General features: G+C 62.1%; 44 protein-coding genes and 1 tRNA gene (1 of these 45 only partly in view). 15 read left to right on the top strand and 30 right to left on the bottom strand.

Annotated features, from left to right (window positions below):
* Nucleotides 1–295: 295 nt before the first annotated feature.
* The gene (gene pssA, locus L1071_RS14520; protein ID WP_246976215.1) at nt 296–1,120 is read right to left on the bottom strand and encodes a CDP-diacylglycerol--serine O-phosphatidyltransferase; all 825 of its coding nucleotides are present in this window, start codon (nt 1,118–1,120) and stop codon (nt 296–298) included.
* Nucleotides 1,121–1,276: 156 nt separating this feature from the next.
* Nucleotides 1,277–2,293 carry a ketol-acid reductoisomerase gene (ilvC, locus tag L1071_RS14515; protein ID WP_246976211.1) on the bottom strand — a complete coding sequence of 339 codons (1,017 nt, stop codon included), beginning with the start codon at nt 2,291–2,293 and terminating at the stop codon, nt 1,277–1,279.
* Between the two features lie 168 nt (nt 2,294–2,461).
* Between ilvC and ilvY the strand changes: the two genes are divergently transcribed.
* Nucleotides 2,462–3,343, top strand: coding sequence for an HTH-type transcriptional activator IlvY (ilvY, locus tag L1071_RS14510; protein ID WP_246976208.1), 882 nt, complete (start codon nt 2,462–2,464; stop codon nt 3,341–3,343).
* 69 nt (nt 3,344–3,412) lie between these two features.
* On the opposite strand, the gene ilvN is transcribed toward ilvY, so the two are convergent.
* From ilvN to rluD, 5 genes are all read right to left on the bottom strand, one after another.
* Complete coding sequence (gene ilvN, locus L1071_RS14505; protein WP_246901321.1) at nt 3,413–3,904, bottom strand: acetolactate synthase small subunit; 492 nt, start codon at nt 3,902–3,904, stop codon at nt 3,413–3,415.
* Nucleotides 3,904–5,628, bottom strand: a complete 1,725-nt coding sequence (locus tag L1071_RS14500; protein ID WP_246976231.1) for an acetolactate synthase 3 large subunit — start codon at nt 5,626–5,628, stop codon at nt 3,904–3,906. The genes ilvN and L1071_RS14500 overlap by 1 nt, the downstream gene beginning before the upstream one ends.
* Nucleotides 5,629–6,198: 570 nt before the next feature.
* Nucleotides 6,199–8,781 carry an ATP-dependent chaperone ClpB gene (clpB, locus tag L1071_RS14495; RefSeq protein ID WP_246976205.1) on the bottom strand — a complete coding sequence of 861 codons (2,583 nt, stop codon included), beginning with the start codon at nt 8,779–8,781 and terminating at the stop codon, nt 6,199–6,201.
* A gap of 154 nt (nt 8,782–8,935) precedes the next feature.
* Nucleotides 8,936–9,691, bottom strand: coding sequence for a peptidoglycan editing factor PgeF (gene pgeF / locus L1071_RS14490; protein ID WP_378109812.1), 756 nt, complete (start codon nt 9,689–9,691; stop codon nt 8,936–8,938).
* Between the two features lie 7 nt (nt 9,692–9,698).
* Complete coding sequence (rluD, locus tag L1071_RS14485) at nt 9,699–10,661, bottom strand: 23S rRNA pseudouridine(1911/1915/1917) synthase RluD (RefSeq protein WP_246976202.1); 963 nt, start codon at nt 10,659–10,661, stop codon at nt 9,699–9,701.
* 105 nt (nt 10,662–10,766) lie between these two features.
* On the opposite strand from rluD, the gene L1071_RS14480 reads away from it, so the two are divergent.
* Entirely contained in the window at nt 10,767–11,573 is an 807-nt protein-coding gene (locus tag L1071_RS14480) for an outer membrane protein assembly factor BamD (RefSeq protein ID WP_246976199.1), read from the top strand.
* Nucleotides 11,574–11,708: 135 nt separating this feature from the next.
* Here L1071_RS14480 and L1071_RS14475 read toward each other — a convergent pair whose 3' ends face one another.
* The 6 genes from L1071_RS14475 to pilV (L1071_RS14450) form a co-directional block, all read right to left on the bottom strand.
* Nucleotides 11,709–13,340 carry an NAD+ synthase gene (locus L1071_RS14475; protein WP_246976196.1) on the bottom strand — a complete coding sequence of 544 codons (1,632 nt, stop codon included), beginning with the start codon at nt 13,338–13,340 and terminating at the stop codon, nt 11,709–11,711.
* Nucleotides 13,341–13,448: 108 nt separating this feature from the next.
* On the bottom strand, nt 13,449–14,537 hold the full coding sequence (gene thiO, locus L1071_RS14470; RefSeq protein ID WP_246976193.1) for a glycine oxidase ThiO: 1,089 nt from the start codon (nt 14,535–14,537) through the stop codon (nt 13,449–13,451).
* A gap of 80 nt (nt 14,538–14,617) precedes the next feature.
* Nucleotides 14,618–14,995, bottom strand: coding sequence for a type IV pilin protein (locus L1071_RS14465; RefSeq protein ID WP_246976190.1), 378 nt, complete (start codon nt 14,993–14,995; stop codon nt 14,618–14,620).
* A 47-nt stretch (nt 14,996–15,042) separates the two neighbouring features.
* Nucleotides 15,043–15,642, bottom strand: coding sequence for a pilus assembly PilX family protein (locus L1071_RS14460; RefSeq protein WP_246976187.1), 600 nt, complete (start codon nt 15,640–15,642; stop codon nt 15,043–15,045).
* 29 nt (nt 15,643–15,671) lie between these two features.
* Entirely contained in the window at nt 15,672–16,439 is a 768-nt protein-coding gene (locus L1071_RS14455) for a prepilin-type N-terminal cleavage/methylation domain-containing protein (RefSeq protein WP_246976184.1), read from the bottom strand.
* Nucleotides 16,402–16,863: a type IV pilus modification protein PilV gene (pilV, locus tag L1071_RS14450; protein ID WP_246976180.1), complete on the bottom strand. Its 462-nt coding sequence runs from the start codon at nt 16,861–16,863 to the stop codon at nt 16,402–16,404. Before pilV (L1071_RS14450) ends, L1071_RS14455 begins: the two co-directional genes overlap by 38 nt.
* A gap of 92 nt (nt 16,864–16,955) precedes the next feature.
* On the opposite strand from pilV (L1071_RS14450), the gene L1071_RS14445 reads away from it, so the two are divergent.
* Nucleotides 16,956–17,471: a GspH/FimT family pseudopilin gene (locus L1071_RS14445; protein ID WP_246976177.1), complete on the top strand. Its 516-nt coding sequence runs from the start codon at nt 16,956–16,958 to the stop codon at nt 17,469–17,471.
* Between the two features lies 1 nt (nt 17,472).
* Here the strand turns inward: L1071_RS14445 and L1071_RS14440 are convergent, their stop codons facing one another.
* From L1071_RS14440 to rplU, 15 genes are all read right to left on the bottom strand, one after another.
* Nucleotides 17,473–19,341 carry a DUF7305 domain-containing protein gene (locus tag L1071_RS14440; RefSeq protein WP_246976174.1) on the bottom strand — a complete coding sequence of 623 codons (1,869 nt, stop codon included), beginning with the start codon at nt 19,339–19,341 and terminating at the stop codon, nt 17,473–17,475.
* 3 nt (nt 19,342–19,344) lie between these two features.
* Nucleotides 19,345–19,962 (bottom strand): PilW family protein, encoded by a 618-nt coding sequence (locus L1071_RS14435; RefSeq protein ID WP_246976171.1) that lies wholly within the window; start codon nt 19,960–19,962, stop codon nt 19,345–19,347.
* The gene (gene pilV, locus L1071_RS14430) at nt 19,955–20,449 is read right to left on the bottom strand and encodes a type IV pilus modification protein PilV (RefSeq protein ID WP_246976224.1); all 495 of its coding nucleotides are present in this window, start codon (nt 20,447–20,449) and stop codon (nt 19,955–19,957) included. Before pilV (L1071_RS14430) ends, L1071_RS14435 begins: the two co-directional genes overlap by 8 nt.
* Nucleotides 20,449–20,958 (bottom strand): GspH/FimT family pseudopilin, encoded by a 510-nt coding sequence (locus L1071_RS14425; protein ID WP_246976168.1) that lies wholly within the window; start codon nt 20,956–20,958, stop codon nt 20,449–20,451. Before L1071_RS14425 ends, pilV (L1071_RS14430) begins: the two co-directional genes overlap by 1 nt.
* A gap of 130 nt (nt 20,959–21,088) precedes the next feature.
* Nucleotides 21,089–22,042 (bottom strand): 4-hydroxy-3-methylbut-2-enyl diphosphate reductase, encoded by a 954-nt coding sequence (ispH, locus tag L1071_RS14420; RefSeq protein ID WP_246976165.1) that lies wholly within the window; start codon nt 22,040–22,042, stop codon nt 21,089–21,091.
* Nucleotides 22,043–22,103: 61 nt separating this feature from the next.
* On the bottom strand, nt 22,104–22,547 hold the full coding sequence (gene fkpB, locus L1071_RS14415; protein ID WP_246901287.1) for an FKBP-type peptidyl-prolyl cis-trans isomerase: 444 nt from the start codon (nt 22,545–22,547) through the stop codon (nt 22,104–22,106).
* Entirely contained in the window at nt 22,544–23,089 is a 546-nt protein-coding gene (lspA, locus tag L1071_RS14410) for a signal peptidase II (RefSeq protein WP_246976161.1), read from the bottom strand. The genes fkpB and lspA overlap by 4 nt, the downstream gene beginning before the upstream one ends.
* A gap of 80 nt (nt 23,090–23,169) precedes the next feature.
* Nucleotides 23,170–26,010: an isoleucine--tRNA ligase gene (gene ileS, locus L1071_RS14405; RefSeq protein WP_246976159.1), complete on the bottom strand. Its 2,841-nt coding sequence runs from the start codon at nt 26,008–26,010 to the stop codon at nt 23,170–23,172.
* 9 nt (nt 26,011–26,019) lie between these two features.
* Complete coding sequence (gene ribF, locus L1071_RS14400; protein WP_246976157.1) at nt 26,020–27,087, bottom strand: bifunctional riboflavin kinase/FAD synthetase; 1,068 nt, start codon at nt 27,085–27,087, stop codon at nt 26,020–26,022.
* Nucleotides 27,088–27,169: 82 nt separating this feature from the next.
* Complete coding sequence (gene murJ / locus L1071_RS14395) at nt 27,170–28,681, bottom strand: murein biosynthesis integral membrane protein MurJ (RefSeq protein ID WP_246976221.1); 1,512 nt, start codon at nt 28,679–28,681, stop codon at nt 27,170–27,172.
* Between the two features lie 193 nt (nt 28,682–28,874).
* On the bottom strand, nt 28,875–29,141 hold the full coding sequence (gene rpsT / locus L1071_RS14390) for a 30S ribosomal protein S20 (RefSeq protein ID WP_246976154.1): 267 nt from the start codon (nt 29,139–29,141) through the stop codon (nt 28,875–28,877).
* 209 nt (nt 29,142–29,350) lie between these two features.
* Nucleotides 29,351–30,487 (bottom strand): glutamate 5-kinase, encoded by a 1,137-nt coding sequence (gene proB / locus L1071_RS14385; protein WP_246976151.1) that lies wholly within the window; start codon nt 30,485–30,487, stop codon nt 29,351–29,353.
* 26 nt (nt 30,488–30,513) lie between these two features.
* Nucleotides 30,514–31,701 carry an Obg family GTPase CgtA gene (gene cgtA / locus L1071_RS14380; protein WP_246976149.1) on the bottom strand — a complete coding sequence of 396 codons (1,188 nt, stop codon included), beginning with the start codon at nt 31,699–31,701 and terminating at the stop codon, nt 30,514–30,516.
* Between the two features lie 85 nt (nt 31,702–31,786).
* Nucleotides 31,787–32,044, bottom strand: coding sequence for a 50S ribosomal protein L27 (rpmA, locus tag L1071_RS14375; protein WP_040239264.1), 258 nt, complete (start codon nt 32,042–32,044; stop codon nt 31,787–31,789).
* Between the two features lie 33 nt (nt 32,045–32,077).
* The gene (gene rplU / locus L1071_RS14370) at nt 32,078–32,389 is read right to left on the bottom strand and encodes a 50S ribosomal protein L21 (RefSeq protein WP_246901271.1); all 312 of its coding nucleotides are present in this window, start codon (nt 32,387–32,389) and stop codon (nt 32,078–32,080) included.
* A gap of 274 nt (nt 32,390–32,663) precedes the next feature.
* On the opposite strand from rplU, the gene ispB reads away from it, so the two are divergent.
* The 4 genes from ispB (at nt 32,664) to L1071_RS14350 (ending at nt 35,952) form a co-directional block, all read left to right on the top strand.
* Nucleotides 32,664–33,638, top strand: a complete 975-nt coding sequence (gene ispB, locus L1071_RS14365; RefSeq protein WP_246976146.1) for an octaprenyl diphosphate synthase — start codon at nt 32,664–32,666, stop codon at nt 33,636–33,638.
* Nucleotides 33,639–33,719: 81 nt separating this feature from the next.
* A tRNA-Pro gene (locus L1071_RS14360) sits at nt 33,720–33,796 on the top strand.
* Between the two features lie 237 nt (nt 33,797–34,033).
* Entirely contained in the window at nt 34,034–35,122 is a 1,089-nt protein-coding gene (locus L1071_RS14355; protein WP_246976143.1) for a homocysteine S-methyltransferase family protein, read from the top strand.
* A 413-nt stretch (nt 35,123–35,535) separates the two neighbouring features.
* Nucleotides 35,536–35,952, top strand: coding sequence for a hypothetical protein (locus L1071_RS14350; RefSeq protein WP_246976140.1), 417 nt, complete (start codon nt 35,536–35,538; stop codon nt 35,950–35,952).
* Nucleotides 35,953–35,961: 9 nt separating this feature from the next.
* On the opposite strand, the gene L1071_RS14345 is transcribed toward L1071_RS14350, so the two are convergent.
* A complete protein-coding gene (locus L1071_RS14345; protein ID WP_246976137.1) occupies nt 35,962–36,210 on the bottom strand; it encodes a hypothetical protein in 249 nt (82 codons plus the stop codon).
* 137 nt (nt 36,211–36,347) lie between these two features.
* Here L1071_RS14345 and L1071_RS14340 point away from each other — a divergent pair, with 137 nt between their 5' ends.
* Nucleotides 36,348–37,151, top strand: coding sequence for a TlpA disulfide reductase family protein (locus L1071_RS14340; protein ID WP_246976133.1), 804 nt, complete (start codon nt 36,348–36,350; stop codon nt 37,149–37,151).
* A 121-nt stretch (nt 37,152–37,272) separates the two neighbouring features.
* Complete coding sequence (gene rapA / locus L1071_RS14335) at nt 37,273–40,230, top strand: RNA polymerase-associated protein RapA (RefSeq protein ID WP_246976130.1); 2,958 nt, start codon at nt 37,273–37,275, stop codon at nt 40,228–40,230.
* Nucleotides 40,231–40,252: 22 nt separating this feature from the next.
* Here the strand turns inward: rapA and L1071_RS14330 are convergent, their stop codons facing one another.
* On the bottom strand, nt 40,253–41,149 hold the full coding sequence (locus L1071_RS14330) for a TIGR01777 family oxidoreductase (RefSeq protein WP_246976126.1): 897 nt from the start codon (nt 41,147–41,149) through the stop codon (nt 40,253–40,255).
* A gap of 152 nt (nt 41,150–41,301) precedes the next feature.
* On the opposite strand from L1071_RS14330, the gene L1071_RS14325 reads away from it, so the two are divergent.
* From L1071_RS14325 to L1071_RS14300, 6 genes are all read left to right on the top strand, one after another.
* Nucleotides 41,302–41,682, top strand: a complete 381-nt coding sequence (locus L1071_RS14325) for a sirohydrochlorin chelatase (RefSeq protein ID WP_246976123.1) — start codon at nt 41,302–41,304, stop codon at nt 41,680–41,682.
* 88 nt (nt 41,683–41,770) lie between these two features.
* Nucleotides 41,771–42,688, top strand: coding sequence for a MerR family transcriptional regulator (locus L1071_RS14320; RefSeq protein ID WP_246976120.1), 918 nt, complete (start codon nt 41,771–41,773; stop codon nt 42,686–42,688).
* A gap of 45 nt (nt 42,689–42,733) precedes the next feature.
* The gene (phrB, locus tag L1071_RS14315) at nt 42,734–44,155 is read left to right on the top strand and encodes a deoxyribodipyrimidine photo-lyase (RefSeq protein WP_246976116.1); all 1,422 of its coding nucleotides are present in this window, start codon (nt 42,734–42,736) and stop codon (nt 44,153–44,155) included.
* Between the two features lie 39 nt (nt 44,156–44,194).
* Entirely contained in the window at nt 44,195–44,641 is a 447-nt protein-coding gene (locus tag L1071_RS14310; protein WP_246976113.1) for a nuclear transport factor 2 family protein, read from the top strand.
* A 35-nt stretch (nt 44,642–44,676) separates the two neighbouring features.
* The gene (locus L1071_RS14305; protein ID WP_246976110.1) at nt 44,677–45,468 is read left to right on the top strand and encodes an SDR family NAD(P)-dependent oxidoreductase; all 792 of its coding nucleotides are present in this window, start codon (nt 44,677–44,679) and stop codon (nt 45,466–45,468) included.
* On the top strand, nt 45,465–46,681 hold the 5' portion of the coding sequence (locus L1071_RS14300) for an NAD(P)/FAD-dependent oxidoreductase (RefSeq protein WP_246976107.1). 112 nt of this gene lie beyond the right edge of the window; only the first 1,217 of its 1,329 coding nucleotides appear in the window; it begins with the start codon at nt 45,465–45,467; the stop codon falls past the right edge of the window. Before L1071_RS14305 ends, L1071_RS14300 begins: the two co-directional genes overlap by 4 nt.

Raw genomic sequence — 46,681 nt, 5'->3', positions numbered from 1 at the left:
CGTCACTGTCAAGCGAGAAAGCCACCCGAAGGTTTGAATTTCTCAAGCAAGTCAGTCACTTGCGCCACTCTCCACCGCTGGCCACGAAGTCCGTCGCCGGCAGCGGATGCGTACTTTACGATTCACAGCGGCTGAACGCAAGGGGCTGATACGAAAATAGTTTCCGTTCGCTTAGCGGCAGCTAAATGTCTCCGCCACTCACCTTATCCACACCCCGAACAGGGCAGCACATAAAAGAGGGTGTGGATAATCCAGCGCCACACCGTGGCTAGCGCTGGATATGAAAGGAACAAGCTCAGCGCATCTTACGCATGAGTGCCAGCAGAGGCCCCGACACTACATAGCAGCCGAACAGGATCAGCAGCATGAGCGAGGGCTCGAGTGAAATCACTACGAACGCCAGCACAATCGCCAACAGCACGACGAAGGGAACGGGCCCTTTGAAATCGACTTCCTTGAAGCTGTGATAACGGATGTTACTGACCATCAAGACCCCAGCCGCAGCGACGATGAACGCGATAAACAGCTTGAAGCCCAAGGCGTCGGCATCGAACTTATGCAGCGTCCACACGCAACCGGCGACGAGCGCGGCCGCAGACGGGCTCGGTAAGCCCACGAACCACTTCTTGTCGGTACTGCCGATTTGCACATTGAAACGCGCCAGACGCAACGCCGCACCCGCGGCGAAGATAAAGGCCGCTATCCAACCGATCTTACCGACATCCTGCAGTATCCAGGAAAATGCCACCAACGCCGGCGCCACTCCGAACGACACCATGTCAGCCAGGCTGTCGAACTCGGCGCCGAAGGCACTTTGCGTGTTGGTCATCCGTGCCACGCGGCCATCGAGCCCGTCGAGCACCATGGAGACGAAAATCGCGATGGCAGCCCCGGAAAAATTGCCGTTCATCGCCGCGATGATGGAGAAGAAGCCAGAAAACAGCGCTGACAGCGTGAACAGGTTAGGCAACAAGTAAATGCCTCGCCGACGCACGCGCTTGCCGTTCTCGATGGTTTCCTCGACGATTTCGTCTTCGTCCTGAAACACCGAACTGTCCTCCGTGACATTCTCAGTGTCGGTGTTCTTGGGCGATTCTGGTGTGCCCGATTCTTGCGTCATAAAAGTCATCCGTTGCCATGGGACTGCCCTTGGTGGGCTATTCCAACATTCTACACACTGCAAGCCTAGTCGACAGTCGGCCTCCTTGACGACCCAAAACGTAAACGGGCGCGGCCAATCGGCCGCGCCCGTTCGCTATCGACTCGCCGACAGCGCTTAGTTCTTGCTCTTGTCGACCAGTTGATTGGCCGCAATCCAGGGCATCATGCCACGCAGCTTCGCACCCACCTGCTCGACCTGATGCTCGGCATTCAGGCGGCGACGCGCATGCATCGACGGATAGTTGCTGTTGCCCTCGTTGATGAACATCTTGGCGTATTCGCCGTTCTGGATGTCCTTCAGGGCATGGCGCATCGCTTCCCGCGACTGCTCATTGATGATCTTGGGCCCGGTGACGTACTCGCCATACTCCGCATTGTTGGAGATGGAGTAGTTCATGTTGGCGATGCCGCCTTCGTACATCAGGTCGACGATCAACTTCAGCTCGTGCAGGCACTCGAAGTAGGCCATCTCGGGCTCGTAACCCGCTTCGGTCAGCGTCTCGAAGCCTGCCTTGACCAATTCCACGGTACCGCCGCACAGCACCGCCTGCTCACCGAACAGGTCGGTTTCGGTTTCATCCTTGAAGGTCGTTTCGATGATGCCGCTGCGGCCACCGCCAATACCGGCAGCGTAGGAAAGCGCCAGCTCTTTGGCCTGGCCAGTAGCATCCTGCTGAATAGCAATCAGGTCGGGAACGCCAGCGCCGCGCACGAACTCGGAACGCACCGTGTGACCCGGCGCCTTGGGCGCGATCATGATGACGTCCAGATCCTGGCGCGGCGTCACTTGGTTGTAATGAATATTGAAGCCATGTGCGAAGGCCAGCGTCGCGCCTTCTTTCAAGTTGGGCGCGATATCCTGCTCGTAGATCGCCTTCTGATTCTCGTCGGGCGCCAGCAGCATCAACACGTCGGCCGTCTTGCAGGCCTCGGGCACGGAGGCCACCTTGAAGCCCGCCGCTTCGGCTTTGGCCACGGACGAGGAGCCCGGGCGCAGCGCCACGGTGACCTCGACGCCGGATTCCTTGAGGTTATGGGCATGGGCATGGCCCTGAGAACCATAACCGACGATGGTGACGTTCTTCGCCTGGATCAGCGAGAGGTCGCAATCTTTGTCGTAATAAACGCGCATGTCTTACTCCAGATATCGAAGAGAAACGTATGAAGTGTCAGCGTTGATGGCTTTCCGCCATGAGCGTCGTCTGCCGCGACGCTTTGATGTCACTTTACGCCAGCTCGCTGCGTTGCGTAAAACGCTATATTTGCAATACCGTATGCCGAAATTTGAAATGATATCGCCATGGATACTCGTCCCTACCAGCAGTTCCTCAGCCTGGCCGACACCCTGCACTTTGGCCGCTCCAGCGAGCTGTGTCACGTCAGCCCCTCGACGCTGAGCCGCACGATACGCCAACTCGAGACACAACTCGGCGTGACCCTGTTCGAGCGCGACAATCGTAGTGTGCGCCTGACCCATGAAGGCCGCCTCTTCCAGCGTTATGCACGCGATGCCCTGGAGCAATGGGATGTATTCCGTCACTCGTTGATGGAGGAAAGCCGCGAACTGTCCGGTGAAATCAGCATCTACTGCTCGGTGACCGCCAGCTACAGCTTTCTCTACGAGCTGCTCAGCGAGTTTCGCCAGCGCCACCCGCGCATTGAATTGAAGCTGCATACCGGCGACCCGGCCAGTGCGGTTTCACGCGTCCTCAGCGGCGAAGAAGACATGTCGATCACCGCGCGCCCTGAAACCCTGCCCACACAATTAGCGTTCAAGCCAATCGCCACGTCGCCGCTGCTGTTCATCGCGCCGCGCACCATGCCGGAATGGCTGGCCGGCCTCACCGCCACAACGGACGCCGCCAGTTGGGGCAGCATTCCCATGATCCTCTCGGAGTCGGGCCTCGCCCGCGAGCGTACGGATGCGTGGTTCCGTCAGTTGGGCATCAAGCCGCGCATCTATGCCCAGGTCGCGGGCAACGAAGCCATCGTCAGCATGGTCGGGCTGGGCTTCGGGGTCGGCGTCGTGCCGCAGATCGTGGTCGACAACAGTCCACTGGCCGAGCGCATTCAGGCCCTCGAGGTCGAGCCCGCACTCACGCCTTACGAGGTCGGGCTCTGCGTTACCGAGAAGAAGCTGCGCAATCCGCTGGTCAAGGCCCTATGGTCGCAAATCCACTAGCTTTAACCTCTTAAAGCAAAAAGGCCGCTCGTGAGAGCGGCCTGTAATGGCATGGTTCGAGAGCACGGTTTAGAGGCTGAGTATCTTGTCGCCCCGCGAGATACCCGATACCCCGGTACGCCCGACCTCGAGAATGCCGATCGGCGCCATGGCCTGGACGAAGGCGTCCAGCTTGCCGGCATCGCCGGTGATCTGCACCGTATAGACACTCGGCGTCACGTCGACGATCTGCGCGCGGAAGATATCCACCGTGCGCTTGACCTCATCACGGCTCGCGCCCAGCGCCTTCACCTTGACCAGCATCAGCTCGCGTTCGATATGATGGCCCTCGGTCAGGTCGACCAGCTTGACCACATCGATGAGCTTATTGAGATGCTTGGTGATTTGCTCGATGACGCGGTCGTCACCCTCCGTGGTCACCGTCAGACGTGACAGCGACGGATCTTCCGTCGGCGCCACGTTGAGCGTTTCGATGTTGAAGTTGCGCTGGGAGAACAACCCCACCACGCGGGACAGGGCGCCGGGTTCGTTTTCCAGCAGAATCGAGATGATGTGGCGCATCAGGTCCGCTCCGTCTTCGAAAGCAGCATGTCACGCATGGCGCCCAGGGGCACCTGCATCGGATAGACGTGTTCCCGAGGGTCGACGTCGATATCGAGGAACACCAGTTCGTCATTGTCGGCGAACGTGCGCTCCAGCGCCGCATCGAGCTCGTCGTGATGTTCCACCTTGAGCGCCGTGAAGCCGTAGGCTTCAATCAACTTCTGGAAGTCCGGCAGCGATTCCACATACGAGTGCGCATGGCGCGACTTGTAGTTGAGATCCTGCCACTGGCGCACCATGCCCAGCGTCCCGTTGTTGAGGTTGATGATCTTCACCCCGGTACCGAACTGCTTACAAGTCGACAGCTCCTGCATCATCATCTGAAAGCTGCCTTCCCCGGTGAAACACACCACGACGTCGTCAGGGAAGTTCTGCTTGACCCCCATCGCCGCCGGGAAACCGAAGCCCATGGTGCCCAGCCCCCCAGAGGTGATCCAGCGATTGGGCTTATCGAACTTGTAGTACTGCGCCGCGAACATCTGGTGCTGGCCGACATCGGTGGTCACGAAGGCCTCGCCGCGCGTGATGTGATACACCGCCTCGATGACTTCCTGCGGCTTGAGCCGCTCGCCCGGTTGAGAAGGCTCGTAGAGCTTGCCTTCGCGTTCGGCGCGCCAACCGTCGATGGTCGTCCACCATTCCGGCAGGGCCTCGGCGTTGGCCATTTCACGGCCTTGCAGCAGGCTGATCATTTCATTGATGACGCTATCCGCCGGCCCCACGATCGGCACATCGGCGCGCACCGTCTTGGAAATCGAGCTGGGGTCGATATCCACATGCACGATCTTGGCCGTGGGACAGAACTTCGAGGTGTTATTGGTCACGCGGTCGTCGAAACGCGCCCCGATAGCGATGATCAGGTCGGCATGGTGCATGGCCATGTTGGACTCATAACTACCGTGCATGCCCAGCCAACCCAGCGACTGCTCATCGGTCTGCGGATAGGAGCCGATGCCCATCAACGTGGTGGTAATCGGAAAGCCCAAGCGCTTCACCAACGCCGTCAGGTTTTCGCTCGCGCCGCTGGTGACGATGCCACCGCCGGTATAGAACACCGGCCGCCGCGCCTTGAGCATCATGTCCACGGCTTTCTTGATCTGGCCGCTATGCCCCCGCGTGACCGGGTTATAGGAGCGAATCTTGACCTTCTTCGGATAGACGTACTCATAGCGCTCGGTGGGCGCCGTCATATCCTTGGGGATATCCACCACCACCGGCCCCGGGCGACCGGTCGCGGCGAGATAGTAAGCCTTCTTGAGCACCTCGGGGATCTCCGACGGGTGCTTGATGGCGAAGCTGTGTTTCACGATAGGGCGCGTCACACCGACGATGTCGGTTTCCTGAAAGGCATCTTCACCGATCAGATGACTGGCCACCTGGCCACACAGCACCACCATCGGGATCGAATCCATATAGGCGGTGGCGATGCCGGTCACGGCATTGGTCGCGCCGGGGCCGGAGGTGACCAGCACCGTCCCTGGCTTACCCGAAGCGCGGGCATAGCCATCGGCGGCGTGGGTCGCGGCTTGTTCATGACGAACGAGGATGTGTTTGACCTTGTCCTGACGGAACAGCGCATCATAGATGTGCAACGCTGCGCCGCCGGGGTAGCCGTAGATACGCTCGACGCCCTCATCCTGCAGGAAGCGGGCGATCATATCGGCGCCGGAAAGCAATTCCACTGATAGTTCTCCCCTGGAGATAACGAGTGCCATTCACTACCACGTTACGGGCAGTGAAGTGTCGATGCGGCGGTACGCCGCTGCCGGCTGCGCCGGCACCTGATGCCATATTCCTGGCTCTGGGCCCGGGGTGGGGACCCGCACTCATAGAAATCGCCGAGACCGGCTGGTCCGAGCGATTCCTGGCACGGCAGATCGCCGTGTCGGGGTTGGCGGGAACAGGCGTTTGGCCCATACCCTTGATCTCCTTCGACAGGCGGGTAGAGGCATTTTCCAACCTACCCTTCACGCAGCGACCGGGGATCACCCGTCAATGGCTGCGCCCGCAATCAGGAACCACCTAGATTCCATCAGCACCCCCTAGCTGTCAACCTCCGCCGCTCATACGCGGTCGGCAGCGCTTCGCAATCCCCCATTGACGCACCGCCTATCCACTAAAGTTGGATCATTTAAAGCAGCGTCATGCCAGGTATAAAAAACCCGCGACGCAGCACGTCGCGGGCGAGAAAACGGTCAGGACGCGACCGCATATCGAGAGCGTCGACGGCCCGAGGCTGCGGGCCGTCGGCGTTACTTGGCAAAGACGAGATGGCCGTCTTGCGTGGTGACGCGGATGGTGTCGCCCGCCGCAAAGTTCCCGGCGAGCAGTTCCTGCGCCAGCGGATTCTCGATGCGGCTCTGGATGGCACGCTTGAGCGGTCGCGCGCCGAACACCGGGTCGAAGCCTACCACCGCGAGCTGCGCCAGGGCGTCGTCGCTGATCTCGAGGCGAATCTCGCGCTCGGCCAGTTGCGCTTGGAGACGTTCGAGCTGGATGGCCGCGATGGACTGGATCTGCTCCTGCCCCAGGGCGTGGAACACCACCACTTCGTCGATGCGGTTGATCAGTTCCGGGCGGAAATGATCGCCCACCACCCCCATCACAGCATCTCGCATCACAGCGTAATCGGCGTCATCGCCGCCCATGCGCTGGATGATGTCCGAGCCCATGTTGGAGGTCATCACGATCACCGTATTACGGAAGTCCACCGTGCGACCCTGGCCATCGGTGAGACGCCCATCCTCGAGCACCTGCAGCAGGATGTTGAAGACATCCGGATGCGCTTTTTCGACCTCGTCGAGCAGTAGCACGGAATACGGCTTGCGACGTACCGCCTCGGTCAGATACCCGCCTTCCTCGTAGCCAACGTAGCCCGGCGGCGCCCCGATCAGCCGCGCCACGGAATGTTTCTCCATGAACTCGGACATGTCGATGCGCACCATGGCCTCCTCGGTATCGAAGAGGAAGTTGGCCAGCGACTTGCACAGCTCGGTCTTGCCGACCCCGGTGGGCCCCAGGAACAAGAACGACCCATTGGGGCGGTGCGGGTCGGAAAGACCCGCCCGCGAACGCCGCACGGCGTTGGCCACTGCGGTCACCGCTTCGTCCTGGCCGATGACCCGCTCGTGCAGTGCCTCCTCCATGCGCAGCAGCTTGTCGCGTTCGCCCTCGAGCATCTTGGACACTGGAATACCTGTCCAGCGCGAGACCACCTCGGCGATCTCCTCCTCGGTGACGTTGGAGCGCAACAACTGATGCTTGGCGGTATCCGCCTCGTGCTCGCTGGCCTCGGCGATCTGCTGCTCGAGCTTGGGGATCACCCCGTACTGCAACTCGGACATACGTCCCAGATCGCCCTGGCGGCGGGCCGCCTCGAGATCGATGCGCGCCTGCTCGAGCTCCGCCTTGAACTGCGCCGCCCCCTGGATACTGGCCTTCTCGGCCTTCCAGACCTCCTCGAGATCGGCATATTCACGGCTCAACTCGTCGATTTGCGCCTCCAGAGAATCGAGCCGCTTGCGAGTCGCCTCGTCGGTTTCCTTCTTGAGCGCCTCGCGCTCCATCTTGAGCTGAATCAGTCGGCGGTCGAGGCGATCCATCTCCTCGGGCATGGAGTCGAGTTCCATACGAATCCGTGAGGCCGCCTCGTCGATCAGATCGATGGCCTTGTCAGGCAGTTGCCGGTCGGTGATATAGCGTGTCGACAGCTTGGCAGCGGCGATGATCGCGCCGTCGGTGATGTCAACACCGTGGTGGACTTCGTAGCGCTCCTTGAGGCCACGCAGAATCGCCACGGTGTCTTCCTCGTTGGGCTCGTCGACCAGCACCTTCTGGAAGCGCCGCTCCAGCGCCGCGTCCTTCTCGATGTGCTGCCGGTATTCATCCAACGTGGTCGCGCCGACGCAGTGCAACTCGCCGCGCGCCAATGCCGGCTTGAGCATATTGCCCGCATCCATCGCGCCCTCGGCCTTGCCGGCACCGACCATGGTGTGCAATTCATCGATGAATAGGATGACGCGGCCTTCCTCCTTGGCGAGCTCCCCGAGCACGGCCTTGAGGCGTTCCTCGAAATCCCCGCGGTACTTGGCACCGGCCAGCAATGAGCCCATGTCGAGTGACAGCACGCGCTTGTCCTTGAGGCCCTCCGGCACTTCGCCGTTGACGATGCGGCTTGCCAGCCCCTCGACGATGGCAGTCTTACCCACACCGGGCTCACCGATCAGCACCGGGTTGTTCTTGGTACGCCGCTGCAGCACCTGGATGGTGCGGCGAATCTCGTCGTCGCGGCCGATCACCGGGTCGAGCTTGCCATCCACGGCGCGCTGGGTCAGATCCATGGTGTACTTATCCAGCGCCTCGCGGCTTTCCTCGGCCGAAGCGTCATCCACCTTGCTACCGCCGCGCAGGCTGTCGATGGCGCTACGCACGGACTGCACGTCAAGACCGGCCTGCTGAAGCACCTTGCTAACGGCGCTTTTCATTTCCAGCGCCGCCAGCACCACCAGCTCGCTGGCGATATATTGATCGCCGCGCTTCTGGGCCTCGCGGTCGGCGAGATTGAACAGCTGCGACAGCGCCGAGGAAAGCTGCACATTGCCGTCGAACTGGCCGACACGCGGCAAGTCGTCGAGATACTGGGAAAGCCCGTTACGCAGGCGTGAAACATCGCCGCCGGCTTTCTGCACAAGGCCCTTGATGCCGTTTTCCTGCGCCTCGACGAGCGCCATCAGCACATGGCCGGGATCGAGTTGGTTGTGACTGCGCCCTGACGCCAGGGACTGCGCCTCGCCCAGGGCGTTCTGCAATTTACTGGTCATGCGATCGATACGCATCGAACCCCTCCTTCATCGCGACACGCCATCGGCGTGCCGCATAATTATTTCATGTTGACATCATCAATGGAGGTATGCTCGAAGCGTTTCAAGGTAGGGCGTGCAAAAATCGTTCCGGCGTTCGATAACCCCAGGCTCGGTCGCATAGCGTCGTTCAGCGCAGCCAGATCACGCTGGCCATGCGACCCGTGTGGCCGTCGTCGCGGCGGTGGGAATAAAAACGCGGTTCGCAGGCGGTGCAGAAGTGACCGCCACCGATATGGCCGACGCCCAGCCGCTCGAGACGCAACCGCGCCAGGCGATAAATATCCGCCATGTAGTGCCCAAGGCGATAGGGGCTGGGCTCGAAGGCGCTTTCCGCCTCGGGCTGCACGGCCACGAAGGTTTCGAACACTTCAGGGCCGACCTCGAACTGTGCCTTGGAAATCGCCGGCCCCAACCACGCCATGAGCTCGTCTGGCGACTGGCCCAATGCCGCCACGCTGGCCTCCAGCACGCCGCCTGCCAGGCTCCGCCAGCCAGCATGTGCCACGCCCACGCGCGTGCCCTGGCGATCACAGAAGAACACCGGCAGACAATCGGCGGTCAGAACGGCACAGGCATATCCCGTGTCGAAGGCCACCGAGGCGTCCGCTTGCGGAGGCTGCTCGGCAAATATCGCGCGGTAGTCCTGCTGGACGGCGGCACCATGCACCTGGTTCAGCCATAACAGGGGACGGGCATCGTCGAGCTCGGCACTCAACAGGCGACGGCAGCGGTCGGCCGACGCAGGATCGTCACCTACGTGATGCGCCGTATTGAAGGACGCAAAGGGACCCTGGCTGGGCCCGCTCTCACGCGTGGTGACGAAGGCACCGACCGTACTTGGCGCCGGCCAGTCGGGCAGAATCAAGGTAGGGCGTTCGTTCATGTGAGACTCACTCAGCGTGCGTGTTGGCTGCATCGCGCAGAAAATCCAGCAACATCAGCATATCGTCCGGCAACGCCGCACGAAACTCCACCGCCTCGCCGGTACCGGGATGCACGAAGGCCAGCTTGCGTGCGTGCAGGGCCTGACGCGGAAAATGCCGCAGCACATCCTTCAACGCCTCGTTGGCTCCTGCAGGTAACTTGAGACGCCCGGCATAGACCGGGTCGCCGATCAGCGGAAAGCGCCGGTGCGCCATATGCACGCGGATCTGATGAGTGCGACCGGTTTCGAGCCGACAGCGGACATGCGTATGGGAGGGGAAACGCTCCACCACGCGGTAATGCGTCACCGCCGGCTTGCCCGAGGGCGTGACGGCCTGGCGTTTGCGGTCCTTGGGATGCCGCCCGATCGGCTCATCGACACTGCCCCCCGCGGTCATCCTGCCAGTCACCACGGCATCGTATTCGCGCGACACCGTACGCGCCTGCAGTTGCTCGACCAACGAGGCATGCGCCGACAGCGTCTTGGCCACCACCATCAACCCGGTCGTGTCCTTGTCGAGCCGATGGACGATGCCCGCCCGTGGCAGTTGCATCTGTCCAGGCGCATGGTATAGCAACGCATTGAGCAGCGTGCCGTCAGGGTTGCCTGCAGCGGGATGCACGACCAGTCCCGCCGGCTTGTCGATCACCATGACGTCGTCGTCTTCATGGACGATATCAAGCGCCATGGCCTGCGGCGCGAAGCGCGTGTCTTCCTCGAGGGTGGCCTCGAGCGTGAGTTGCTCGCCGCCGCGTAACTTGTCCTTGGGGCGCGCGGATGCGCCGTCGCAGGTCAGTGCCCCCGACTTGATCCACCCCTTGAGGCGCTCGCGGGAGAAGTCCGCGAACAACGTCGAGGCGGCTTGATCCAGGCGCTGGCCCGCCATCGTTTCGGGGACGCGTTCTTCTCGCTGCACGGTATCTGCCATGGCAATGCTCGGTTCCATTTCGCCACCGGGGGCGTTTGCTTTATAGTGACTCCGAACTGGCGGATTCTAGCACGGCCGCCCCGTATTGGTTGAACGAGGATGACGATGCGATTCCCTTCACTTGGCACGTTCGGTGCGTTGCTGCTTAGCGGCGCACTGCTCGCCGGTTGCGCCAGCAACGAGCCGGCCCCGGATATACAAGAGCAGGATCTTTACCAGCAAGCTCAAGAGTCACTGGATGCCGGGCGTTACAGCACCGCCGTGACACGCCTCGAGGCGTTGGATACCCGCTTCCCCTTCGGTCGTTACGCAGAGCAGGCCCAGTTGGAGCTGATCTACGCGTACTATCAGACTGAAGACTGGGAGCAGGCACGCGCCGCCGCCAGCCGCTTCATTCGCTTGCACCCCGATCACGAGCAGGTCGACTACGCGTATTACATGCGCGGGCTCGCGGCTTACCAATCCGGGCGTTTCAGCCTCGAAGGGCTCGAGCTGATCGATATCTCCAAGCGGGATCTTGGCGCCACTCGCGATGCCAATGTCGACTTCGGCGAGTTGGTGCGTCGCTTCCCGGAAAGCCCCTACGCGGCTGACGCGCGCCAGCGCATCGTCTATCTGCGTAACGTGCTCTCGCGTCACGAACTGCAAGTCGCCGACTTTTATCTTCGCAAAGGCGCCTATCTGGCGGCGATCAATCGCGGCAAATGGGTGCTCGAGCATTACCCGCAGACGCCCGCCACGCGCGACGCCCTGGCGGTAATGGTCGAGGGCTACATGGGGATGAACATGCCCGAGCGGGCACGCGACGCCTTGCAGACGCTCATCGACAACGATCCCGACAATCCGCGCCTCGATGGCAAGACTTTCGAGCCCGAGCATGTCGACGCCGAGCCGCTGACGCTAAACGACTGACGATCGGCTTCGAGCTTCGAGCTTCGAGCTTCGAGCAACAAGATTAGCCCTTCATGAAAGCAACATCTCCGCAGGATATTTCCAGCGGAGATGTCTTGCTTTTCGGAGCTCGCGGCCCGTATCTCGAAACCGGGTTTATTCCCCCGGCTGCCAGCCGTTGACGATGGGATAGCGACGATCACGCCCGAACCCGCGCGCCGTTACGCGAACCCCCACCGGTGCCTGACGCCGCTTGTATTCGCTGCGGTCGACCAGCTTCACGACCCGATAGACATCCTCGCTGGCGAAGCCGGCATCGATGATCGCCTCGGCGCTCATGTCGCCTTCGATATAGCGTTCGAGGATAGCATCCAATTCGTCGTAGCCTGGTAGCGAGTCGCTGTCCACTTGGTCCGGCGCCAACTCGGCAGAAGGCGGGCGCGTGATGACGCGCTCGGGGATGGCCGGCTCCTGCGCATTGCGCCACTTGGCAAGGCGATACACCCACGTCTTGTAGACGTCCTTGAGCGCATTGTAGCCGCCCACCATATCGCCATATAGCGTGGCATAGCCCACCGCCATCTCGCTCTTGTTGCCGGTGCTCAGTACCATCAGCCCCTTCTTGTTGGAAAGCGCCATCAACAGCACGCCCCGGCAACGCGATTGCAGGTTTTCTTCGGTGGTATCGCGCTGGGTACCGGCGAAGCTTTCTTCCAGCGTCGCGGTAAAAGCCTCGACCATCGGCGCAATCGGCATGACCTCGTAATGCACGCCCAGCAAATCCGCCTGAGCAGCGGCATCCGCCTTGGAGATATCCGCCGTGTAGTGATAAGGCATCATCACCGCTTGCACGCGCTCAGGGCCCAGCGCATCAACCGCGATGGCAAGCGACAGGGCCGAGTCGATGCCGCCGGAAAGCCCCAGCACCACGCCCTGGAAGCCGCTCTTGTTGACGTAGTCGCGAAGCCCAGTCACCAGTGCGCAATACAGGCTTTCTTCCGAGCTCAACAGCGGCTCGCATTCGCCGGCCTCCGGCGCCCATACGCCTTGTGCGTCAGTAAAACGCACCGGCATCAGGCCGACCTCCCAGAATGGCGCGCGCACCGCCACCTCGCCCTGGGCATCGAGCACCAGCGAGCCACCATCGAAGACCAGTTCGTCCTGGCCGCCGATCTGATTGAGATACACCAGCGGCCGCGCAGCCGCCTGAGCACGCCGGGCGAATAGGCGTTCGCGCTCGAGCGGCTTGTCGCGGTGGTAAGGCGAGGCGTTGAGCGTGACCAGAATATCGGCGCCGGCCTCGACGCTCTGCGTCACCGGCGCGCCGTCCCACAGATCCTCGCACACCAGGATGCCCAGTTTGGCGCCACCATGCTCGATGACCAGCGGCGTGTCTCCTGGAGTGAAGTAGCGCTGCTCGTCGAACACCTGGTAGTTGGGCAGCGCCTGCTTGGCGTACTCGCCGAGCCATTCGCCGTTGTACAACACACCCGCAAGGTTATAGAGCCGGCCATCGCGCTTCCCCGGATAGCCGATGACGACCATCACGTCACGCGACACCTTGCGTGCCATCGTGGCGCGCGCCTCTTCCAGGCGCGTTTCCATCGACTCGCGCAGCAACAAGTCTTCCGGCGGGTAGCCGGTCAGGAACAGTTCGGGGAAGACCACCACATCGGCGCGGTGTTCGATGCGCGCTTCGCGCACGGCCTCGATAGCCTGCGCGGTATTGCCGGGGATATCGCCCACCAACGGGTCGAGCTGGGCCATCACCAGAGTCAGGTCTTGCATGAGCGGAAAGCGCCTCTCTCATTGCGATTGGCTGTGAAAACTGCCGTCGAGACGGCCTCATGGCTGTATTGTCACGCAACGCCGGCTCGCTGGCAAAACGCCGTGTCGTCAGACGCTGCCCAACTGATAAGGAGCGGGATCGACCACCGGCACGCGATGCAGCAGTTGGTCGGCCAGCAGCCGCGTCGAGGCCGGCGCCAGCACCAGGCCATTGCGATAATGGCCGGCGTTGACCCATACCCCCTCGACGTCCGGTACCGCACCGATATACGGCACCCCATCCGGCGACCCGGGGCGCAAGCCGGCCCAGTGATGCTCCACCGGGCATTCGGCCAGCGCCGGTACGATCGACAGCGCGCTATCGTAAAGCGAGCCCTTGGCCGCCTCGGTAGTGCGCTGATCGAATCCCACTTCTTCCAGCGTCGAGCCGGCGACAATGCGCCCATCGCCGCGCGGAATCACGTAACGGCCATCCTTCAGCACCACCCGCTCGACCAGGCCGGGCGGCGCCTTGAACAGGATCATCTGGCCACGCACCGGACGCACCGGCAATGTCACGCCGACCCCCGCCAGCAGCTCACCGGCCCAGGCGCCGCCGCACACCACCACGCTCTCGGCTGCCTCGTACCCCTTGGACGTCCGTACACCGCGAAGGCGTCCATCCGCCACATCCAGCGCCTCGACCTCGACATGCTCGCGCAGGGTGACGTTAGGCATTGCCTGCAGGCGGGCCCGCAGCGCCTTGCACAAGCGCGGATTACGAATGCTGCCCAAGGTCGGCATCCACAACGCCGAATCAACACCGGGCGCGGCATTAGGCTCCTTGGCGTAAATCGTATCGGCACCGACCCGCTCCAAGGGCTTGCCGACCTCCCGTGCCCACGCAAGTGCCTGGGGTTCATCGTCGACCCGCAGATACAGCAAGCCTCGCTGGCGATACTCGGGGTCGATGCCGGTTTCTTCGAGCAAGCGCAGTGACAGTTCGGGATAGACGCCTTCGGAATAGCGCGACAATGCGGAAATCGGCGCGCTATAGCGCCAGGGATACAACGGGGAGACGATGCCGCCGCCGGCCCAGGAAGCCTCACGGCCGCATTCGCCGCGCTCGAGCAGGGTGACGCGACCACCAGCGTCGGCGAGTTGCAGGGCCGTCATCATGCCGATGACGCCGCCCCCAACGATCAAGAAATCACTCACGCGGGCACTCATTTCATCGCTGCGAAACCCGCAATCTACCATGTGCTAAGCGTGCATGGCAGCGGCTATCGGTGCCCATCTTACCAGCAGTCCTCGCCCGCCGGCTCTGTCCGTTGGCCGGCCTGATCCAGCGTCATCCAAGCACAATCCTGCCCATCCTGGCTGTTCTTGAGCGTCGCCTTGAGCGTAAATTCGTTGGCCGAAGGCGCAGTGTAGCTGAACTTGTAAGCCTCACTCTCCGGCACCAGTTCATCTGTATCGCCAGCATCGTAGCGATTATATTGCGTGTACTGACGCTCCATCTGATACGCCCATTCCATCAATTTAGTCTGGGCCTTGGCGCGCTCCGCCTTGCGCACATAATCGGTGTACGAGGGGATGGCGATCGCTGCCAGGATCCCGATGATGACCAGCACGATCATCAACTCGATCAGGCTGAAGCCTTGGGATCGACGCATGGCATGGGCTCCTGAAGATGGAAAACGAGACGTGCTACGCAAGGCACTCAACGCAAGACCTCACGCCACGCCGGACGAAAGGGCCCTTCGGAAAAAGAGGTAACGCTTGTGTCATCATTATCGGCCTGCGCCTGCTGGGCTTGAATCAACGCCTCGCCCGTCGCGCGAGGCAGCATCAGCGTGACGCGGCGTTCGAGTAGCGCATGCGTCACCGGACGCGAACCCCAGCCGAAAGCCGTCATCTCGACACGCACTTGGCAGGACGCGCCGGCCTTAGGACACACACTCGCCAGCAGCGAGAACGTCACACGCGGCGACTCGCTGACACCTGCGAGTGACTGGGCGCCGCTGTCACCATATGCCACACCGTCACGTCTCCAGCGCGCGGCCGGCCATTGGCTAGCATGCGATGGCTGCGGCGTCAGGCAATCCGGCGCCGTGCAGTCGCCTTGGGCATCGGGCAGTGTGTAATCCGCGTGACGCAATCGCCATTCGCCTTCTGCCAAGGCCGCCTGCGCCGCTTGAAACGCCACTTGGCGATCCATGACGTTGCGTGCCATGCGCTCCTGCAGGACCGCGCCCTGCAACCCAGCGAGCCCCAACGCCGTCATCGCCATCAGCAGAATCAGCGCGACGACCAGCGTCATGCCCCGTTCCCGAGCGGGGCCGTTGAGGCTCACGATGACGCCTCATCCTGCGAGGTGACAAGCGGTGGCGAGAGTACATTGCGCAACGCCACGCTGGTGGTATACACCCGATACAGGCGATGATCTGGCGCCGTGACGGTTTCGCCGTCGAAGACATACGTCGAGGCCGCGTCGACGAGCCCATCCTGTCGCGACGCCACGAGCAGCTCGATGCTCACGCCCTTGACGCTGGCCCAGTCGCCGACGCCCGCAGCGCGATGCCAGCCACCCTCGACGAAATAACGCAGCTCCCAGTCAGCTACAAGTGCATCCAAGGGCTGCGGCGAGTTTTTATCCACCGCGCAGTCCAATCCCTGCGCGGTATTAAGCGACAGCGTGGCCCGCGCGATGTCAGCGCTCTCAAGACGCCCACCCAGGCAATCCTGCAGAGGCTCATCCGTGCTGCCGTAATAGCGGACCCGCAAGGTGCTGTCGCTCCCCTCGACGATGGCGCCTTGCTCGAAATACGGCGTCGCTGGAAAGGTCTGATCGCGCTGCCATGACGAATACCCGGCCTTGCGTAGCTCCCGCGTCAGCACGTCAGTGACGAAGCGGCCACTTTCCTGCATCTGGGCCAGTTGCGTCTGCAGGCGATACTGCTGCTGATAAGCGATGAACAGGTCGATGACGCCAAGCAGCACGATCATGCTCAGTGCCAGGCTCACCATCAACTCGATCAGCGACACGCCACGTTGACGCCGTCGCCCCAGCGTGGATCGCTCAAAGCTGGGTCTGCAATCGATATTGCTGCTGCCCATCATCATCACTCCAGCGCGCACGGGGCGCTCGCCAGATTACCTTTACCGTGGCCGTCACCACGTCATCATCGCCCACCACCTCGATGCAGCCTTGCGCTTGGGGAAGCGCGTTCACAAGTCCCCTCAGCCAGGTGTGCACCTGGGCCGATGCGGCACTGCCGGGGTCGTCACTGCACGGCTGGTCGTAGTCGCCAGCCAGCGCAGCGTGGCGGTCGATGCGCAAACGTTCGAGCATGGCCCCCACCCGCTGTACCGCCTGAGACTGGGCATCGGCATGCCGCTGGGCGCGCAGTGCCTGGGTCTGAGTAGCCGCCAACCCCAGCATGCCGAAAGACAAAATGAATAGCGTGATCAGCACTTCGATCAGGCTGAAACCCGACGTACGCCAATGCCGTAACCGCGCGTTCCTGTGTGCCACCCGCATCGTATTTGCTCGTCTGCCTAAACTCTTTTATAAACATACAAAGTAAATACTAATATAAAGAAAGGCAATCGATGCGCTCGACAACACAACACATGCGAGGAATGACACTGCTCGAGTTGCTCGTGATCATCGTCATCGTCGGCGTGCTCACCACCCAGGGCGTCCCCGCCATGGGTCACTTGCTGCGCGATCAACGCTTGCAGGCCGCTAGCCACACGCTTTATCAGGCGCTCTACTACACCCGCAGCGAAGCCATTCGCCAAGGCGTGCCGGTGATGATGATCAGCGAACAGGAAGGGTGGGAAAAGGGCTGGCGAATATTCGCCGATCGCGACGACGATGGCGAACAATCATCTGAGGAACCGACGTTACGCGCGGGAGGCCCACCGCCGGGCGGACTCCGACTGCACGCCAACCAACCCTTGCGGCGCTACGTGCGTTACGCACCAAACGGCTACTCGATCCGCGCCTCCGGCAGCTTCCAGATCGGCAGCTTCTATTTGTGCACGGCCAAGGCGACGACACCGGCACGGCGCATCGTGCTGAGCCGCGGCGGACGGGTACGCATCGAGCGCCTGCCCAATGGAGACACCGCCTGCGCACGGTGACTCATGCCTCCGGATTTCCGTATGACAAGCCCTCCAGCTTCCAGGTGTTGCCGCTGTTTTCGCCGTTTTCATCACCCTCGTCACTATCATTACCGGATTGCCCCCCACCGATACCGATGGTCGACTCCATCAAGGCTTCGTCATAGTGAATGCCAGCACCGCCGGAAACCTCGACACGCCGTCCTTTCACAGCGCCATACAATCCCCCGCCAGCGGCGACATTGACGGTACTCTTCGGCGCGAAGATGGTGCCCTTGAACGCGGAGTCTGCGCTGATATTGACGCCGGCATTCCAAGCGTTGGCACCGCCATCGTCATAGGTCGAATAGAGAGACAGGATTGGATTGCCTTCGTCGTCGGTCGGGCTGTCGGACTCAACCTTGAGGTTGCTCTTTAGGGTGAAACTCCCTTCGGTGACGATCTTCAGCGAACTGCCCTCGGCAATGCTGAGCGTGGTACCGTTACTGATATCGACATCGCCCTTGACGTAAATCGTCATATCGCCCCCCTCGACGTCGATGTTGCCAGACGTCAGCGAGAAGCTATCCAGCACTAGCAAATTAGTGGATTCGGGAAATATCCCATCGACCGTAACGCCCTGAGTGACCTTATAGCGCTCGGGATTGGGCACGGCGTAGCTGGGGCCGCTCAATCCATCCGGCGTGAGCTTATAGTCCGCCCAGCTTTGCGGCAGGTTGCCCGACGAGGGGTAATCTGAGGGGTCATCTAATGCACCGGTCAAATCATCAATCGTCGCGCCATTGCTTGTCGAGGATGTAAAAGCCTCACAGCTTTGTTGCCCATTTTCTACTTCAGGAACCGCGGTAACATTCGGCGAGACGCGTTTGGTCTTGCCGCCCACCTGCTCCGCCACGTCACGATCAGTCGTCGTACGCACGATCGGCGCCGTGGCGTTTCCATCAATGCGCGAACTCCAGTTGCCAGTGACGATTTCTTTGTTTGCCTCGACATCGCCTTGTATAAGGCCACTGGTGATGAAACGCACCGCTTGGCGAGTCGCAACATTACCCAGGATTTTTGCACCACCGTTATCTATCACGATATCGTCGTTCGCTTTCAGATCACCATGAATGGGGCCAGAGTTGCCGATACGAATACCTCCCGCTGACTCGACATCTCCGTAAACCGGCTGCCCACTACTCAGGACAATATCGCCCCCCTGAGAGATGGAGCTTATTTTCGCGACACTGCGCTTACTATTTTCTCCACCATAGCTCCCATCACGCGAGTCGTAACTATCGATAACGCCACCACCGGATACATCAACCCCCTCGCAACCCATTAGCACCTCTCGATAGGCACTACCTGGCTGATCGTCATCGTCCTCTTCACCCTTGGTAATAGAATAATATGCATGCAGAATTTCTTGTCCATTATTACCTTCGACATCATTGCCACTTAACTCTCCCTGCCCCCAGAATTCTACACGCACTTGAGATTCATCAGTCTTGAAAATTTTTTTAATCCCAGCCTGAGTAAAGGCGTACTTAATATCGTCATCGTCTTCTTTATTATCATCTTTATTTTCTTGAGCCCAACCTTCGCGCTCATCGCTAGGAAGCCAGTTTTCATCGCCATCATAGGGGAAAATGATCGCACCTTCCTCGGAATCACCAAGTCTTCCCTCTACTACTGCCTTAACATCTTCTCCCCAGCCTTCTTCAGTACTCTGAAAGCGTCGAAAAGCTTCATCCGCCCCTGCCACATAATTGTTGGTGCGCACATAATTACCCGCCTGGCGCTCTTGGTACTTGTTGAGGGACATACTGGACACGACAGCCCCGGACGCCACCGTCAACAGCATCAAGCCCACGACAAGCACGAAGCCGGATTGCTTAGGTGCATTCATTTGCTAACCCTCAGGATTACGTGTAGACAAATGAAAATTCAGGGTTTTCTTTTTACACGACTTATTATCTGGATCGCATTTCCGGTCATAGTAATCGACAATAGCGACGACACTCTTTAGCTTTTCATCCGGTCCACAGGATTCATAGGACGGACATTCAAAGCTTATTGAGCTTATACCAGCACGCTCCTCGGCTCCCTCCTCTTCAGAAGCATTCCCTTCAGAATGCAGCGGCAGAATATTTAATCCCTTCCTCTCATCTCCTGCCTTGCACTTAAAAGTCCGATCATTATTATCACCCCCCACTTCCATCCAGGTAATATAATCACTACCATCATCAAAGCTTGGGCACTCTATTTTATCATCAACCGGATAAGAATTTAACAGAAGGCTATCTCCCTTATCTTTTATCTCGACTGACTTTGCCACCTTGACCGTAGAAGACAGCTCCCTGTGTATATACATCAGCTCATCTTGCAGCTGGTAATAGGCATCGCGTTGCTCACGAAGATCACTGATCATTTGGTAGGCCGTGATAGTGCCGCCGAGGATAATCAATCCAAGCAGCATGCTGATCATCGTTTCGATCAGCGTGAAGCCTCTTTGGTATTGATTAGTCATCCTCGGACTCCGATTCTTCCGTCTCCGACGACTGTGACGAATTTGGCAGCTGTGACGACTTACATGGCAAGAAAGATACGAGCTCCACGTGGTTATCGTCTTCACTGCCCCACTCAATAGTCAGGGCATAGTAGCGTCCATTTACTGAGTTAGAGCTTTCTTTGGTCAAATCTTCTCTCTTGGGTACTACATCAGGCATCGAGGCATTTTTTGTGACATAGTCTTTCCAATCACCCACAAGCTCCTCAAGATGCTCTTTACAAGAAGCCTCACCCTGATCCTGCTGCGCCCAAGCGCGTTCGTTCATATCTCGGACCATGATGGTGGCGATTGTCGTATTGAGACTCTCGCGAGCGGCCTGCAAGGATTTGAGCTGCATGGCGGCAAGCCCCAGCATGCCGATGGATAGGATGGTCAGCGCCACCAGCACTTCGATCAGCCCGAAGCCGCGTTGGCGATGGGGCGGACGCGACATCGGCGATTTCATCACGAATCACACCCCTTGTTTGATTCCGCGACATAGGCACGCCCGATGCGGCTCAAGCACACCCAGCGGGAGTCGTCCGATAGTCCATGGCGCAATTGCCACTTGGCCGCCTCCCCGTCTTGCGGATATCCCAGATCATTGAAAGTGACTTTACCGGGACGCTGGGCGTTCTCGTCTCCCACGCTAAGCTGGGCAGGTAGCGTCTGGTGGACGGCAATCGTCTTATTATCCTCGTCGGCTATACGCCAGCCTTGCGCCCAGTCATCGTCTTCGACTGCGCTCAGCGTGACCTCGGCTTCACGCATGATGGCTTCGCCACGTGCCAGGCGCAGTGCGGCGACCAATTCGTTGCTGGCGTCGGTGAGCTGTTGGTTCTGGCGCAAGGACTGAAAGCTGGGCACGGCGATGCTTGCCATGATCGCGAAGATCACCAGCACGATCAGCAATTCGAGAAGGGAGAAACCACGGCTATGCGACACGTGGCGAAGGCGATAAGCACAATGCGGCACGTACGTCTTCCTGATCGGTGAAGCGGCGCGTTACGTACGCGGCATGGGGCAACGCCCCATGCGCTTTATCAATGTAGCGTACTTTGCAACGAATTGTAACGCTCACGTCACACCGAAAGAGCGACGCGCCTCACGCGCTGGCGATCACCTGCTCGCGCAGTTCCTGGGGCATGGAGAAGGTGATGTCTTCTGCCTGCCCCGCGAGCTCATCGGGGTCCTCGGCGCCGAGCGACTTGAGCCGGTCGATGACCGCCTGAACGAGGACTTCCGGGGCGCTGGCGCCGGCCGTAATGCCGATGGTGCCCACACCCTCTACCCACTCGGGGCGAATCTGCTCGGCGGTGTCGATCAGATACGCCGGCGTACCGGTACGCTCGGCCAGTTCACGCAGACGGTTGGAATTGGAACTGTTGGGGCTGCCCACCACCAGCACCAGTTGGCTTTCGCTGGCCAATTCGCGCACGGCGTCCTGGCGGTTCTGGGTGGCGTAGCAGATGTCGTCCTTGCGCGGCCCTTCGATACGTGGAAACTTCTCGCGCAGGGCGTCGATGACCCTTGAGGTATCGTCCATGGAAAGCGTGGTCTGGGTGACGAACGCCAGCCGCTCGGGGTCGTTGACCTCGAGCTTCGCCACGTCCTGCTCGTCTTCGACGAGGTGGATCTGCCCACCGAAGGACGTATCGTAGCGCCCCATGGTGCCCTCGACCTCGGGATGGCCGGCATGCCCGATGAGCACGCACTCCTGACCACGCTTGGCGTAGCGCAGGACTTCCATATGCACCTTGGTGACCAGCGGGCAGGTGGCGTCGAAGATGCGCAGCCCGCGCCGCTCGGCCTCTTGCTGGACCGCGCGGGATACGCCGTGGGCGGAGAAGATGACGATCACGTCGTCGGGGATTTCATGCAACTCCTCGACGAATACCGCGCCGCGCTCGCGCAGGCTATCCACTACGAAGCGGTTGTGGACGACTTCGTGACGCACGTAGATGGGGGGCCCGAACACATCGAGCGCGCGATTGACGATCTCGATGGCGCGGTCGACACCGGCACAGAAACCGCGTGGATTGGCCAGCTTGATTTGCATGCTTACCTCGCCTCGATGCGTCGTGGCATCGTATCGATGGGCGGCGTGCGCCCGTCAAAGCTTAATGGGTCGTGGCCGGATGAACCTCGATCACTTCTACCTCGAAGGTCAGGGTACGCCCCGCCAGCGGGTGATTGAAGTCTACATCGACATTGCGCTCGTCGATTTCGGCGATGACGCCGGGCAACTCGCCGCCCCCCGGGTCGGTGAACGACATCATCGTACCGACTTCAAGATCATCGTCGAACTGGTCACGCGGCAGGCGCTGCACGTTCTGCGGATTGTGCTGACCGAAGGCGTGCTCGGGCGTGATGGTAAAACGGCCGGTCTCGCCCTCGGTCATGTCCTTGAGCGGCGCCTCGAACCCCGGTGGCAGATTACCATCGCCGACCTGAAACGTCGCCGGTGCCTTGTCGCGGGTGGAATCGATCACCGTCTCATCTTCCAGCTTGACGGTGAAATGCAACGTCACTTCCATCCCATCGCCGATGCGGTATTCACTCATGGGGCGTCTCTCTTATCGGATGTTGCCGTGTGTCGTCGGCCGTCACGCAGGGAGGCCAGAATCAAGCCAATGGCCCCCAAGGTGATGGCGGTATCGGCCAAGTTAAAGGCGGGGAAGTAATTTCCCTGCCAATGAAACGACAGAAAGTCGACCACGTAGCCATGCACCAGACGGTCGTAGAGATTGCCCAGCGCCCCGCCGATCACCAGCGCAATCGCCGCCGCCGAGAGGCGTTCATCGGCCTTGAGACGCGTCAACCAAATGGTCAGACCGATACTCACGCCGAGGGCGATGGCCGCGAACAGCCAGCGCTGCCACCCGGCGTGATCGGCCAGGAAGCTGAACGCCGCGCCGGTGTTGTGCAGCAGCGTGAAGTTGAACACCGGCAATAATTCGACCGGCTGTGCATAGATCAAATACGTGCTGGCGAACCATTTGCTGCCTAGATCCAGCACGATCACCAGTAGCGTCAGCCACAGCCAGCGTAAAGGCCGCTGCATGGGCGGCGATACCGGTCGATCAGGCGTTGCAGCGTCGTTCATTCGAGCCTCTCATGTCATGATCAAGCGGCACTATGGCCCATGATGCGTCATCAGGCATAGCAGCGTCAGGCATAGCAGCGTCAGGCATAGCGGCGCGTTTCGCCCGGCCCGTCGGGCAGATTGCTCAGGCAACGGCCGCACAGGTTCGGATCGGCAGCATGCGTCCCCACATCCGCGCGATGATGCCAGCAGCGCTCGCACTTGGTGTGCGGACTTTCCATCACGCCCACCTTGAGGCCGTCGAGCTCGCTGGCCTCGGCCTGCTCGCTGCCCGCCGCGTTCAGCGACGCCAGATGCACCTCGCTGGTCAACAGCACGAAACGCAGCTCATCGCCGAGCTGCGACAAGGTCTCGCGCAAGCCGTCGTCGGCGTAGAGCGTGACCTCTGCAGCGAGACTGTTGCGTATCACCTTGGCGTTACGCGCGTCTTCCAGGCACTTGTTGACCGCCTGCTTGACCTCGAGCACCCGTGACCAGAACTCACGCCCCATCACGGCATTCGCCTTCAGGGTCGCTAGATGCAGGTAGTATTCCTCCAGCAGCACGCTATCGCCGCGCACGCCGGGGATGGCCTCGTAGATTTCCTCGGCGGTGAAGGACAGAATCGGCGCCACCCAACGCACCAACGCCTCGACCACATGATAGAGCGCCGTCTGGCAACTGCGTCGCGCGAGCGAATTGGCCTGGGTGGTGTACTGGCGATCCTTGATCACGTCCAGGTAGAAGCCACCCAACTCGTGGGCGCAGAAATCGTGCACCTGCTGATAGACGTCACGGAAGCGGTAGTCGTCATAGGCCGTCCGCATGCGTTCCTGAAGCTGCGCGGCACGGTCCACCGCCCACTGATCCAGGGCCAGCATGTCCTCGAACGCCACGGCATCACGCGCGGGATCGAAGCCATTCAAGTTGGCCAGCAAGAAGCGCGCGGTGTTGCGAATACGACGATACACATCGGCGGTGCGCTTCAAGATCTCGTCGGAAACCGCCATCTCACCGGAATAGTCGGTGGACGCCACCCACAGGCGCAGAATATCCGCGCCCAGCTTATCCATCACCTGCTGCGGTGCGATGACATTGCCCATCGACTTGGACATCTTGCGTCCCTTCTCGTCGACGGTAAAGCCGTGGGTCAGCAGCGCTTTGTAGGGCGCATGACCGTCGATGGCGCAACCGGTGAGCAGCGAGGAATGGAACCAGCCGCGATGCTGATCGGAGCCCTCGAGATACAGGTCGGCACGCGGCCCGTGGTCGTGTCCCAGCGAATGCGAGCCACGCAGCACATGCCAATGCGTGGTGCCGGAATCGAACCACACATCCAGGGTATCGGTGACTTTCTCATAGTCGCCAGCCTCGTCACCCAGTAGTTCCTGGGCATCGAGGCGGAACCAGGCGTCGAGCCCCTCGGCTTCGACACGTTTGGCGACGTCTTCCATCAGTTCGACGGTGCGCGGGTGCCACTCCCCGGTTTGCCTGTGCAGGAAGAACGGAATCGGCACGCCCCAGTTGCGTTGCCGCGAGATGCACCAGTCGGGGCGGTTGGCGATCATCGAGTGCAGGCGCGCCTTGCCCCAGGCGGGCACGAACTGCGTCGCCTCGACGCCTTCCAAGGCGCGCTGGCGCAGGGTGCGCCCCGCGTCGTCCTCGCGGTCCATGCCCACGAACCACTGCGCGGTGGCGCGGTAGATGACCGGCGTCTTGTGGCGCCAGCAGTGCATGTAGCTGTGCGTGATCGGCGTGTGCACCATCAGCGCATTCACTTCACGCAACTTGTCGACGATCTGGGGATTGGCCTTCCAGATCATCATCCCGCCGAAGAACGGCAGGTCATCGCGGTACACGCCATTGCCCTGCACGGGATTGAGCATGTCATCGAAGCTCATGCCGTGCTCGCGGCAGGTCATGAAGTCATCCAGGCCGTACGACGGCGCGGAGTGCACGATCCCGGTGCTGCCCTCTTCCACGGTGACGTAATCGGCGAGATACACCGGCGCCACGCGCTCGTAGAACGGATGATGAAATGTCAGGGCATCAAACGCCGTCCCCGTGGTGGTGGCCACGACCTCGCCCTCGAGGCCGTAACGCGCCATACAGCTTTCGACCAGGTCCTCGGCGAGCACCAACAGCCGCTCACCGGTATCGACCAGCGCGTAGTTGAAGTCGGGATGTACGTTCAGCGCCTGGTTGGCGGGAATGGTCCACGGCGTGGTGGTCCAGATGACGATCGCCGCCGGCTTGTCGAGCGAGGTGAGCCCGAACGCCGCCGCCAGCTTGGCAGGCTCGGCGGCGGTGAAGGCGACATCGATGGCATCGGATTGTTTATCGGCGTACTCGACCTCGGCCTCGGCCAGCGCCGAGCCGCAATCGAAGCACCAATTGACCGGCTTCAAGCCCTTGAAGACATAACCCCCCTCGACCATCTTGGCCAGCGCGCGGATCTCGCCCGCCTCGTTGGCGAAGTCCATGGTGCGATACGGATGATCCCAGTCGCCGATCACCCCCAGACGCACGAAGTCAGTCTTCTGCGCCTCGATCTGCGCTCCCGCGTACTCGCGGCATAGATCACGGGCCTCACCGGCGGCGAGATGCTTGCCGTGGGTGGTCTCCACCTTGTGTTCGATGGGCAGACCGTGGCAGTCCCAACCCGGCACGTAGGGGGCATCAAAACCCGCCAGTGCCTTCGACTTGACGACGATATCCTTGAGGATCTTGTTGACGGCATGACCGATATGAATGCTGCCGTTGGCGTAGGGAGGGCCATCGTGCAGCACGAAGCTCTCACGCCCGGCGCGCGTTTCGCGCAGGCGCTGATAGAGGTTCATGTCCTGCCATTGCGATACCCGCCCCGGTTCACGCTTGGGCAACATGCCACGCATGGGGAAGTCGGTTTCGGGGAGGTTCAGGGTGTGTTTGTAATCGCTCATAGCGGAAGGTCAGCCATCGTCTTGGTCAGCCGGGCGAACGCCGGCCGAGGAGTCGGAAGTCGAAGGCTCGGGCGCCAGAGGCGCCGAGGCCAGCGGATAAGTCCAGCCAGTCGAAACGCACGGCAGCTCGAGCGCGGCAGCATCGAGCGGCGTCGCCGTGCGGAAGTAGCGACGTGCCTGCGCCAGATCGGCATGAATCTGACGCGTCAGGGCCTCCAGCCCCGCAAAATTGACCTCGCCTCGCAGCCGCGCACAGGGCACGACCGTGAGACGCTGGCCATAGAGGTCACCGTCGAAATCGAACAGATGCACCTCCAGCACCGGCCGTGTGCTGCCCACCGTCGGCCGCCAACCGATGTTGGCCGCCCCCGGCAGCTCGCGGCCATCGGGCAGCCGCGTGACGCAGGCATAGATACCGCGTAATGCCAGGGAGCGCGACGTCAATGGCAGATTGGCGGTGGGCACGCCGATGGTACGCCCCAGTTGCCGGTCGGCGACCACACGCCCCGAGAGTTGGTAAGGGCGTCCTAACAGTCGCGTGGCCTGGGCGAAGTTGCCGCTAGCCAGCAGGGTGCGTACGCGGGTGCTCGAGACCCGCTCATCGTCGAGGGCAAAGGTACGCGTATGCTCGACCTCAAACCCCCGGCGTTCGCCCACGCGTTGCAGCAACGCGAAATCACCCGCCCGGTCACAGCCGAAGCGAAAGTCGTCACCCACCACGAGATGCTTGACGCCCAGCCCCCGGATCAGCACGCGCTCGATGAACTCATCGGCCGTCAGACTTCGCAAAGCAGCGTTGAAGGGCAGGCAGACGACGCGTTCGGCGCCGTATTCGCCCAGCAGTTCGACCTTGTCGCGCAGCCGACTCAACCGCGGCGGCGCCTGCTCGCCGGCAAAATACTCGCGTGGCTGGGGCTCGAAGACGACCACCGTCATCGGCAACCCCAGCGCCGTGGCGCGGCTCTTGAGCTGATCGAGGATCGCCTGATGACCGCGATGCACGCCATCGAAATTGCCGATCGTCGCCACGCACGGGCCCGCCTCGCGCAGATTGTGCAGTCCTCTGATCAGTTCCATGTGCCGTTCATATGCCGGTGAAACGTTCGATTATAACCAAGGGGGCGGCAACTGACAGCCATCCGCCATGCCGGTCCCGCCATCAGCCACGCAAGCGGAAATGCCTGAGGCGCACCCCGCACAGCGCCAGCCATCCAAAATAGACCAGCGCACCGCCCAGGGTCAGCCCCAGCAGTGTCGCCGCGCGCTGCCATACGCCCCAAGCCAGCCACTGATGCCATTCGGGGCACAACCACCAAAGCCCGGCTCCCATGACGACGCAGCCGCCGCCGAGTGTCAACGCGTAGCGTCCCCACCCCGGCTGAAATGTCAGCACGCCGCGCCGCCGTAGTCCCCAGCCCAGCAAGCCGGCATTGAGAAACGCCGACAGTGCCGTGGCCAACGCCAGACCCGCATGCGCCAGCGGCCAGATCAACAGCAGGTTCAAGACCATGTTGGCGACCATTGCCACGATGCCGATCTTGACCGGCGTCTTGGTGTCCTGGCGCGCGAAGTATCCCGGCGCCAGCACCTTGATGAGCATGAAGGGCAACAGCCCCAGCGCATAGGCCCGCATGCTGCGCGCTGCCATCACGATATCGTGATCCGTCATCGCCCCGTAGTGGAACAGACTCACCAGCAATGGCTCGGCCAGCAACACCAACGCCAGGGCCGCAGGAAGCGCGATCAGCAGCACCGCACGCAGCGCCCAGTCGAGCATCTTCGCAAAGTGCGCCGACGACTGCTCGGCATGACGTTTGGAGAGCGCCGGCAGGATCACCGTACCCAGTGCTACGCCGAAAACGCCCAGCGGCAATTCCACCAGGCGATCCGAGTAGTAAAGCCAGGACACGCTGCCCGATGCCAGAAACGACGCCAGCACGGTATCCAGCAGCAGATTGATCTGCGACACCGATACCCCGAATAGCGCCGGCGCCATCAGCGCCAGGATGCGCCGCACGCCCGGGTGCCGGAAGTTGGGCCAGGGGCGTGGCGTCAGCCCCAGGCGTGCCAGAAACGGCACTTGAAACCCCAGTTGAACGACACCCGCGATCAGCACCCCCCAGGCCAGCGCCATGGCCGGGTCCTGCATCCAGGGCGTCAGCCCCAGGGCCGCGCCGATCAACGACAGGTTGAGCAGCACCGGAGTAAACGCCGGCACGGCGAAGCGATTCCAGGTGTTGAGCACGCTCCCCGCGAAGGCGGTCAGCGAAATCAGCCACAGATAGGGGAACGTCAGTCGCAGCATGTCGGCGGTCAACGCCAGCTTGCCCGGGTCGGCGCTGAAGCCCGGCGCGAACAGCCACACCAACCAGGGCGCGAGCAGCATCGCCACGGCGCTGAGCAGGGCCAGTATTACGCCGAGGCTGCCCGCCACCGCATCGAGCAGTTCGCGCACCTCCTCGCGGGTTCGCTGAGTGGCATACTCGGAGAGCACCGGAATGAACGCCTGGTTGAAGGCGCCCTCGGCAAACAGGCGGCGCATGAAGTTGGGAATCTTGAAGGCGACGAAGAAGGCATCCGCGCCGCTACCGGCGCCGAACAAGGCCGCGATCACGACATCGCGCGCCAATCCCAGCACGCGCGAGAGCATGGTCATCGTGCTGACCACCATCCCCGAGCGCAACAGACCGCCACGCGCCGAAGGCTGCACCTCCGACGCTGGCGACGCGTCGTCTTCCGGCGCTGCCTGCGATTGCTTATCCGTCACCGACTACCTCCAAGCACCCGGAGTCGACGCCCAAGCGCCACCTACAAAAAAACCGGCCGAAGCCGGTTTTTTCACGCGTTGCCGCCAAGTCCCGGCTTCAGGCAGCCAGGGCCTTAATTCGCGTATTCAGACGGCTCTTGATGCGTGCAGCCTTGCGCTTGGAGATCGCGTCCTTGTCGGCAATGCGGTCGATGACCGGCTGTGCCGCCTTGAACTCGATCATGGCCTGACCGTGATCGCCGCTTTGAATCGCCTTGACGACGCGCTTGATATACGTGCGCACCATGCTGCGTTGGCTGGCATTGTGTTGACGACGCTGCTCCGACTGGCGGGCGCGTTTACGGGCCTGTTTGGTGTTCGCCACCGTCTACTCCTTGGAGATGTTGACAGTCATATTCTGTAAGAAATTGATTCGCCTGACTTTTTAACTACTTCACGCGAATCGGCCAAAACGGGATCGCCACTCGTTAGGCGCCCCATCAACGGGCCGTGTCTGAGAGGATGCGGCATTCTAGCATGGTCCGCGTGGAAATCGCTATAGGTTCGCCGACCACCTCCTCGACATCATGCCCTTCAGATGATGACCAGGTTATCGCGATGAATGAGCTCCGGCGATTCCATGTAGCCGAGCAGCGTTTCGATACGATGACTGGGCTGACCCACGATACGCTGTGCTTCGTCGCTGCCGTAGTTGACCAGCCCCTTGGCGACCCGCTCCCCCTGCTCGTTGACACAGACCACCATGTCGCCGCGCTTGAAGACACCTTCGGTACGCCGCACGCCCACCGGCAGCAAGCTTGAGCCATGGCGCTGCAACACCTCGACCGCGCCAGCGTCGAGCACCAGCGTGCCGCGCACTTGAAGCTGCCCCGCCAGCCACCGCTTGCGCGCCGCCAACGGCGCATGATCCGGCATCAACAACGTGCCCAGTGCTTCGCCTTCCGCGAGCCGCGTGAGCACCGCCTCCTGACGACCGCTGGCGATCACCGTCAACGCGCCGGAGCGCGCGGCCAGGCGCGCAGCACGCACCTTGGTCGCCATGCCGCCACGTCCCAAGGCACCACCATCGCCGGCGACCGCCGCCAGGGCGGGATCGTCGGCACGCCCTTCGTCGATCAAGCGCGCAGCGGGATCATGGCGCGGATCGGCATCGAACAAGCCTTCCTGATCAGTGAGCAGGATCAGCGCATCCGCTTCCAGAAGGTTGGCCACCAGCGCGCCCAGCGTATCGTTATCGCCGAAGCGGATCTCGTCGGTGACCACGGTATCGTTTTCGTTGACCACCGGCACCACGCGCAGTGCGACCAGCGTGCGCAACGCCGAACGCGCATTGAGATAACGCTTGCGGTCGGATAGGTCGTCATGCGTGAGCAGCACTTGCGCGCTGCGCAGACCATGCCGCGCGAAGTGTCCCTCGTAGCATTGCGACAGGCCTGACTGCCCCACCGCAGCGGCCGCTTGCAGTTCGTATACTGCTGAGGGCCGGGATGCCCATCCCAGACGCACCATGCCCTCGGCCACCGCCCCGGAAGAGACCAACACGACCTCGACGCCGCGCGCATGCAGGGAGGCGATCTGATCGACCCAACCGCCGATGGCCTCGGCATCGAGACCACGGCCATCGTTGGTCAACAGCGCGCTACCGATCTTGATCACGATCCGCCGCGCGCCACGCAAGGCATCACGGCTTGTCGACTGCGACTCACTCACCGGCTTTCCTCCCTTCTCGACGCGACTCAGGGGGCGTATTCCACCTCGACGTCGTAATCGTCATCGTCGAAGTCATCGTCATCTTCCTGGGCCGGCTTGCGCTTGCGCGACATACGCGCTTCGGCACGCGCCACGGCTTCCTCTTCCATGCGCTGACGCATCTCGCGCTCATGCTCGAAGGCCGCCTCGTCTTCCGCCTCGAGCTGACGCTGCTCGGTCAACCAACGATGCGCCGTCTGCACCAGTGGCTGGGTGCCCTCGCTGCTGATCGCCGAAATCCGGAACACCGGCCCCGTCCATTCCAGGCGCGCGACGATGTCGTCGACCGTCGCCTGGCGTTCGTCCTCGGGGAGCAAGTCGAGCTTGTTGAGCACCAGCCAGCGCGGGCGTTCAGCCAGCGTGGTGGAGAATTGCTCGAGCTCGTGCGCGATGGCGCGCGCACTCTCCACGGGATCGCTTTCATCGAACGGCGCCACATCGACGACATGCAGCAGCAACCGCGTGCGGGTGAGGTGCTTGAGGAACCGAAGCCCCAACCCCGCACCGTCGGAGGCGCCTTCGATCAGCCCGGGCACGTCGGCCATCACGAAATGCTCATGCGTGCCCAGCTTGACCACGCCGAGGTTGGGGACCAGCGTGGTGAAGGGGTAGTTGGCGACCTTGGGCTTGGCGGCAGAGACGGCACGAATCAGCGTCGACTTGCCGGCATTGGGCACGCCCAGCAAGCCTACATCGGCCATCACCTTCATCTCGAAGCGCAGGTTGCGGCGCTCGCCCTCGGTGCCCGACGTGGTCTTGCGCGGCGCCCGATTGGTGGAAGACTTGAAGTGAATGTTGCCCAGCCCTCGACGGCCCGCCTGGGCTACCAGCTCGACTTGGCCAATTTCGGTCACATCGGCGATCACCTCGAGCGTATCCTCGTCGATCACCGTGGTCCCCACCGGCACCTTGACGTACAGGTCTTCGCCATTACGGCCGCTCATCTGACGGCCTTGGCCCGGCTGCCCATTGGGCGCCTTGTAGAAACGCTGATACTTGAAATCGATCAACGTATTGAGGGCATCGTCACCGACCAGGTAGACGCTACCGCCGTGCCCACCGTCGCCGCCGTCCGGCCCGCCTTTGGGAACGTACTTCTCGCGCCGGAAACTCAGGCAGCCGTTGCCGCCCTTGCCGGCCTCCACAATGATCGAGGCTTCGTCGACGAATTGCATGGACACTTCTCCTGACGGCTACGGCCGCCCTATACGAAAAGACCCCGCCTGAGCGGGGCCTTTTCTTTCACCGTTCATGGCGGTCTCAGGCGGAGACGACGCTCACGAACTTGCGGTTTTTCGGACCCTTGGTCTCGAACTTGATCACGCCCTCATTCAGAGCGAACAAGGTGTGATCCTTGCCGATACCAACGCCGCTGCCCGCGTGGAACTTGGTGCCACGCTGACGCACGATGATGTTGCCGGCGGTCGCCGCCTGGCCACCGAACAGCTTGACACCAAGGCGTTTGGATTCGCTATCGCGACCGTTACGAGAACTACCGGCAGCCTTTTTATGAGCCATTGCAAATACCTCGCGTTATCTAGGGAATATCGCTTACGCGGAAATTCCGGTGATCTTGACTTCGGTGAACCACTGACGATGGCCTTGACGACGCATCTGGTGCTTACGGCGGCGGAACTTGATGATCTGCACCTTGTCGCCACGACCATGGGAAACGACTTCCGCCGTTACCTTGGCACCGTCGACCAGCGGCGCGCCGACCTTGATGTCATCATCATCGCCGACCAACAGCACTTGGTCGAGCTCGAGGGTGTCACCCGTGGCCACTTCCAGCTTCTCGAGCTTCAGGGTCTGGCCTTCCTGAACGCGGTACTGCTTGCCACCGCTCTTGATTACTGCGTACATGTCACTCTCCAGCACTCATCGGGGTTGCGCTCTTCATCGGCCTGCGGCGAGTGGCGCCCCTTCCGGCAGCCATCTGACAGGGAGCATGATGAGTCGAGCCGCGTATTATAGCGACACTCGGGCATACCGGGCAAGCGTCTTTCACGCCATGCCTGACGCGGCATTGCGAGACCCTGGCATGCGCCTTGACGCCTCCCGGGGGGCCACCTAGCATAGCCCGAGCCCAAGGCCGCAATAAGAGGCGGCCCAACCCCTTATTGCGACAAGCCGACCCATGCAGCCCAACGCATCGCCTATCCATGCGGCGGTCGCGGACGATTTCGCCGCCGTCGACCGTACCATTCTCGCCCAACTGGCTTCCCGGGTTCCCCTCGTCGAAACCATTGGCCACTACATCATCGAAAGCGGTGGCAAACGGCTGCGCCCGCTACTCGTGCTGCTCGCGGCGCGCTCGCTGGACTACCCTGGCGATCGCCACGTGACCCTGGCCACGCTGATCGAGTTCATGCATACCTCGACGCTGTTGCACGACGACGTGGTCGACGAATCGCACCTGCGCCGTGGCAAGGCCACCGCCAACGATGCCTGGGGCAACGCGCCCTCGGTGCTGGTCGGCGACTTCCTTTATTCGCGCTCGTTCCAGATGATGGTCGAGGTCGGTTCGATGCGCGTGATGGAGATCCTCTCCGGCGCCACCTGCGTGATCGCCGAGGGCGAGGTCCTGCAACTGACCAATATCGGCAACCCCGATATCGACGAGGCCGCCTACTTCGACACCATCCAAGGCAAGACCGCCATGCTCTTCGAGGCCGCCAGCCACAGCGGCGCGGTGCTCGCCGAAGCCAGCCCCGCACAGGAAGAGGCGCTCAAGCTCTACGGGCGCTATCTGGGCCTGGCCTTCCAGCTTGTCGACGACCTGCTCGACTATCAGGGCGATGCCGACGCCATGGGCAAGAACGTCGGCGACGACCTGGCCGAGGGCAAGCCCACACTGCCGCTCATCCACGCCATGGCCGCCGGCGATGCCGAACAGACCAAGATGATTCGCCGCGCCATCCGTCAGGGTGGGCTCGACCATCTCGACGAGGTGCTGGCCATCGTCAACGATACCGGCGCGCTGGAGTACACCCGCCGCCGTGCCGTGGAAATGGCCGATCTCGCCCTCGCTCAGCTCGAACTGCTACCCGAAAGCCGCTACCGCGACAGCATGGCCGAACTCGCCCATCTCGCCGTCGAGCGTCAGACCTGACCCGCCGCCTCGCAAAAGGGTTGCGCGCGCGCCGCGGATGCGTATAATGCAGCCCCGTCGAGCCGGCACCCCCGGCGCGAACGGAGTATAGCTCAGCTTGGTAGAGCGCTGCCTTCGGGAGGCAGAGGTCGTAGGTTCGAATCCTGCTACTCCGACCAAAGAACATCTGTAAAAACGGCCACTGGCTCTTCGGAGCGGTGGCCGTTTTTCGTTTGCTTCTCTTTTAGGCTCCATGCAGGTTCCAAGCGTCAGAAGGCTAGCTGACGCCATCACCTCACACACCAAAAAGCCTGGTCCATATTCACGCCCCTACTGGAAATCCGTTCCTGAATGAATTTCATTCATATTGAGGATAAGAATCCTTCACTGGTGGTGGAAGTTAAAGGGCTGCCAAAATGCAGCCAATTGAAGACACATACCACCTCGGAGTATTCATGGCACACGACTTGCTCACCCAACGACTCGACCAGGGTCCCCTCATTTGTGCCGAAGGCTTTTTGTTCGAGCTTGAACGTCGCGGTTATCTCTCTGCCGGTGAGTTCGTACCCGAGGTGGCGTTGCTGCGCCCGGACGCACTGGAAGCGCTGCACCGTGATTTTCAGCATGCAGGATCAGACGTTGTTCAGGCGTTCACCTACAACGGCCACCGCGAAAAAATGAGGGTGATCGGCAAGGAAGACTTGCTGGAACCACTGAACCGGGCTGCCCTGAAGATTGCTCGTAAGGTCGCCGATGAAAAGGTCGGCAATCTGATGGCCGGCAACATTTCCAACAGCAACGTCTGGGACCCTGAAGACCCGGCCTCACAGCAGAGTGTGCGTGCCATGTTCGACGAGATGGTGCAATGGGCCGTAGAGGAAGGCGCTGACTTCATCATCGCGGAAACGTTCTACTATGCCGGAGAAGCCGAAGCGGCCCTGGACGCGATCAAGGCTAAGGGACTGCCTGCCGTCGTCACCCTGGCGCCGATGGCCGAGAATCGCATGATCGATGGCCCCGGCATCGTGGAAACCTGTGTTGCCCTTGAGAAGAAGGGAGCCAGCGTGGTCGGCCTGAATTGCTTCAGAGGACCGGACACCATGTTGCCCTGGATCCAGCAGATCCGCGATGCCGTTGCCTGCCATGTGGCGGCGCTGCCGGTGACCTATCGCACCACCGAGCAGGAGCCGACCTTCTTCAACCTCTCCGACAATCAGGGGTGCAGCTGCCCGGCTCCCCACGGACGCCCTTTCCCGACCGCCCTGGACCCACTGTTCTGCAATCGCTACGAACTCGGTGCCTTTGCTCGCAAAGCTCATGCTCAGGGAGTCAACTATCTCGGCGTATGTTGCGGCGCATCGCCGATGCACGTGCGTGAGGTGGCCATGGCGGTGGAGCGTGAGCCGGATGCTGCCCAATTTGCAGAGCGCATGGAGAATCACTTCATGTATGGCTCTCACGATCGCTTGCCGGACCATATTGCCGCCCTAGGGGAGAAGGCCTAACAAGGTGCAGATGGAAACCCGTTGATCTAGACAGCCACGAGAACCCGGACAGTGCGCCGTCGCACGGCCAACGATGCGGCGCGCAGTCGCCAACATATGCCGGACCATGAGCAGCTCAGAGGGTGGTTAGTACGGCATGATATCGAGGTGCAAGGGGTCTGATACGCCGACGATCACCACTCCTTAACCCAAGTTATCGCTAATCCTGGCGCATAGACTCATGGTAAACAGGCTAGGAAGCCCCAAGGCACATGGACGTGCCACCCGATTTCCTTCCCTGACGCTTCATCAGAACGCTTGCCCCAAGACGTCGATAGGCGTTGTGCATCCGCACCATAGTCATGCCGTGCTTTCCAGCGTCGCGCCAGCATCCATACTGATGGATACGCTCATCGGCGTCCTGGGAGTTCTTCATGCAACGTTTATCGCTGGAACCCGCCGTGCTTCGCGTCGCGCGACTCCCTCCCTTGCTGGAGTGGCTGCAAACGCATCTGGCGCTGCCGATTCTGCTGCGTACTCCGTACAGCGCTTGTCTCGAGCTGCACCGCGAAGGCCATAACAGTCATGTGCTACTGCTTGAGGAACACCCTGAGGCACCCGCCAGTACGCTACGTCTGGAAGCCGACAACGTGGAGTTCGAGCGTCTTGCAACCCGACTAACTAGCCAGGGCGCGCGCTGCCTGGAAGCGTCACGCGAACATCCTAGTGCCTCGCGTGGTTGTGCCTGGCGGGTACTGACCATGCCACTACCCGGTGATTGGCAGTTGATGCTGCTGGCTCTCGATCCACGCCGCTGCCAACCCTTGGGGCCGCACGGTCTGGCACCTTGATGCGCCCCTTCATTCATCGTCTTCATGCGCGCGCCGAACACGCTCGGCCATGGCCCGGCGCTGTTTGTTGCGACGGTAACGACGTATCAGCGCCACCCAGCACGCGGCGAGGAGCATCAACGCCAGGGTCACGCCCTGCCAGGGGCGTGCCGCGTCGCCCAGACACGTTTCCAACGTCATGATCAGGATGAATCCCAGGGCCTGACTGGCGATGGCTGCCGCGCGCAACCCATCGATCCCATAGCGCGAAATCACCATGTATTCTCCCCCTTCCACCTCGCTCTGACGCCGCGCGAGGACTTCAACCCAGCCACCACGCTTTAAAGAGGCGACCCTGAGGGCGTTAGTGTAACGTGTCAGGCATCGCGATTCGTCATCGCCACCATGAGGACCCCATGCCGCCGATCATGCTCGGCCACGTGCCGCTTCCACCTGCACCTCTCTACGCCGCCATCGCGGCGCTCGCACTGCTGGTGCTGGGCGCGTTGTTGCGCCTGCCCCGCGCACGGCGGCGCCAGTGGTTGAGCGGTACATTGGTGGCGACGCTGATCGGGGCGCGTCTGATGTACGTCGTGCTGCATTTCGAGGCTTATCGCCAGGCGCCGTTCGAGATCATGACGCTGTGGCAGTCAGGGTATCACCCGCTGGGCGCCTTGCTCGGCGCCCTGGCATGGACACTGTGGCGCTTGCGCGACCTACCCGTGCGCCAGGTACGCCTGGCCACCGGCACGCTCGTGACATGTAGCGCCTTATGGTGGGGAGTGAATGCCTGGCAGCCGCTGGTGGGCGAGCCTCCGCCTGCGCAGTTGCCGAACCTAACCTTGAAGACCCTCGGCGGCACTCCGACGCCCCTCGAAACGCTGACGTCGGCGTCTCCGCTCGTCGTGGTGCTATGGCGCAGCGACTGCCGGGCATGCCGTCACACGCTGGCAAAGCTTGCCGACCTGAATCGCGACGCCACCACCGTGGTGACGATCAACGAAGGCCAGACGTTGCTACAAGCCGCGCGCTATCTCGACGCCCAGAAGATCGCCTTCACCGATGGCCTGCGTGACCCGCAACAACGCCTGCAGGCCTATTTCGGGATACCCGCCCTGCCGCTGACACTGCGTCTCGATGCCCACGGCAGACTGCGCGATTACCAAGCAGGCGAGATTTCCACGGCGCATCTCATGCGCTGGCTGTCGACTACGACCTGAAAACGCAATCGCCTGTTAAGCCCTTCGCCGCTTTCCGGTAGAATACCGCGCCCCGCCGTCCTGCATGCTCCCCCGGCAAGACGGCGCGCCACGTACCGTTACATCATCATCCCGAGGCATCATGAGCGAATTCATTCCGGGCCAGCGCTGGGTCAGCGACGGCGAAGCCGAGCTGGGGCTGGGCACGATCCTGAGCTGTGACGTCCGAAGCGTGACCGTTCTCTTTGCCGCCAGCCAAGAAACGCGCACCTATAGCGTTCGCCAGGCACCGCTGACCCGCGTGGTCTTCGGCGCCGGCGACCGGATCGAGGCCGCCGACGGCCGCACGCTGACCGTCGACGACACCAAGAAAGCCAACGGGCTGCTGGTGTATATCGTCGAGACGGCGGACGGCGAATACGACGAGCTTCCCGAAAGCCGCCTCGCCGATAGCATGCGCTTTCAGCAGGCGCGCGACCGACTGCTCACCGGCCAGGTCGACCGCAACGACTGGTTCGAGCTGCGCTACCGCACCCTGCATCATCATCACCGCATCGCCCAGCACCCGGCAAACGGCCTGGCCGGACCCCGTGTGGACCTCATCCCGCATCAGCTGTACATCGCCGACGAGGTCTCGCGCCGTCATGCGCCGCGCGTACTGCTTGCCGATGAAGTGGGTCTGGGCAAGACCATCGAAGCCGGTTTGATCCTGCACCGTCTGCTGCTCACCGGACGTGCCGAACGCGCGCTGATCCTGGTGCCCGACAGTCTGAGCCATCAATGGCTGGTCGAGATGCTGCGCCGCTTCTCGCTGCATTTCACGCTGCTCGATGAGCAGCAAAGCCAGCACAGCACGGGCAACCCCTTTGAGAGTGCCCAGCTAGTACTGGCCAGTCAGCAATGGCTGTTCGCCAATCCGCATCGTCAAACCCAAGCCCTGGCCTGCGACTGGGATCTGCTGATCGTCGACGAAGCCCATCATCTCGACTGGACGCCCGAAACCAGCGGCCCCGGTTATGCCTGTGTCGAGCAGTTGGCGCGCGTCATCGACGGCGTGTTGCTGCTCACCGCCACGCCCGAGCAGATGGGCCAAGCCGGCCATTTCGCGCGGCTGCGCCTGCTCGATCCAGAGCGCTACACCAGCCTGGAAGCCTTCGCCGCCGAAGAAGCGGGCTACGCCAAGGTCGCCGAAGCGGTGGACGCCCTCGAACGCCTGCCCGGCGATGCTGCGGATCGCGACGCTGTGGGCGCGGTCATCGACGACGCGGACAGCCAGGCGCTTCTCGAGACGCTGTTCGACCCCGAAAGCGACGCGGCACAACATCAAAGCGCCCGCCGCCAGCTCCGCGAGCAGTTGCTCGACCGCCACGGCACCGGCCGGGTGATGTTCCGCAACAGCCGCCGCCATGTCGCCGGCTTCCCTGAGCGCCATTTGCACATCACGCGCCTGACCCCGCCATCCAGCTACCGCCGCGAACTGCGCAAACTGGATCGCGACATGGACTACCTCGATGACCTGCTGATCGCCACCGGGCTCGATCATCCCGAGGTGCTGCTCTATCCCGATGCCATGTATCGTGCACTGAGCGATGACGTGTCGAGCGTCGCTTCGCCGGGCGACGTTGCACTCAACGCCGAACCCTGGTGGCAGATCGACCCGCGCGTGACCTGGCTCCTGGAGCACCTCACCGAGGTCGGCCGCGACAAGGTGCTGGTCATCGCCCACGACCGCACGACCGCCAGCGACCTCAGCGAGGCACTGCGCGTGCTGGGCGGGTTCCAGGCGCCGGTGTTCCACGAGGGCATGACGCTCATCGAGCGCGACCGGGCGGCGGCCGCCTTCGCCGACGACGAAGACGGCTGTCAGGTACTGGTATGCTCGGAAATCGGCTCCGAGGGGCGCAACTTCCAGTTCTGCCGCCACCTGGTGATGTTCGATCTACCCGCGCACCCCGATCAGCTCGAGCAACGCATCGGCCGCCTCGATCGCATCGGCCAGCAACACACCATCGAGCTCTACGTGCCGGTGTTCGAAGACAGCCCCGGCGAGCGCCTGCTGCGCTGGTACGACGAGGGCATGCGCGCCTTCAACGCTCCGCATGGCATCGGCAGCGAGCTTTACGATGCCTTCGGCGATACCGTGGCCGACTCCCTGCTCGACAATGATTCCCTCGAAGAGGTCATCGCGGAAACGCGCGCCTATTTCGAAAGCCGCCTCGCTGCGCATGAGGCCGGCCGCGACCGACTCCTGGAATGGAATGCTTGCCGCCCGGAACGCGCCCAGGCCGTTACCGACGCCATCCGTGAGCTGGACGAAGACACCACACTGCCACGTTACGTCGACAAGGCCCTGGACGTGTTCGGCGTCGAGAGTCGCGACCTAGGCAATGATATCCAGCACCTGCTGGCGGGGCCGCACATGCTCGACGGTCTGCCGGGGCTGATCAAAGGCGAGGAAGGTTTCTCGGCGACGTTCGACCGGCAGCGGGCCCTGGGCCGCGACGACGTGCAGCGCCTCTCCTGGGAACATCCGCTGGTACGCGAAATGATGGAGCGCATCCTCGACGGCACCCTCGGCAATACCGCTCTGGCGCTACTTCAGCACCCCTCGATTCCCGGCGGCCGACTGATGGCCGAGTTGGTATTCCGGACCCATTGTCCAGCGCCCAAGCACTTGAATATCGGACGTTTCCTGCCACCCACGGCGGTTCGTTTGCTGCTCGACGAGTCGGGCGCCAACCTCACGCAGAAAGTCTCGTTCGGGGGCTTGGCGAAGAACCTCAAGAAGGTCAAGAAGGCCGTCGCGCGCGATCTGATCAAGTCGCGCCATGCGCAATTGCGCGAGCTTTTGACCAACGCTGAGGGCGAGGCCGAGAACGAGTTGCCAAGTATCGTCGAGGCCGCACAGACGCGCATGCGCGAGACGCTGGATACCGAGCTGGCGCGTCTCAAGGCCTTGGCACGTCACAACCCGGCAGTACGCGACGCGGAAATCGAGGCCCTCGCCCACGAGCGCCAGGCGCTGGATACGGCCATCGACGCCACGCGGCTGCGTCTCGACGCAGTGCGTGTGATCGTCACCGTCGACCCACCCGAGTAAACCTAGATCGAGAGGCCACGCGTCAGCGTCCGAGAATCGCCTTCAGGGCGCTGTCCAGCGTCGGATAGTGAAACGTGAACCCCGCCGCCTCCAAGCGCGCGGGGCGCATACGGGCGCCGGTCAGCAACAAGCGTGACATCTCACCCAGGGCCAGCCGCAGCAAGCCGGCGGGTACCGTCATCAGCGCGGGGCGATGCAGATGATGCGCCAAGGTACGCGTGAAGTCGGCATTGGTGACGGGATGCGGCGCAGAGGCATTGAAAGGCCCTTCAAGGTCATCCCGCTCAAGCAACAACAGCACGATGCGCACTAGATCCTCGCGATGAATCCACGGCATATACTGACGTCCGCTCCCCAGGCGGCCGCCGAGCCCCAGGCGGAAAGGCGGGAGCAGTTTGCTCAGCGTGCCACCACCGGCGTCGAGCACCAGCCCGGTACGCAACAGCGCGACTCGCACACCCAGCGGCTCGGCCGCACGCGCCGCCGATTCCCATTGGGCACAGAGACGATGGGCGAACTCGTCGTTGGGCGGAGTCTGCTCGGTGACGTCGCGCTCTCCCTGATCACCGTAAAAGCCCATGGCCGACCCGGATACCATGACCCGAGGCGGCGTCTCCAGGCGCTCGCACAGCGTCACCAGCTCGCGCGTGGTGGTCAGTCGCGAGGCGATCAAGCGCTGCTTCTGCGCCTCGCTCCAGCGCTTGTCGGCGATGGGCTCGCCGGCGAGATTGACGATTGCCTCGGGGGCGTCGTCCGCAAACGCCATGACCGACTCGCGGATCTCGATGCCCTCGGGCAGATGCGTCTGCGCCCGGGTTGGGGAGCGCGATACCACCAGCAACCGATGGCCAGCTTCGTGTAGGCGATGGCAGAGCAATCGTCCGACGAAGCCGCTACCGCCAGTGATCAGGATGCGCATGATGACTCTCCAAATACGTATTATACGACCGTTGTACAGTTTGCTAGAGTTGTCCAGGTAAATATGCGTTGGCCTGGCTGGAAAGCATAGCTCATGGCCACTCGCCACGTGGCTGTCGTCGCCACGTCATTCATCTAATAGGAGATCGCTCGATGAGCCACGCCTTGATACTACTTGCCCATGGCTCCAGCGATGCGCGCTGGCGCGCGCCCTTCGAGACGCTCGAGCACGACCTGCGGGCACGCCTCGACACCCCCGCAGTCCTCGCTTACATGGAGCTCAGCGAACCCTCGCTGGAAACCCGGGTCGCCGAACTGTATGACCAAGGCCATCGACGCCTCGATATCTTGCCGCTGTTTTTCGCCGCCGGGCGCCACCTACGTCAAGACGTTCCGGCCCAGTTGGAAGCATTGCGTGCGCAATATCCTCAGGCAGCACTGACGCTGCTCGACCCCGTCGGCCAGCACCCGGCCTTCGTCGAAGCACTGGTGGGCATCGTGACGGCCCGCGCAGAGGCGTCACCGGAGACATAAGACGTGATAGGTATTGTACAAAACTATTGCGACGTACAACTTCATCCCCCATGCTAAGTGGCAAGATTCACAGGAGGAACCTAAGCGCATGAGTGAACAGGCGATGGATCCGGCCAGTTCGCCGCTGTACCCGATCCGCGAGGTTTCACGGCTGACCGGCGTCAACTCCGTGACCTTGCGCGCTTGGGAGCGCCGCTACGGCCTGATCCGTCCGCAGCGTACCCCCAAGGGACATCGTCTCTATGCACGCGAGGACATACGGCGCGTCGAACGCATTCTGCAATGGCTCAACCGAGGCGTTCCCGTCAGTCAGGTGCGCGATCTGCTCGAGCAGCCAGAACCTGAGGTCAATGACGTCCCGTCACCGGATATCAGCGACTGGGAAGGCCAGCGCCAGCGACTACTGCAGGCCGTCGACGCGCTGGATAGCGATACGCTTGAGGTGCTGTTCAACCGCAGCATGGCGCTTTATCCCGCCGGCTTGTGCGTGGCCGAGTTATGGCAGCCGATGATCGATCAGCTCGAGGAACGCTGGAGCGATCAATTCGGTGCCGAGTTGCAGCGCCGCTTGCTGGAAAGCTTCCTGCGCACACGGGTCGGCATTCGCCTGTACCACGCCAACCAAGCCACGCGAGGCGCACGTCTGCTGCTGCTGCGCCTTCCCGAGGAGCGCGACCTGTTGCGCCTGATGCTTTTAGCGCTGGTGGCGTCCGACTCGGGATTTCGGGTCGAATGGCTGGACACCGACCTGCCGCTCAACGAGTTGCCGCTGGCTGCAGAGCGCTTCAAGGCGGATGCCGTACTCATGACCAGCGGATACGCCGAGCGCAGCGATCTCATTCGACGTCAGTTGCCGCGTGTGGCGGAACATCTCGAGATACCGCTGTGTCTAGTCGGCCCCGTGGCACGTATTCGTAGCGCGGAGCTGGAAAACACCCAAGTCGCTTCGCTCGGTGACGAACTACCCGCTGCACTCAGCCGCCTGCATGGGCTGCTGGGGCGCTAGTTTTCGTATAAAGCCCAACCCTCATAACCACGCCAGAGAGTGGCCATGTCCGATGTGCAATTGATGTGGTTCCGCAGCGACCTGCGAACCCTCGATAACCGTGCCCTGCAAGCCGCCGCCGAACGCGGACCGGTGATCGCCGTGTTCCTGACCAGCCTTCCACAATGGCAACGTCACGACCACGGCGCCAATAAGGTCGACTTCTGGTTACGCGGCGTGGCCGCGCTTCGCGAGCATCTTTCTGGCCTCAATATTCCCCTGCTGCAACGGCGCATCGCGACCTACGACGAGGCGCCTGCGGCGCTGCTCGAACTGGCGCGCGAGCATGGCGCCAGCGCGCTGCACTTCAATCGCGAATACCCGCTCAATGAGCGCCGCCGCGATGCAGCCGTGGAGTCAGCCTTTCAAGCCGCAGGTATCGCGACATGGGGCCATACCGACGCCGTGGCCTATGCCCCCGGTGAGCTGCTCACCGGCAAGGGCGAGCCATATAGCGTCTTTACGCCATTCGCCAAGGCCTGGCATCGTCAGTTGGCATCACGCCGCATCGCCCTGGTGGAAGGGCCCGCTCCCCAAACCCCGTTGGGCATCGACGCCGACCCGCCGCCCTCACGCGATCTCGAGACGCTGGACGACGCGCCACTCGACTCGAGTTTTTGGCCCGCGGGGCAGGACGAGGCCGGCGATCGGCTCGAGCGCTTCTTGCGCTTTCGCGGTTATCACTACAAGCGCCAGCGTGATTTTCCCAAGCTGCCCGGCACCAGCGAGCTGTCTCCCTACCTGTCGCTGGGCATGATCTCGCATCGCCAGTGCCTGCACGCGGTGATGAGCAACAACGAGGGGCATCTCGCCGACGGCGATGCCGGCCTCACCGCCTGGGCCAACGAATTGATCTGGCGCGAGTTCTACCTGCATATCGCCGCCAGTTTTCCCGACATCAACCGCCACCGCCCTTTCCAGTCGCACACTCAAGCCTTGGTCTGGCGCGACGATGACGCGGGGTTTCAGGCGTGGTGCGAAGGGCGTACCGGCTATCCGCTGGTCGATGCCGCGATGCGCCAGCTGGTCCAGCGCGGCTGGATGCACAACCGCCTGCGCATGGTCGTGGCGATGTTCCTGTCCAAGCACTTGCTGATCGACTGGCGCCGTGGCGAGGCCTTCTTCATGCGCCACCTCGTCGACGGCGACTTCGCCTCCAACAATGGTGGCTGGCAGTGGGCCGCTTCCACTGGCACCGATGCCGCGCCCTATTTCCGAATCTTCAACCCCACCACTCAGGCGGAACGCTTCGACCCCGAAGGCCGCTTCATCGCGGAATACCTGCCGGAACTGGCCGAGTTGCCGCTCAAGTCGCGCTTCTTCCCGGACGCCACGCAACGCCGACAAACCGGCTACGCCGATCCCATCGTCGACCACAAGGCAGCACGCCAACGCGCACTGGACGCCTTCAAGTCACTGACGACGTAACCAACGCACCACTTAGGCATACGCCCTCCGGAGGACAGCATGCACCAGGACCCCGCCTTGGAGGCCTTTTGTCACGCCTTTAAAAATCTAGACAAGACATGTACAAAAGGACTAGAAAACCTCTACACTGACGATGTGTCGCTCACCGACCCGTTACACCACATCGAGGGACGCAATGCCTTGATGGGCTACTACATCGAGATGCTCGACAACGTCACCGAGTGCCACTTCGCCACCCACCACTACCAGCGTGAGGGTGATGAAGCTTGCGTCGACTGGGTGATGTCGCTCAGTCATCCCCGACTTGCCGATGGCCGCAGAATCGAGGTGGCGGGGTGCTCGCGACTGACGTTTCGCGGCGAGCGGGTCTGTCGGCAACGCGATTACTTCGATGCCGGGGCAATGCTTTACGAGCACTTGCCCGTATTAGGCACGCTGATCCGCTGGCTCAAGCGACGCACGCGTCCGACGCCGCCATCGCATTAGTCAGCGTTCAGGCCTAGCCACTTGGAGGACAGCCCATGACCACTTCAATGGCCCCGCGACGCATCTGGCTGACCGGCGCCACGTCAGGCATCGGCGAGGCACTTGCCGTGCGGTTGTTGAAGGAAGGCCACCGAGTGGCGCTGACCGCGCGTCGACGCGATGCTCTGGAGGCGTTGGCGGCGCCCTTTGAGAATGCCTTGGTCGTTCCCGCCGACCTGACTGATCGCACCTCGGTCACCGCCGCCGGGGAACACATAGAGGCTGTCTTCGGGGGGCTAGAACTGGCCCTCCTCAATGCCGGCACCTGCGAATACGTGGACGCCCGCGACTTCGATGTCGATCTCATCGAGCGCGTCCTGGCCACCAACCTCCACGGCACGCTGTACGCCATCGATGCGGCGCTACCGCTACTGCGTCGTGCTCGCCATGGCACACAGCGTCCGCAGCTGGCGGCCGTCTCAAGTGCTTCGGCGTACTTTCCGTTGCCGCGCGCCGAGGCTTATGGCGCGTCCAAGGCCGCGATCAGCTACTTTCTTGCCTCCCTGCGGCTCGACCTGGCGGCGGAAGGCATCGATGTCAGCGTCATACACCCCGGTTTCGTGCGTACCCCGTTAACCGAGCGTAATGACTTTCCCATGCCCATGCGCGTCGAGGTCGATACCGCCGTCGAGGCCATCCTGCGCGGCTTGGAGAAGCGCACACTCGACATTCATTTCCCACGCCGCTTTACCTTGCTGGTCAAGCTGGCAGGCATCCTGCCGCCCACGCTGCGCCACCGCCTGGGCCGCCGCCTGACCCGCAATGCCGCCGAGGAGAGCCGCGCATGAACGCGCCCGCCTCACGTATCGCAGTGGTCGGTGGTGGTATTGCCGGCATGGCCTGCGCTCATTACCTCTCGCAACGTCATGAAGTGACGCTGTTCGAGGCCAACGAGCACCTCGGCGGCCACACTGCGACCGTGGATGTCGAGCTCGACGGGCGTCGGCATGCCATCGATACCGGCTTCATCGTCTTCAACGACCGTACCTATCCGCACTTTCAGCGCTTGCTGGCGCAGTTGGGCGTTTCCGCACAAGCCACCGAGATGAGTTTCTCGGTGCATGCCACGCACGAGGACTTCGAATACAACGGCCATACCCTCGACACCCTGTTCGCCCAGCGCCGCAACCTGCTGCGCCCCAGCTTTCACGGCATGCTGCGCGATATCCTGCGCTTCAATCGTCACGCGGTACGCGACCTGTCACACGGCACCTTGCCGGAGGACATGACGCTGGGCGAGTACCTGACGCGGGGTGGCTATGGCGAGACCTTCCGACGCCGCTACCTGCTGCCCATGGGAGCTGCCATCTGGTCCGCCAGCGAGCGCGACATGGCGAATTTCCCGCTAACATCCTTCGTGCGTTTCTTTCATCATCATGGGCTGCTGTCGGTGCACAACCGCCCCCAGTGGTACACGCTAGTCGGCGGTGCACGGCGCTACATTGCCCCGTTGACGGCCGCCTACGCGCAGCGTATTCGCCTGGCCTGCCCGGTGCGGGGTATCGAACGCGACGCCACGGGCGTGACATTGACCACGCCCCAAGGAAGGGAGCGTTTCGATCAGGTGGTGCTCGCTTGTCACAGCGACCAGGCATTGGCGATGCTGACCGATCCCAGTAAGGCGGAGCGCGAGATCCTCGACGCCCTGCCGTATCAGGACAACGACGTGGTGCTGCATACCGATACTCGCCTGCTGCCACGTCGGCGCCGCGCCTGGGCGAGCTGGAACTATCGCATCGACGGGCGCGAAGACGACGCCCGCGTCTCGGTAACCTACGATATGAACCGCCTCCAGCATCTGGAAGGCGAAACGCGTTTCTGCGTAACGCTCAACGACAGCGACGCTATCGCCCCCGAGTGCATGCTGCGGCGCTTCGTCTATCGTCACCCCAGCTTCACGCTGGCGGGCGCCGCCGCCCAGCAGCGTCATGCGGAAATCTCCGGTACGCAGCATCGCACGCATTTCTGCGGTGCGTACTGGCGCCACGGTTTCCACGAGGA

Source organism: Chromohalobacter sarecensis, from assembly GCF_023061135.1.
GTDB lineage: Bacteria > Pseudomonadota > Gammaproteobacteria > Pseudomonadales > Halomonadaceae > Chromohalobacter > Chromohalobacter sarecensis.
Note: the sequence above shows the minus strand (reverse complement) of the source record. Positions and strands in the feature narration are given on the sequence as shown.

Bases quoted from the DNA above. Each gene is read 5' to 3' on its own strand.
- pssA (WP_246976215.1), bottom strand. From the start codon at position 1,120: ATGACGCAAGAATCGGGCACACCAGAATCGCCCAAGAACACCGACACT.
- ilvC (WP_246976211.1), bottom strand. From the start codon at position 2,293: ATGCGCGTTTATTACGACAAAGATTGCGACCTCTCGCTGATCCAGGCG.
- ilvY (WP_246976208.1), top strand. From the start codon at position 2,462: ATGGATACTCGTCCCTACCAGCAGTTCCTCAGCCTGGCCGACACCCTG.
- ilvN (WP_246901321.1), bottom strand. From the start codon at position 3,904: ATGCGCCACATCATCTCGATTCTGCTGGAAAACGAACCCGGCGCCCTG.
- clpB (WP_246976205.1), bottom strand. From the start codon at position 8,781: ATGCGTATCGATCGCATGACCAGTAAATTGCAGAACGCCCTGGGCGAG.
- pgeF (WP_378109812.1), bottom strand. From the start codon at position 9,691: ATGAACGAACGCCCTACCTTGATTCTGCCCGACTGGCCGGCGCCAAGT.
- rluD (WP_246976202.1), bottom strand. From the start codon at position 10,661: ATGGCAGATACCGTGCAGCGAGAAGAACGCGTCCCCGAAACGATGGCG.
- L1071_RS14480 (WP_246976199.1), top strand. From the start codon at position 10,767: ATGCGATTCCCTTCACTTGGCACGTTCGGTGCGTTGCTGCTTAGCGGC.
- L1071_RS14475 (WP_246976196.1), bottom strand. From the start codon at position 13,340: ATGCAAGACCTGACTCTGGTGATGGCCCAGCTCGACCCGTTGGTGGGC.
- L1071_RS14465 (WP_246976190.1), bottom strand. From the start codon at position 14,995: ATGCGTCGATCCCAAGGCTTCAGCCTGATCGAGTTGATGATCGTGCTG.
- L1071_RS14460 (WP_246976187.1), bottom strand. From the start codon at position 15,642: ATGACGCTGGTCGTCGCGCTGATTCTGCTGATGGCGATGACGGCGTTG.
- L1071_RS14455 (WP_246976184.1), bottom strand. From the start codon at position 16,439: ATGGGCAGCAGCAATATCGATTGCAGACCCAGCTTTGAGCGATCCACG.
- pilV (WP_246976180.1), bottom strand. From the start codon at position 16,863: ATGCGGGTGGCACACAGGAACGCGCGGTTACGGCATTGGCGTACGTCG.
- L1071_RS14445 (WP_246976177.1), top strand. From the start codon at position 16,956: ATGCGAGGAATGACACTGCTCGAGTTGCTCGTGATCATCGTCATCGTC.
- L1071_RS14440 (WP_246976174.1), bottom strand. From the start codon at position 19,341: ATGAATGCACCTAAGCAATCCGGCTTCGTGCTTGTCGTGGGCTTGATG.
- L1071_RS14435 (WP_246976171.1), bottom strand. From the start codon at position 19,962: ATGACTAATCAATACCAAAGAGGCTTCACGCTGATCGAAACGATGATC.
- pilV (WP_246976224.1), bottom strand. From the start codon at position 20,449: ATGAAATCGCCGATGTCGCGTCCGCCCCATCGCCAACGCGGCTTCGGG.
- ispH (WP_246976165.1), bottom strand. From the start codon at position 22,042: ATGCAAATCAAGCTGGCCAATCCACGCGGTTTCTGTGCCGGTGTCGAC.
- fkpB (WP_246901287.1), bottom strand. From the start codon at position 22,547: ATGAGTGAATACCGCATCGGCGATGGGATGGAAGTGACGTTGCATTTC.
- lspA (WP_246976161.1), bottom strand. From the start codon at position 23,089: ATGAACGACGCTGCAACGCCTGATCGACCGGTATCGCCGCCCATGCAG.
- ileS (WP_246976159.1), bottom strand. From the start codon at position 26,010: ATGAGCGATTACAAACACACCCTGAACCTCCCCGAAACCGACTTCCCC.
- ribF (WP_246976157.1), bottom strand. From the start codon at position 27,087: ATGGAACTGATCAGAGGACTGCACAATCTGCGCGAGGCGGGCCCGTGC.
- murJ (WP_246976221.1), bottom strand. From the start codon at position 28,681: ATGGTGGTCAGCACGATGACCATGCTCTCGCGCGTGCTGGGATTGGCG.
- cgtA (WP_246976149.1), bottom strand. From the start codon at position 31,701: ATGCAATTCGTCGACGAAGCCTCGATCATTGTGGAGGCCGGCAAGGGC.
- rpmA (WP_040239264.1), bottom strand. From the start codon at position 32,044: ATGGCTCATAAAAAGGCTGCCGGTAGTTCTCGTAACGGTCGCGATAGC.
- rplU (WP_246901271.1), bottom strand. From the start codon at position 32,389: ATGTACGCAGTAATCAAGAGCGGTGGCAAGCAGTACCGCGTTCAGGAA.
- ispB (WP_246976146.1), top strand. From the start codon at position 32,664: ATGCAGCCCAACGCATCGCCTATCCATGCGGCGGTCGCGGACGATTTC.
- L1071_RS14355 (WP_246976143.1), top strand. From the start codon at position 34,034: ATGCAGCCAATTGAAGACACATACCACCTCGGAGTATTCATGGCACAC.
- L1071_RS14350 (WP_246976140.1), top strand. From the start codon at position 35,536: ATGCAACGTTTATCGCTGGAACCCGCCGTGCTTCGCGTCGCGCGACTC.
- L1071_RS14345 (WP_246976137.1), bottom strand. From the start codon at position 36,210: ATGGTGATTTCGCGCTATGGGATCGATGGGTTGCGCGCGGCAGCCATC.
- L1071_RS14340 (WP_246976133.1), top strand. From the start codon at position 36,348: ATGCCGCCGATCATGCTCGGCCACGTGCCGCTTCCACCTGCACCTCTC.
- rapA (WP_246976130.1), top strand. From the start codon at position 37,273: ATGAGCGAATTCATTCCGGGCCAGCGCTGGGTCAGCGACGGCGAAGCC.
- L1071_RS14330 (WP_246976126.1), bottom strand. From the start codon at position 41,149: ATGCGCATCCTGATCACTGGCGGTAGCGGCTTCGTCGGACGATTGCTC.
- L1071_RS14325 (WP_246976123.1), top strand. From the start codon at position 41,302: ATGAGCCACGCCTTGATACTACTTGCCCATGGCTCCAGCGATGCGCGC.
- L1071_RS14320 (WP_246976120.1), top strand. From the start codon at position 41,771: ATGAGTGAACAGGCGATGGATCCGGCCAGTTCGCCGCTGTACCCGATC.
- phrB (WP_246976116.1), top strand. From the start codon at position 42,734: ATGTCCGATGTGCAATTGATGTGGTTCCGCAGCGACCTGCGAACCCTC.
- L1071_RS14310 (WP_246976113.1), top strand. From the start codon at position 44,195: ATGCACCAGGACCCCGCCTTGGAGGCCTTTTGTCACGCCTTTAAAAAT.
- L1071_RS14305 (WP_246976110.1), top strand. From the start codon at position 44,677: ATGACCACTTCAATGGCCCCGCGACGCATCTGGCTGACCGGCGCCACG.